General features: G+C 60.4%; 48 protein-coding genes and 11 pseudogenes (1 of these 59 running past the window's edge). 31 read left to right on the forward strand and 28 right to left on the reverse strand.

Translation table 11 applies throughout. The features are described from left to right. Positions 1–683: 683 nt before the first annotated feature. A pseudogene (locus HV770_RS34355) lies at positions 684–1658 on the reverse strand (IS5 family transposase). Between the two features lie 40 nt (positions 1659–1698). Between HV770_RS34355 and HV770_RS39940 the strand changes: the two are divergent. The 4 genes from HV770_RS39940 (at position 1699) to HV770_RS34380 (ending at position 4305) form a co-directional block, all read left to right on the forward strand. Further along, entirely contained in the window at positions 1699–2160 is a 462-nt protein-coding gene (locus tag HV770_RS39940) for a BON domain-containing protein (protein WP_425497542.1), read from the forward strand. Further along, positions 2069–2437 carry an AMP-binding protein gene (locus HV770_RS39130; RefSeq protein ID WP_246291485.1) on the forward strand — a complete coding sequence of 123 codons (369 nt, stop codon included), beginning with the start codon at positions 2069–2071 and terminating at the stop codon, positions 2435–2437. Before HV770_RS39940 ends, HV770_RS39130 begins: the two co-directional genes overlap by 92 nt. 203 nt (positions 2438–2640) lie before the next feature. Next, on the forward strand, positions 2641–3957 hold the full coding sequence (locus HV770_RS34375; RefSeq protein ID WP_175165924.1) for an IS701 family transposase: 1317 nt from the start codon (positions 2641–2643) through the stop codon (positions 3955–3957). 129 nt (positions 3958–4086) lie between these two features. Then, positions 4087–4305, forward strand: a complete 219-nt coding sequence (locus tag HV770_RS34380; protein ID WP_175165925.1) for an AMP-binding enzyme — start codon at positions 4087–4089, stop codon at positions 4303–4305. On the opposite strand, the gene HV770_RS34385 is transcribed toward HV770_RS34380, so the two are convergent. From HV770_RS34385 to HV770_RS34415, 7 genes are all read right to left on the reverse strand, one after another. Then, entirely contained in the window at positions 4289–5644 is a 1356-nt protein-coding gene (locus HV770_RS34385) for a sensor histidine kinase (protein ID WP_175165926.1), read from the reverse strand. The two genes, HV770_RS34380 and HV770_RS34385, sit on opposite strands and share 17 nt — an antisense overlap. A 56-nt stretch (positions 5645–5700) precedes the next feature. After that, the gene (locus HV770_RS34390) at positions 5701–6483 is read right to left on the reverse strand and encodes a response regulator transcription factor (RefSeq protein WP_175165927.1); all 783 of its coding nucleotides are present in this window, start codon (positions 6481–6483) and stop codon (positions 5701–5703) included. Beyond that, complete coding sequence (locus tag HV770_RS34395) at positions 6480–7211, reverse strand: response regulator transcription factor (protein WP_175165928.1); 732 nt, start codon at positions 7209–7211, stop codon at positions 6480–6482. Before HV770_RS34395 ends, HV770_RS34390 begins: the two co-directional genes overlap by 4 nt. Positions 7212–7221: 10 nt before the next feature. Next, the gene (locus HV770_RS34400) at positions 7222–8040 is read right to left on the reverse strand and encodes a MipA/OmpV family protein (protein WP_175165929.1); all 819 of its coding nucleotides are present in this window, start codon (positions 8038–8040) and stop codon (positions 7222–7224) included. A 127-nt stretch (positions 8041–8167) separates the two neighbouring features. Beyond that, complete coding sequence (locus HV770_RS34405) at positions 8168–11272, reverse strand: efflux RND transporter permease subunit (RefSeq protein WP_175165930.1); 3105 nt, start codon at positions 11270–11272, stop codon at positions 8168–8170. Continuing rightward, positions 11269–12450, reverse strand: a complete 1182-nt coding sequence (locus tag HV770_RS34410; protein WP_175165931.1) for an efflux RND transporter periplasmic adaptor subunit — start codon at positions 12448–12450, stop codon at positions 11269–11271. The genes HV770_RS34405 and HV770_RS34410 overlap by 4 nt, the downstream gene beginning before the upstream one ends. Positions 12451–12456: 6 nt before the next feature. Further along, positions 12457–13980, reverse strand: coding sequence for an efflux transporter outer membrane subunit (locus HV770_RS34415; RefSeq protein ID WP_175165932.1), 1524 nt, complete (start codon positions 13978–13980; stop codon positions 12457–12459). 396 nt (positions 13981–14376) lie between these two features. Here HV770_RS34415 and HV770_RS34420 point away from each other — a divergent pair. The 5 genes and pseudogenes from HV770_RS34420 to rfaQ all read left to right on the forward strand — a co-directional run. Further along, positions 14377–15087: pseudogene (locus HV770_RS34420) on the forward strand (MlaA family lipoprotein); the annotation flags it as partial. A 123-nt stretch (positions 15088–15210) separates the two neighbouring features. After that, positions 15211–15552, forward strand: a complete 342-nt coding sequence (locus HV770_RS34425; protein ID WP_175165934.1) for a hypothetical protein — start codon at positions 15211–15213, stop codon at positions 15550–15552. A 108-nt stretch (positions 15553–15660) separates the two neighbouring features. Beyond that, a pseudogene (locus tag HV770_RS34430) lies at positions 15661–16537 on the forward strand (lipid A biosynthesis lauroyl acyltransferase). Positions 16538–16554: 17 nt separating this feature from the next. Further along, the gene (locus HV770_RS34435) at positions 16555–17424 is read left to right on the forward strand and encodes a hypothetical protein (RefSeq protein ID WP_175165935.1); all 870 of its coding nucleotides are present in this window, start codon (positions 16555–16557) and stop codon (positions 17422–17424) included. A gap of 62 nt (positions 17425–17486) precedes the next feature. Next, positions 17487–18692 carry a putative lipopolysaccharide heptosyltransferase III gene (rfaQ, locus tag HV770_RS34440; protein ID WP_175165936.1) on the forward strand — a complete coding sequence of 402 codons (1206 nt, stop codon included), beginning with the start codon at positions 17487–17489 and terminating at the stop codon, positions 18690–18692. Positions 18693–19316: 624 nt separating this feature from the next. Here the strand turns inward: rfaQ and HV770_RS34445 are convergent. From HV770_RS34445 to HV770_RS34455, 3 genes and pseudogenes are all read right to left on the reverse strand, one after another. Beyond that, positions 19317–19733, reverse strand: a complete 417-nt coding sequence (locus HV770_RS34445; RefSeq protein ID WP_175165937.1) for a hypothetical protein — start codon at positions 19731–19733, stop codon at positions 19317–19319. A gap of 81 nt (positions 19734–19814) precedes the next feature. Further along, on the reverse strand, positions 19815–20012 hold the full coding sequence (locus HV770_RS34450) for an HVO_A0114 family putative DNA-binding protein (RefSeq protein WP_246291472.1): 198 nt from the start codon (positions 20010–20012) through the stop codon (positions 19815–19817). A gap of 14 nt (positions 20013–20026) precedes the next feature. Then, positions 20027–20447, reverse strand: a pseudogene (locus tag HV770_RS34455) (IS3-like element ISBvi4 family transposase); the annotation flags it as partial. Between the two features lie 488 nt (positions 20448–20935). Between HV770_RS34455 and HV770_RS34460 the strand changes: the two are divergent. Beyond that, positions 20936–22090, forward strand: a pseudogene (locus HV770_RS34460) (IS110 family RNA-guided transposase). 372 nt (positions 22091–22462) lie between these two features. Here HV770_RS34460 and HV770_RS34465 read toward each other — a convergent pair. Then, a complete protein-coding gene (locus HV770_RS34465; protein WP_175165938.1) occupies positions 22463–23434 on the reverse strand; it encodes a GlxA family transcriptional regulator in 972 nt (323 codons plus the stop codon). Between the two features lie 81 nt (positions 23435–23515). On the opposite strand from HV770_RS34465, the gene HV770_RS34470 reads away from it, so the two are divergent. Both HV770_RS34470 and HV770_RS34475 read left to right on the forward strand, forming a co-directional pair. Next, positions 23516–24223: a DJ-1/PfpI family protein gene (locus HV770_RS34470; RefSeq protein WP_175165939.1), complete on the forward strand. Its 708-nt coding sequence runs from the start codon at positions 23516–23518 to the stop codon at positions 24221–24223. 162 nt (positions 24224–24385) lie between these two features. Further along, positions 24386–25552, forward strand: a complete 1167-nt coding sequence (locus HV770_RS34475; protein WP_175165940.1) for an MFS transporter — start codon at positions 24386–24388, stop codon at positions 25550–25552. A gap of 162 nt (positions 25553–25714) precedes the next feature. Here HV770_RS34475 and HV770_RS34480 read toward each other — a convergent pair whose 3' ends face one another. Next, positions 25715–27301 carry an EAL domain-containing protein gene (locus HV770_RS34480; protein ID WP_175165941.1) on the reverse strand — a complete coding sequence of 529 codons (1587 nt, stop codon included), beginning with the start codon at positions 27299–27301 and terminating at the stop codon, positions 25715–25717. A 169-nt stretch (positions 27302–27470) separates the two neighbouring features. Next, positions 27471–28343: pseudogene (locus HV770_RS34485) on the reverse strand (IS5 family transposase); the annotation flags it as partial. A gap of 47 nt (positions 28344–28390) precedes the next feature. Between HV770_RS34485 and HV770_RS38300 the strand changes: the two are divergent. Continuing rightward, positions 28391–28627: pseudogene (locus HV770_RS38300) on the forward strand (ATP-binding protein); the annotation flags it as partial. A 914-nt stretch (positions 28628–29541) separates the two neighbouring features. Here the strand turns inward: HV770_RS38300 and HV770_RS34495 are convergent. Further along, positions 29542–30570: a cyclase family protein gene (locus HV770_RS34495; protein ID WP_175165943.1), complete on the reverse strand. Its 1029-nt coding sequence runs from the start codon at positions 30568–30570 to the stop codon at positions 29542–29544. Between the two features lie 86 nt (positions 30571–30656). Beyond that, the gene (locus HV770_RS34500; protein WP_175165944.1) at positions 30657–31871 is read right to left on the reverse strand and encodes a citrate synthase family protein; all 1215 of its coding nucleotides are present in this window, start codon (positions 31869–31871) and stop codon (positions 30657–30659) included. A gap of 114 nt (positions 31872–31985) precedes the next feature. Here HV770_RS34500 and HV770_RS34505 point away from each other — a divergent pair, with 114 nt between their 5' ends. From HV770_RS34505 to HV770_RS34520, 4 genes are all read left to right on the forward strand, one after another. Beyond that, positions 31986–33380 carry an acyclic terpene utilization AtuA family protein gene (locus tag HV770_RS34505; RefSeq protein ID WP_175165945.1) on the forward strand — a complete coding sequence of 465 codons (1395 nt, stop codon included), beginning with the start codon at positions 31986–31988 and terminating at the stop codon, positions 33378–33380. Continuing rightward, positions 33367–33672: a DUF4387 domain-containing protein gene (locus tag HV770_RS34510; protein ID WP_175165946.1), complete on the forward strand. Its 306-nt coding sequence runs from the start codon at positions 33367–33369 to the stop codon at positions 33670–33672. Before HV770_RS34505 ends, HV770_RS34510 begins: the two co-directional genes overlap by 14 nt. 24 nt (positions 33673–33696) lie before the next feature. Beyond that, positions 33697–35133: an MFS transporter gene (locus tag HV770_RS34515; RefSeq protein WP_175165947.1), complete on the forward strand. Its 1437-nt coding sequence runs from the start codon at positions 33697–33699 to the stop codon at positions 35131–35133. Positions 35134–35614: 481 nt separating this feature from the next. Continuing rightward, positions 35615–36673: a porin gene (locus tag HV770_RS34520; protein WP_175165948.1), complete on the forward strand. Its 1059-nt coding sequence runs from the start codon at positions 35615–35617 to the stop codon at positions 36671–36673. Between the two features lie 95 nt (positions 36674–36768). On the opposite strand, the gene HV770_RS34525 is transcribed toward HV770_RS34520, so the two are convergent. Further along, a complete protein-coding gene (locus HV770_RS34525) occupies positions 36769–37545 on the reverse strand; it encodes an SDR family oxidoreductase (protein WP_175165949.1) in 777 nt (258 codons plus the stop codon). A 106-nt stretch (positions 37546–37651) separates the two neighbouring features. On the opposite strand from HV770_RS34525, the gene HV770_RS34530 reads away from it, so the two are divergent. Further along, positions 37652–38086, forward strand: coding sequence for a winged helix-turn-helix transcriptional regulator (locus HV770_RS34530; protein WP_175165950.1), 435 nt, complete (start codon positions 37652–37654; stop codon positions 38084–38086). Positions 38087–38345: 259 nt separating this feature from the next. Here HV770_RS34530 and HV770_RS34535 read toward each other — a convergent pair whose 3' ends face one another. Further along, positions 38346–38777: a winged helix-turn-helix transcriptional regulator gene (locus tag HV770_RS34535; RefSeq protein WP_246291477.1), complete on the reverse strand. Its 432-nt coding sequence runs from the start codon at positions 38775–38777 to the stop codon at positions 38346–38348. A gap of 92 nt (positions 38778–38869) precedes the next feature. On the opposite strand from HV770_RS34535, the gene HV770_RS34540 reads away from it, so the two are divergent. The 8 genes and pseudogenes from HV770_RS34540 to HV770_RS34570 all read left to right on the forward strand — a co-directional run. Further along, entirely contained in the window at positions 38870–39769 is a 900-nt protein-coding gene (locus HV770_RS34540; RefSeq protein ID WP_175165975.1) for an alpha/beta fold hydrolase, read from the forward strand. Continuing rightward, positions 39751–40914: an NADH:flavin oxidoreductase gene (locus HV770_RS34545; RefSeq protein WP_281366306.1), complete on the forward strand. Its 1164-nt coding sequence runs from the start codon at positions 39751–39753 to the stop codon at positions 40912–40914. The genes HV770_RS34540 and HV770_RS34545 overlap by 19 nt, the downstream gene beginning before the upstream one ends. Before the next feature lie 189 nt (positions 40915–41103). After that, entirely contained in the window at positions 41104–41373 is a 270-nt protein-coding gene (locus tag HV770_RS34550) for an ANTAR domain-containing protein (protein WP_246291480.1), read from the forward strand. A 391-nt stretch (positions 41374–41764) separates the two neighbouring features. Further along, positions 41765–42592: an alpha/beta fold hydrolase gene (locus HV770_RS34555; protein ID WP_175165952.1), complete on the forward strand. Its 828-nt coding sequence runs from the start codon at positions 41765–41767 to the stop codon at positions 42590–42592. Positions 42593–42710: 118 nt separating this feature from the next. Next, complete coding sequence (locus HV770_RS34560) at positions 42711–43292, forward strand: TetR-like C-terminal domain-containing protein (RefSeq protein WP_175165953.1); 582 nt, start codon at positions 42711–42713, stop codon at positions 43290–43292. Between the two features lie 43 nt (positions 43293–43335). Next, positions 43336–43752: a DUF4260 domain-containing protein gene (locus HV770_RS34565; RefSeq protein WP_175165954.1), complete on the forward strand. Its 417-nt coding sequence runs from the start codon at positions 43336–43338 to the stop codon at positions 43750–43752. After that, entirely contained in the window at positions 43749–43937 is a 189-nt protein-coding gene (locus HV770_RS39945) for an alpha/beta fold hydrolase (protein WP_425497544.1), read from the forward strand. The genes HV770_RS34565 and HV770_RS39945 overlap by 4 nt, the downstream gene beginning before the upstream one ends. Positions 43938–43995: 58 nt before the next feature. Next, positions 43996–44691: pseudogene (locus HV770_RS34570) on the forward strand (IS6 family transposase); the annotation flags it as partial. 67 nt (positions 44692–44758) lie between these two features. On the opposite strand, the pseudogene HV770_RS34575 reads toward HV770_RS34570, so the two are convergent. The 3 genes and pseudogenes from HV770_RS34575 to HV770_RS34585 form a co-directional block, all read right to left on the reverse strand. Then, a pseudogene (locus HV770_RS34575) lies at positions 44759–45538 on the reverse strand (IS30 family transposase); the annotation flags it as partial. Positions 45539–45770: 232 nt separating this feature from the next. Next, on the reverse strand, positions 45771–46655 hold the full coding sequence (locus HV770_RS34580) for a LysR family transcriptional regulator (protein WP_175165955.1): 885 nt from the start codon (positions 46653–46655) through the stop codon (positions 45771–45773). A gap of 64 nt (positions 46656–46719) precedes the next feature. After that, positions 46720–47556 (reverse strand): NHL repeat-containing protein, encoded by an 837-nt coding sequence (locus HV770_RS34585; RefSeq protein WP_175165956.1) that lies wholly within the window; start codon positions 47554–47556, stop codon positions 46720–46722. 306 nt (positions 47557–47862) lie between these two features. Between HV770_RS34585 and HV770_RS34590 the strand changes: the two genes are divergently transcribed. Beyond that, the gene (locus tag HV770_RS34590; RefSeq protein ID WP_175165977.1) at positions 47863–48978 is read left to right on the forward strand and encodes an alkene reductase; all 1116 of its coding nucleotides are present in this window, start codon (positions 47863–47865) and stop codon (positions 48976–48978) included. A 99-nt stretch (positions 48979–49077) separates the two neighbouring features. Then, positions 49078–49823: pseudogene (locus HV770_RS34595) on the forward strand (SDR family NAD(P)-dependent oxidoreductase). A 568-nt stretch (positions 49824–50391) separates the two neighbouring features. Here the strand turns inward: HV770_RS34595 and HV770_RS34605 are convergent. From HV770_RS34605 to HV770_RS34615, 3 genes and pseudogenes are all read right to left on the reverse strand, one after another. After that, positions 50392–50745: pseudogene (locus tag HV770_RS34605) on the reverse strand (transposase); the annotation flags it as partial. Positions 50746–51076: 331 nt separating this feature from the next. Then, positions 51077–51529 (reverse strand): MarR family winged helix-turn-helix transcriptional regulator, encoded by a 453-nt coding sequence (locus HV770_RS34610; protein ID WP_175165958.1) that lies wholly within the window; start codon positions 51527–51529, stop codon positions 51077–51079. Between the two features lie 10 nt (positions 51530–51539). Then, a complete protein-coding gene (locus HV770_RS34615) occupies positions 51540–51953 on the reverse strand; it encodes an ester cyclase (RefSeq protein WP_175165959.1) in 414 nt (137 codons plus the stop codon). Between the two features lie 210 nt (positions 51954–52163). On the opposite strand from HV770_RS34615, the gene HV770_RS34620 reads away from it, so the two are divergent. Next, complete coding sequence (locus HV770_RS34620; RefSeq protein WP_281366307.1) at positions 52164–52820, forward strand: GntR family transcriptional regulator; 657 nt, start codon at positions 52164–52166, stop codon at positions 52818–52820. A 59-nt stretch (positions 52821–52879) separates the two neighbouring features. Here the strand turns inward: HV770_RS34620 and HV770_RS34625 are convergent, their stop codons facing one another. The 4 genes from HV770_RS34625 to HV770_RS34640 form a co-directional block, all read right to left on the reverse strand. After that, positions 52880–53617 (reverse strand): amino acid ABC transporter ATP-binding protein, encoded by a 738-nt coding sequence (locus tag HV770_RS34625; RefSeq protein WP_175165961.1) that lies wholly within the window; start codon positions 53615–53617, stop codon positions 52880–52882. Beyond that, positions 53595–54272: an amino acid ABC transporter permease gene (locus tag HV770_RS34630; protein ID WP_246291482.1), complete on the reverse strand. Its 678-nt coding sequence runs from the start codon at positions 54270–54272 to the stop codon at positions 53595–53597. Before HV770_RS34630 ends, HV770_RS34625 begins: the two co-directional genes overlap by 23 nt. 11 nt (positions 54273–54283) lie before the next feature. Then, positions 54284–54952, reverse strand: coding sequence for an amino acid ABC transporter permease (locus tag HV770_RS34635; RefSeq protein WP_175165963.1), 669 nt, complete (start codon positions 54950–54952; stop codon positions 54284–54286). Between the two features lie 82 nt (positions 54953–55034). Next, on the reverse strand, positions 55035–55862 hold the full coding sequence (locus HV770_RS34640) for a transporter substrate-binding domain-containing protein (protein WP_175165964.1): 828 nt from the start codon (positions 55860–55862) through the stop codon (positions 55035–55037). Positions 55863–56043: 181 nt separating this feature from the next. Between HV770_RS34640 and HV770_RS34645 the strand changes: the two genes are divergently transcribed. Further along, the gene (locus tag HV770_RS34645) at positions 56044–56331 is read left to right on the forward strand and encodes a (2Fe-2S)-binding protein (RefSeq protein WP_175165965.1); all 288 of its coding nucleotides are present in this window, start codon (positions 56044–56046) and stop codon (positions 56329–56331) included. Beyond that, positions 56324–57212, forward strand: partial view of an FAD/NAD(P)-dependent oxidoreductase gene (locus HV770_RS34650; protein ID WP_175165966.1) — the 5' portion only. Its footprint extends 545 nt past the window's final position; the window shows 889 of its 1434 coding nt (coding positions 1–889); its start codon is at positions 56324–56326; its stop codon lies beyond the right edge, outside the window. The genes HV770_RS34645 and HV770_RS34650 overlap by 8 nt, the downstream gene beginning before the upstream one ends.

The following is a 57212-nucleotide window of genomic DNA, read 5'->3' on the forward strand; positions in this document are numbered from 1 at the left end:
AGCACCACCCTCATAGCGCATTGAAGTACCGCTCGCCACGCGAGTTCAGGCGCAGGAACGATTTATCAACTCAAGTGTGAGGCGGTGTCCGGAGGTACGGGGGCAAATCCAGGTGTGCAGCACCTTCTCGAAAGGGCGCAGTGGGATGCCGACGCGACGCGGGTCCGACGAATATCGCTGTTCTCAACCGCAGCCCGGGGAGTTCCGGCATCACCGGCGTGTCAATTGGGCTACAAGCAAAAATTCTAAGGATGGGATATCGGCGGTTGCGTGGAGTACCGCCGATTTCGCAAGCAATCAAACAAACCCTCAACGGAGCCGATATGCATCGGATTACAGTGAGAGGCGTCACATTGGTGTGCTTGCTCTTCCCATTGAATGCGGTCGCACAACCGGAACAGCCCGCAAGCGGCAATTCGAACGGTGAAGTGGCGTCGGCACCGACATCACCAAAAACAGTGCGCGCCGCAAACCGGGCCTTGTCTAAACGTGTTTTGAAGGCGCTCTCTCACATAAAGGGACTTGACGCTACTGGAATATTTGTTAAGGCTAAGCTGAACAAGCCACTAAATCGGCGACGTGTCAGCGACTTGAACGTCGCCAAGCCATGAGGCCGAGCTTAAGCCATTGCTTTTCGGCCCTCGCAGGCCTGTTGGGCGGGCACTTTGCCCGCCTTTCGCCCACTATGGGCGTACCGGTGCCACCAGTTTCTTTCGCGACAGGTAGACGTTCGCCAGCGCGAGCGCGACGAACGCCCGGTTGGCGTTCTTTGCCAGCCCGCGATAGCGCACCTTGGTAAATCCCCACAGTCGCTTCACGACCGCGAAGACATGTTCCACCCGGGCGCGAATCTTCGACTTGTTGCGGTTCTTGCCACGCTGCACCTCGTCGACTTCGCCTCCCGCACGGCGCGTGCGCTGATTGGTAAAGTCGCGCCCTGGGCGCCTTGCTGTGGATCAGTTCCTTCTGGCTTGCATAGGCGCTGTCGCCGTAGACGCGCCGCTCCTGCCCGTGCAGCAATTGCGTCAGTGGATGTTTGTCATGCACATTGGCCGGCGTGAGCACCGCGCTGTGCGCCAGGCCGCTCTGGCTGTCCACACACCGATGTGCAGCTTTGCACCGAAGTACCATTGCTTGCCCTTGCGGGTCTGGTGCATCTCGGGGTCGCGCGCCTTCTCATTCTTCGTCGAGCTCGGCGCGACGATGATCGTCGCGTCCACGATGGTGCCGCTTTTGAGCTTCACGCTGCTGGCCTGCAGTACCCCGCCGACTTCGGCAAACAATTGCTCACCCAGTTTGTGCGTCTCCAGCAGGCGCCGGAATTTGAGCAGCGTCGTCGCGTCCGGTACGGCTTCGCAACCCAGGTCAATTCCGGCAAAGCGACGCAGGCTGGCGCTGTCGTAGAGTGCCTCTTCGCAAGCGAAGTCGGCCAGATTGAACCAGTGCTGCACGAAGTGGATCCGCAGCATGCGCTCCAGACCAATTGGCGGGCGGCCATCGCCGCGCTTAGGATAATGCGGCTCGATCGTCGCGCACAACTGCGGCCATGGCACGATCGCATTCATCGTGTCGAGAAACTCGTCGCGCCGCGTGCGTTTGCGGTGCGTCTCGAAACCCGCGCCTTGATCGGCTGCCATCGCCAGCGTCTGCTGCTTCATCCTGTTCTGCCTGCCTCTTTAAACACGATCTATGTAACGCGTGAAGTACCAACTCGGTGGACTTGATCAGCATTGCCTTAAGGCTTCTGACGGCAACATTGTCCTGTCTGGAGTGGTCCAGGAAGCCAGTCAGATTCCTTTCGCGATCCAGGCGGCGGGGAACGTCGAAGGTATGAGGTCCGTTCGCGAGAGCCTTGTTAGCTACGCAGCCCACACAGTGATATACCGCACCGTGCAATTCACGCTGGTTCGCATGTCTTGCGAACCAGCGGCGTTGCCCGACGCGCTTTGCCTTTCGACCAGGGATACGCTCGCGCCAGTCGTTCCAATGCTTCACGTTAACGCGTGGGGGATGCCCTTTTCGGCTCCGCTCGTGGGAGCTAGGCTTGTCTTTCCCGGCGCTAAGCTCGATGGGGAATCACTTTCCACACTTTTCGCAGAGGAAGGCGTCACGATGTCAGCTGGAGTACCGACAGTGGCTCGCCTTCGTGAAGCATCTTGAGCGCACCGGAAGGCGATGTAGCACCCTTCAGCGGGTGATCGTCGGAGGCGCCGCCTGTCCGCCGAGTCTCGCCGCAAGCTTCAGGAAAATCGGGATTCGTGCCGTGCACGGTTGGGGAATGACGGAACTTTCACCGTTAGGAATTCCCCACTCGGTCGCCCGTGCCGAGGGAGCTCTGTTCAGTGGGGGTCCGACAGTTTTCAGTTCGATCGCCGGCACGGCTCGCCCCTGCTTCGAGTCAGTCAGCAACCGCTCTTCAGGCATTTTTTTGCTGTAGCCCCTTGGGGGCGTGCATACGATGGATGAAATCCGTTCGCAGCCGGATTTGATGACATCCTTGCTCCGATCTGTGATATGCAAGAAGCCTTCCTCGTCTATAGTTGCTACGTCGCCTGTAGCGAACCACCTTCACTAATCTTACTGTGTCAATAAAATACGATACCTGGTAGTATGAACTAATAGAGACTACGGGCGATCGCAATGACAGAAGGTATCGACGAGTTTGAAGCGTATCTGAACTATCTGGCACAAGAGTTAGGACACGCGGATCGCCACGCTGGCCTTAAAGGCTACTGTTCTGGCCTGGTGCTGCCGCTGTCACGAAAGAGCGTCGAGCCGATGGCCGCGCATATTGATCCGCTTCACGCGAGTGCGAAGCATCAGTCGCTCCATCATTTTGTTGCCAAGGCAGATTGGTCCGACAAGGCGATCATGCAGCGGGTGCGCGAGTGGGTGATGCCCGCACTAGGCGCGCATGCCGCTGAAGAGGCCGGCTACTACTGGATTATTGATGACACCGGTTTTCCGAAGAAGGGCCGCCATTCGGTGGGGGTTGCACGCCAGTACTGTGGCCAGCTCGGAAAACAGGACAACTGTCAGGTTGCAGTGAGTTTATCGATCGCGACGCAACGCGGCAGCCTGCCTATCGCCTGGCAACTGTATGTTCCCAAAGAATGGATTGACGATCGGGAACGTGCCCGTCGTGCGGGCATTCCTGACGATCAGGACTTCGCAACCAAACCACAGATTGCGTTGGCTCAACTGCGCGAAGCGATTGCATCCGGAATTGCACCGGGCATCGTGCTGGCCGATGCAGGATATGGTGATGAGACTGCCTTTCGGGATGGCGTGAGCGAGCTGGGCTTGTTATACGCCGTGGGGATTCGCCCGGGCACCTCAGTGTGGGAGCCAGGTACGGCGCCGCTGCCGCCCAAGCCGTGGAGTGGGCGCGGCAAGCCACCTACGCTGCTGCGTCGTGCGCCAGGCCATGAACCGCAAGCGGTCAAGGCGCTGGCCATGCAATTACCCGCGAACGCCTGGCAAACCGTCACCTGGCGAGAAGGCAGCAACGCGGCACTGTCCTCACGCTTTGCTGCCCTACGGGTTCGTCCCGCTCATCGCGACTATTGGAGCAGTACCCAGCGCGCTGAAGAGTGGTTACTCATTGAATGGCCCGATGGAGATACAGAGCCGCTCAAATACTTTCTCAGTACGGCTCCCGAGGAGGTGACACTTGAACAACTCGTATTCGTGACCAAGATGCGTTGGCGCATCGAGCGCGACTATCAGGATCTGAAGCAGGAGTTCGGGCTCGGTCACTACGAAGGGCGTGGCTGGCGCGGCTTTCACCACCACGCCACTCTGACTATCGCGGCATATGGGTTTCTGATGGCCCAGCGGCTCAGGATGGGTTCAGGGGCCTGCGATAAAAAAAACTTCGTTGAACGCGCGCTGCCTGTCCTTCCCGCGGATTACATCGCACGCGGCAGTCCAGCGCGCACAACGCCACGTTCCTGATTCCATCACTACCTTGCGTATCTTGCTCGGACTGCGCCTCACGCAACGCTTGCACCAATCATCGAAGCAGTGGCCCGCATAATATGTGACACAGTAAGACTAAGAAGCTGTTGCGAAATTAGTTAAACAGTGTTGGAGAATATCGCGATCTCCCATCCTGAAATTCGGGGCGCTGCCTGCATTGGCCGGGCGCATTCGAAGTGGGATGAACGGCCTGTCTTGATAGCGGTGTGCAAGGAAGGCAGTACGGTTGCGCCGCCAATTCCTCTCGCAACGCAGACAGATTTACTACGTTCTACGTATCATGATCCCCGTCCTTTCGTCGCAGCATCTAGAGCCAGACGATAAACCGGGTTCCCGAAACCAGGCTGCTCACCGTCAACCGCCATTCGTGCGCCAGAGCGATTTCCTTGCAAATGGCGAGCCCGAGGCCGGCGCCGTCGTGCCGAGCATCCGGGGCACGCCAGAACCGCCTGAAAAGAAAGGGAAGGTATTCCTGCCTGATGCCAGGCCCCTCGTCCCGCACCTGGATCGAGACGTCATCGATGATCAGCGTGACAACGCTATTGGGCGGCGAAACATTGATCGCGTTCTCGACGATGTTCTTCAGCAGGATAAAGAGCGCACTCTTGTCCGCCCAGATCGACGACGGCGCTTTCAGTGTTTCCAGCTGAAGCTTCACGCGTTTCCTGTCGGCCCGGCGTTCCAGATAGCCGACGACATCCTGCGCGACGTCCACACTGCTCACCTCGGTAAAGGTAAAATTCTGTGATTCGCTGACTTCGGCCAGATGCAGTAATTGCCGCACCTGGCGGGCCATCAGATCGATCTCGCGAAACAGCATTTCCTTGCCCTCGATATCCGGTTGCAGTTCGATCTGGCCGCGGATCAGAGTCAGCGGCGTTTGCAATTCGTGGGCGGCTGACGCCAGAAACTGTTGCTGCACCGTGAAACCATTTTCGAGTCTGCCGAGCGTCTCGTTGAAGGCGCTGATCAGCGGCCTGATCTCGCTCGGAATGCCCTCGGAGGACAGGCGTGTCGTCAGATTGCGCGGTGTGATCAGCGCAGCGGCGCGCGACGCCTTCCTGAGCGGTTTGAGTACCCGATGCACGGTAAAGGTCAGCGTGAGCCCAAAAATGATCGTCGCAATGAAAAACGTGATCCGGACGATGTCCGGTATCGGTGCGATCTTCACGCCGATCAGCGCCTGGTTGAGGCGCTGACTCGTTGCGGTCTGAATGTAATAGACCGCCTGCCCGTGTGGAACCTGCTGCGTCATGATGTCGAACGGCTTGCTGTCGATGCTCGCCTGCATGATCCTGCCGTTCGCGGTGGCTGGATCGCCCTCAAGCCATGGACGACTGTCTCGCGTGTCGCCCGACGCGAACAGCACGCTGCCCCGCTCATCAAGCACGCGATATTGGATTTCAGTGGGCGCCACGTTGAACAGCCACGCCTCGCGTTCGGGAAGCCGTACCGAGACCAGATGACCGGCATCGTCGAAGACGAGCCCGTTTACGACATGCATGACCTTCTCCCGCTGTTCGCTGCGGCCAAGCGTCTCCTCCGGGAAGTGACTGAACACGTAGATGACGAGGGTCGCCAGCACGGTCAGGCACACCGCCAGCGCGGCAATGCTGGTCAGCCACAGGCGCGCGGACAGACTTCGAATCCAGTGATTGAGCATGTCGAATGAGTAGCGGTTGGTTGCCGGTGCTGGATGAGCGCCGGCGGGTTAGCAATTTACCTGAGGCTGGTTCGAACCGGCTCTGCCACGGACGGCGGCATGGACGCATGGTACTTTCGCGACACGCCAAAGCTCCAGTCGTCCGATCCCGGACGAAACACATACCCCTTTGCGCGCACCGTCTGAATCAGTCTCGGCATGGCGGCGTCCTGCTCGATCCGTCTGCGCAGACGGTGCACCCACACGCCCACGGCGGCCAGCCGGGGCGGCGCATCGGGCCAGATGCGCTGCGCGATAACCTCTTTCGATAAAACCCGCCCGGGCGCACTCGTGAACAGATTGAGCACCGCGTACTCGGTTTGCTGGAGCGGAACCGGTTCGGCCTGAAACGTGAGGGTGCGCGATGCGTAATCCAGTTCGAAGCCGTTGAAACTGAACGGCGGCTTGAATGCCGGTTCTTGCAGGGGAGCCTGTGCGGTACGTTTTAGCACGCAGCGGATTCTGGCCAGCACTTCATGGACGTTGAACGGCTTGCAGATGAAATCGTCAGCGCCGCATTCAAGGGCCACAATGCGCTCCGTGACGTCATCCTGTTCGCCGAGCATGATGACCGGCAGGTCGTCGCCGCCGCGTCGCAGCGCCTGCAGCGCGGCAAGGCCGCTGCCCCTGGTCGCGCCGCTCGTCATCACGATCAGTGCCGGCCGTTCCACTTCCACGCGCTCTGCGACCTTGCCCGGGTCGTACAGCACGGCCACATCGAAACCGCTCGACTGCAGGTAGGTGCGCAATGCGTCACGACACGCGGGATCGCTGTGGACTATCAGAATCAGCTGTTTCATATGCCCCTCTTTGCTGACACAGGTCGGTCGGGCAAATCGCCCTGTCCGTTTTCGTTAGCGGCCTGCAGCGCGAAACCTGCGCCACGGATGTTTGCGAGCCGCGCCGTGGAGCCTAGCGTCGCCAGCTTCTTGCGCAACCGGTGCAAGGTCACTTCCAGCGCGTTGGGCGTCACCGCCTCGCCCAGGCCCCAGGCTGCATGTTCGAGTGCCGCGTGCCGTACGGTCCGGCCGGCCGCCTTCACAAGGCACAGCATTATCTGCAATTCGGCCGGCGCGAGCAGGACCGCCTCGGCACCGCGGCACATCGCGCGCTGCTGCGGATCCACGATGATGTCGGCGAACGACAGAACCAGTTCCGCCAGCGTCGACGGCCGGCGCATCAGCGTGCGTACCCGGGCGATCAGTTCACTCATCGCGAACGGCTTGGTCACATAGTCGTCGGCGCCGCTCTCGAGGCCGTCCACGCGGTCATGCAGCGCATCGCGTGCGGTCAGCATCAGGCAGGGCGTCATGTGGCCTGCTGCACGCAACGCGCGCAGGAAGGTGAGCCCATCCCCGTCAGGCAAGCCGCGGTCGATGATCAGCACCGCGTAGTCGCCCCGGTTCACACCGTAGCTGGCCTCGGAGACAGTAGAGAACAGATCGGTTTCGATTCCCGCAGACGACAGGGCCTGGCGCACCATCGCGGCCAGGCGCTTGTGGTCTTCGATCAGTGCGACTCGCGACATGACGCTGCGCTCATTTGAATTGGTAAAGGTAGCCGAGCTTGACCTGAGGAATGTATCTCTTTCCGACGATCGGGCTGTCGGTGATGCCGGTGCTGAGATGGGTCACCCCTAAATCGAAACTCACCATCTGATGGCGGGTGAACCTGTAGTCCACTCGCGTACCGATCGACATGTCGTAGGCCGCCTTGCCCGTGTACTCCGGGCGTCCCGCCTGCACCTCCGACGGCCGTACGCCATAGTAATAGTTGATATATTTGCTGCTTAACCATTCAATGCCGGCGTGCGGCTCGACTGACCAGTTGCCCAGATCGAAGGACTTGCTGAAGCCGAGGTCAGCCGTCTCACCCTTATTCCCTCCCAACAGGTAGTCGCCCGACAGCGTGCCGAACGCGGTTTTCCATGCGAGCGCCGGACCATACCAGAACGCGCCGCTGCGGTTTTCCATGCCGTTCAGGATCGGCGCGTCGGACCCCTTGTAGCCGCCAAAGACGTCGAACTTGCCGCGCAGGGTTACGGTGACGTCGCTCCACTTGCCGACCTTCAGATCGACCGTGGTGCCGAAGGCGTGCACCCATTTGTTGTCGAAGGAGATCAGCGGAATCGCCGCGACCCGGCTGCCGTCGCCGCGGTAGGGCGACGACTCGATTCCGACTGCCGCACCGAGGCCCCAGTGCGTCGCGTTCGTCGCATTGCTCAGCACGGTGAAGCCGCTGTCTTCCGCCTCGGGCGGGTCCGCGCTGACACCGTCTGCCCAGGCCGCGCCCGAATACAGAAAGGCCGATGTGACGGCCAACAGCAGCGGGTGCTTACGGCGGAGAGTTTTTTTCACAGTCGTTCCTAAAAGTGGATGGATGAGACGGAATCGACTTTAGGACCGGCCGACTTACTCGTTACTTACTCACAAAAAGGCGGCGAATCGAGCGAGACGCGGCCCAGGTGCCGCGCAGAAGCCCGGCTCAGCGGGCAGTCACCCCGCTCGTATCGCGCCGCCTGGACCTGCCGGGCAAGCGGGCAACCGAGCGCCGCAGGGCGTCGACGTAAGAGAACACGACAGGCACCACCAGCAGGCTGAGCGCCGTGGAGGTCAACAGGCCGCCGATCACCGCAAAGGCCATCGGCTGCCGGAAACTCGCGTCGGCGCCGAAGCCGAGCGCGATCGGCAGCATGCCCGCGGTCATCGCGACCGTCGTCATCACGATGGCCCTCGCGCGCTTCATGCAGGCATCTGCGAGTGCTTCCACCATCGGCATCTGCCGCAGCTGAAGATTGCGGATCGTGTACTCGACAAGCAGGATCGAGTTCTTCGTGACGATCCCCATCAGCATCACGAGGCCGACCATCGACGGAACGTCCAGCTCGCTGCCGGTCACGAGAAGCATCACGAACGAACCGCCCAGGCACAGGGGCAGCGCGGACAGGATCGTGAGCGGCTGGAAGAAGTCATTGAATAGCAGGACCAGCAACAGGTACACGCAGAGGACACCGGTCGCCATCGCGAACAGGAAGCCGGACGACAGTTCGGCCATGGTGTCCGCGTCGCCGTCTTCGAGCAGGGCGACATCCCCAGGCAGCGCACGCACCGACGGCAGCGCCCTGACCGATCTGAGCGCCTCGCCGAGCGCCGTCGCGCCCAGATCAGCCGACACCGTGACGAAACGTTTGCGATCGTGGCGCGCAATCTCCGCGGGACCGCTGCCCACCGAAACGCTCGCCACCGATCCCAGCGGCACGAGGCCGTCGCGGCCTTTCAGGCGCAGGCCGAACACCGAGCTGACCCGCTCCAGGTCGGGATTGGCGAGCCGCACGCGCAGGAAGATCTGGCGATCGTCGAGATTGAGTCTCGCCAGTTGCGCGTCGAAGTCTCCGGTGGTCGCTATGCGCACGGTCTCGCCGATCGCCGCGGTGCTGATGCCGCGTTCGGCGGCAAGGGTCATGTCAGGCCGGATCTCGATCTCCGGCCGCTCGAGGCTCGCCGTCGACGCCACGTTGTTCAGCCCGGGAACCCCGCGCATCTCACGCGCGACCCGGGCCGCGCTTTCGGTCAACGCCGTCGTGTTGTCGCTCGTCAGGATAATGGCGAGCTTCTCGCCAAGGCCGCCGTCGCCGAGCGAAAAACGCGCGCCGGGCACAGCGGCGAGGCGTTGCCGCACGATCGCTTCGATGCTCGCCTGCGCCGGGCGCCCGCCACGCGGCGCGAGCATCAGGGTCATCGTGCCGAAGCGCACACCGGCGGTTCGCGCCGAATCGAAGCGCGTCGTGGCGTTGCCCCCCGCCACGCTGAAAATGCGCTCAATGCCCGCAGCGCCGCGCAGCGCCTGGCGCGCATCGCGTTCGACCGCCAGCGTTGCGTCGAGCGGGCTGCCCGGCGGTAACTCGACATTGGCCACGATGTAACCGCGATCGGACGCCGGCACGAAGCCGTTCGGAATCAGCGGAATCAGCGCGACCGAGCCGGTCAGAAACGCGACGGTCAGCGCCAGCGTGGTCTTCCGGTGAGCGAGGCACCAGCGGACCTGCGCGAGATAACGCTGCATCAGGCGCGATGGCGGCCGCGCGCCAAATGGTTCGTGCGGCGGCTGATGAGGCGACGTGTGCTTAAGAAGCGCAACGGCCATCATCGGCGTGAGCAGCCGCGCCACCAGCAGCGACATCAGCACGGCAACCACCGCCGTCCAGCCGAACTGCTTGAAAAACAGGCCCGGCACGCCGCTCATTTGCGCGGTGGGCAGGAAAATCGCAACCAGCGTCAGGGTCGTGGCCGTCACCGGCAGCGCGATCTCGGTCACCGCATCGGTGGCAGCCTGCAGGATGGGCTTGCCCATCTGAACATGCCGTTCGATGTTCTCGATCTCGACGATCGCATCGTCGACCAGCACGCCGATCACGACCGCCAGCGCCAGCAGCGTCAGCGTGTTCAGCGAATAGCCGAGCCACTGCATGGTTGCGAAAGCCGGCAGAATCGACAGGGGTAACGCGGCAGCGGCCACCAGCGTCGCGCGGCGATCGCGCAGGAACCACCACACGACCAGCACGGCCAGCAGCGCGCCCTCGTAGAGCATGTCCATCGAACCCCGGTACTGCTCCTTTGTGTAGTCGACGGCGCTGGAGACCCGTTGCAACGAGATCGCCGGGTCCGCTGTGCGAAGCCGGTTCAACGCCGCTTCGACGTCGGCCGAGATGCGGGTCTCGTCCGCGCCCTTTGCGCGGTAAATCCTGAAGCCGACCACCCGCTTTTCGCCGAGCAGCGCGGTCTGGGTCGGTTCGGCAAAACCGTCGCGTACGATCGCAACCTGGTCGAGACTGATCGAGCGGCCATCGGCGAGCACAATCGGAAAGCGTGCGAGACCGGCCGCCTGCGTTACAGTGCCGAGCACGCGCATCGACTGTTCGCCGAGCCCGAAGCGTCCACGCCCGCCCGACGCATCCATCTGCATCGAGCGCAGCGCGCGAGAGACGTCGACCGCCGTCACGCCGGTCGACGCGAGGCGGACCGGGTCAACCTCCACCTGCACCTCGCGCGTGACGCCACCGACACGCTCAAATTGCGCGACGCCCGGCACTGCGAGCACCGCCTTGCTGACGGTGTCGTCGACGAACCACGACAGGCGCTCGTTGTCGAGCCGGGTAGAGGCGATTGCAAATGTCATGATCGGGTCCGAATCGCTTCTCACCGCGGTCACGACCGGGGGATCGAGATCAGCGGGCAGCCCGGAGCGGATGCCGTCGAGTGCGTCCTTCGCCTCGTTCAGCGCATCGGACAGATTGCGCCCGATGACCAGCGAGACCTCGATATGAACCTGTCCGTCCACGATCTGCGTATTCAGATGCTTGAGACCCTGCAGCGTGGCGAGCGCGTCTTCGGCCTTGCGCGCGACATCGGCTTCGAGCTGGAGGGGCGCTGCGCCGGGGAGCGTCAGTGTGACGTTGAGCGTCGGCAGGTCGAGGTCGGGCATATCCTGGATCGGCAGCCGATGAAACCCCCACAGCCCCGCCAGCGACAGGAAGATGAACAGCACGACGACCGGAATCCGGTGGTGCATGGACCACGTAGCAAAGTTCATTGCAGTGCCCCGCCTGTCATCGACACCACGCCCGGCGCAAGCGTGACGAAATCGCCTTCGTTCAGCAGCGCGGCCCCTTCGCGAGCGACGTGCTCCGTATCGGCCACTCCACTCACAATCTCGACCGAGCTACTTTCGCGTCGGCCGGTCTGTACTTCCCGCAACGTGACCCGCCCCACGCCGCCGCGCTCAGCGACGACCGCAACATGGCTGCGCCCGTCGAGCATCGCTAGCGCCGAGGCGGGCACCACCAGCGCGTCGCTATCGCCCAGCACGATGCGCCCGCCCGCGTACATGCCAGCGCGCGCATGCGAGCCCGGCTCCAGGTCCGCGTAGACGATGGCGACGCGCGACTGCGGGTCCAGCGATGGCGCGATCCGGCGCACCATGCCTCGCGCATGGCTGCCGTCCGGCAACGCTAGCAGGACATGCTGGTCAGGCTTGACTGCAGCAACGTCGGCGGCTGTGACTTCGGCTTGCCATTGCAGGCGGTCCTGCCGGATCAGCCGAAACAGCTCCTGGCCGACCGGCGTCACGGAACCGAGAGTCGCAGCGCGGGCGCTGATCGTGCCGTCGTCGGGCGCGAGGACGCTGGCGTTGCGCAAGTCGAGCCGGCGCGCCTGCAACTGGGCGCGCGCGACGTCGACCTGGGCCTTCGTGACCGCGGCCGTGGTCCGGTACTGCAGCAGATCCTGCCTGCTGATGCCGCCGCTGTCCTTCATCTGCAGCGCGCGGGCCTCGTTGGTGCGCGCCTGCTGCGCACTCGCCTCGGCCTGCGCAAGCGCCGCAGCCATCTGCGCGGCCTCGGCCTGCAACAGCGCCGTGTCGTAACGGGCCAGTACCTCGCCGCGCCTGACTGCATCGCCGACATCGACGCGCACTTCCGAGAGGCGCGCGCCGGTCACGAGCGAGCGGATTGTCGCTTCCTGCCAGGGCGCGATTGCGCCGGATACGTCGATTGACTTGCTCCAGCGCTCGTGCTGCGGCTTGAGCAGCGCGACCGTCAGCGCGCTCGCGGCGGGCGCGGGGGTAACGTCTGCCGGGCGGCTGCGCATCAGCGCGACGCCGGCGCCCAGCGCCGCCAGCAGGGCAAGCACGATGGCCGTGGTGACCAGGCGCCGCCTGGTCGCGGCACGGCGCCGGAAGACGGCGATGCGGGTAGTGAATGACTGGGACATGGCGTATCAATCCGGTTGAGAAGGCATGGCGGTGAAGGTGGCGGCATTGCCCGATGCACGGACGACGTCCACCCAGGCCTGGACGCTGGCACGCGCGGCGTCGACCGCTGTTTCCTCTGCCGCTTGCCGTTGCCGTCGCGTGTCCTCGAGCTGGAACAGGCTGACTGCGCCGGCACGCCATTGCGATTCGGTCGCTTCGAGCGTCGCCTGGGCTGCGTCGCGCGCGCGCGCCGCCGCGGCGAGCCGCTCGCGTGCATGCGCCTGCGCCGACAGCGCGTTTTCGATGTCTTGCGTGGTAGTACGTACGGTCTCGCGCAAGGTCGCGAGCGCGGCAAGGTAACGGGCGCTGGCGGCATCGACCGATGCCGCACCTGCCCCAGCGTCGAAAATCGGCCCGCTCACGGCAGGGATCAGCGACCAGGCCAGATAGGAAATCGTCGATCCGGAAGCGCTGATCCAGTTGCCGGTGAGCGCCGCCGTCAGATTGAAGACCGGCAGCCGGTTCGCGCGCGCAACGCCGATTTCCGCGTAGGTCGCCGCGACCTCGCGTTCGGCGGCAATCACGGCCGGATGCCCGGCCAGCACGCTGGCCGGAAGAGCGAGCGTGGCCTGCGGGACTTCTGGAAACGCAAACTGGCGATCGCCCTGCCCGCCCGTTGCCGTGCCAGCTGCGGCGCCGGTTGCGCGCACCGCACCGAGGCGTTCGGTCACATCGGCCGCAGTCAATCCGGTGAGTTCGACTAGCGCGTCCAGGTCCTGCACACAGGTTTCGTCCTGCGCAACGAGACTTGTCTGCGCGTCGGCAAGGGAACTGAGTGCGCGGCTTTCGTCGACCGGCGGGGCAAATCCCAACGCGACTCGCTGGCGCGTCAGCGCCAGGTCGCGCTGCTGCGACTCGATATCGAAACGTCTGACGTCCAGTACGACCCGGCAGGCGCGCAGCGACGTCACGGCGCCCGCTACCTGGGCGGCCAGCAGGAGCCGGGCGGCGGCCGCATCCGCGGTACGGGCGGTGAGCCGGCTGCTGGCGGCCGACTGCGCCTGCCGCAGGCGGTCGAACAGGTCGATTTCCCACGCCAGAGTCGGGCCGCCCGTGACTTCCGAGCCCACCACCGTGTTGCCACCGCCGCCACCAATACCACCGCCGCCACTTTGAACGCGGGCATGCTCCGCGCTCGCATTGAACGAAACCTGCGGGCGGCTTTGAGCGGTCTTGAGGCCGAGCGTGGCGCGCGCTTCGTCCAGGTGCGCCGCGGCCAACGCCACCGACGGACTGCTCGCAAACGCGGCGTCGATCAGGCCGTCCAGCACCGGGTCTCCAAGCGCAGTCCACCATTTCTCTTCAGGCGGCAGCGGGTCCGGCGCGAAAACCGGCTGGTTCGCCCAGACCCCTTGGTCATCAAGCGTGGGCGGCAGGTAAGGGGGTTGCACCGCGCACGCACCCAGTGCAGTGCATACGACGGCAGTGGCCAATTCCTCCCAGGTGCCCAATGCCCATCTTGCGGCGGGCTCGCGGCGGTTAGCACGCATGTGCGCGGCTCCGCCCGGCGCGTCCGGGCGCGCGTCCGGAAACCGGGCCAACGGCAAGGGGAAAAAACTGAGTTCTTGCCTGTTCGATCAAAGGCAGGTTGTTCATTGAATAGTCCAGACGGGGTTGCGGCCGGTCGACTCGTGCCGAATCAGCGGAATCGGGCGCCGGACAACCCGGCAGCTGCAGCGCCTGATGCAATCGTGCGGCCACGTGACTTACTCATCACTTACTACCCACGCATGGCTCGCTCGTATGCCGATCGAGCCTGCATCCGGAGATCCGGCAGTAAGTGGTGAGTAAGTCGGCCAGCCCGATCATGGAATCGACGAACAGCCGCGACACTCCAGCGCGGCATCGCCGGCCCTGTTCTCAATCCTTCTGCCGGGAGACTCTGGATGAAAAGCCGTGACCTGCAAGCCTGCGCACTCATTGCCGCGACACTCGTCTTATGCGGCTGCGCAACGCATTCTGAGCGCACCGCCGGCGACCCGCTCGAACCAATGAACCGGGCGATCTACTCGTTCAACGACAGGCTGGACAAGTACGTCGCCAGGCCAACGGCGACCGCCTATCAGAAGATGACGCCGGCGCCAGTGCAAACCGCGGTGCGGAACTTCTTTTCCAACCTCGGCGATATCGGCAACTTCGCCAACGACGCGCTGCAGTTGAAGGTGACGGACGCGACGGAAGATGCGATGCGCTTTGCGTTCAATTCCACATTGGGCATTGGCGGCCTGATCGACTGGGCAACGCCGGCGGGGCTACCCAGACATCATCAGGATTTCGGCCTGACGCTTGCGCGCTACGGCGTACCGATCGGGCCGTATCTGGTGCTGCCAGTGTTCGGTCCGAGCAGCGTGCGCGACGTGAGCGACGTCCCCGTCAACGGTCTGCTCAATCCATTCTCGGCGGCATCGCTGCCCGTCCAGGCGGCGGTGGGCGGCACTCACCTCATCAGCAACCGTGCCGATCTGCTGGGCGCTTCGAATCTGCTCTCGCAAGCGGCGCTCGACGAGTATTCGTTCACGCGCAATCTTTATCTGCAAAGGCGGCGCGCGCCTTCATCGAAACCGGGCGACGCCGCCACACTCCCCGATTATGGCGACACCGCATCTCGGTAGCCTTGGGGCCCGCGCAAAGACGGCCGGCGCAGTGCGCCGGTAAGTGTCGGGTAAGCCATGCACGCTCAGCATGACGGTCATGTCCATCCGGCGGTGAACCCGCGTGTCATGAAACTCACCACTGCAACAGCGCTGCGCGCAAACATCGTGCTCCTCTCGGTTTCCACTGGGATAGCCATCATCCCCTGCCTGAGCCTTGACTTGCTGTTCGGCCTGCCCGACAGCGGTACGCCCACGTTGCCCTTTCAGGGTGGCACCTTTGCCGTGGCGCTTCTGATCATGCTGTTGCTGCGATGGTGGGCGCGGCGAGCGTTCGATGCTGCCGTAGCGGCACGCAAGGTCGAAATGGGTGAAAAACCCGGGGTTAAAGCACTGATTGCCGATGATTGCCGCCGTGCGTGGCTGGTCCAGTTGCACCTCGAACTGCATGGTCGTCAATGTGGCGACTGATTTTGCCTGGCGAACCAGCGGTAGCACCCATTCTTCACAACTCGCGCTGCCCCATGCTCCGGAACCCGATACGAGGGGCGCCGGACAGCCCATTACACGGAAACAACCATGAAAACGCTCGGGTATTGTCTGCTCGTCGGTCTGCTGCGGCTCCTGTCGGTCCTGCCGTACCCGCTGGTTGCCCGCGCCGGCAGCGGTCTCGGCGCCGCGCTGTATCTGATACCAAGCCCTCGCAAATACGTGGCGCTCGTCAACCTGCGGCTGTGTTTTCCGCTGAAGACCGAACCTGAGCGCGAGCGTCTTGCGCGCGCGCATTTCCAGCATGTCGTGCGCAGCTATCTGGAGCGAGGGTTTCAGTGGTTCGGGAGCGCCCGCGCGATTGACCGGATGGTCGAGATGGACAGCCGCATCGACCTCCACGATCCGCACGCCGCACCGACGATTTTCATGGGGTTCCACTTCGTCGGCATCGAGGTGGGTTGCATGCTGTATTCCTCTCAACTGCCCGTCGCGGGCGCTCTACACGCGCATGTCGAATACGCGCGTCTGCGAGCTCGCAAAACGTCAGCGTGGAAGGTTCGGCGCGAACATGATCGAGCGTAGTTCGAGCGCGAAACACATCGTGAAGCTCCTGCGCTCAGGCACTCCAGTAATGCTGGCGGCGGACATGGACCATGGCACGTCGGGTTCCGTGTTTGCCGCGCTGTTCGACGTGCCGGCCTGTACGCTCACCTCCGTATCACGTCTCGCAAAACTCGGTGGCGCGCGCGTCGTGCCCTTCGTAACCGAGGTGTTGCCGGAATTTCGGGGCTACAGGCTCACCATCTTTGAGCCGCTTGAAAACTATCCTACGGACAGCGAGTCGCACGACGCACGCACGATGAATGCCTTCCTTGAGCAGCAAATCCTACGCTTTCCCGAGCAGTATTACTGGGTGCACAGGCGTTTCAAACATCGTCCGGCAGGTATGCCGGCAGTCTATTGAAATCCAGGGGTCATGTCATGAAAGTCGCCGTATGCCTGACGACGTTTAACCGCATCGACTGTGCGCGCATCTCGATGGAGATCATCAAGTTGAACTGGCAACAAACGTGGCCGGTGGTACATGCATGTTCTCACGCCACTTACGAACCCTATCTGGAAGATCTGCTCCTGCGACGGCCACCACGACCCTTGACGACAGGGGCACTCGACCTGCTTGTGGCTTCGATCCAAAGCGCGGTTGAACGTTTCGATCCCGACTTCGTTGTGCACCTTGAAGCAGATACCTGGATCATGGACCAACAGGTCATCATCCAATATCTGCACAAGTTGCGGGCCGATCCAGACGCGGTGATCGCGGCCTCTTCCTGCAGCGACGATCGCGCACCTGCATGGAAACACTCCCAGGAATTGGGCAAACGGGCGCGCCATGCGCTTGCGCGCATCTTGAGGCCACTGGGTTTCGGATATGGCATCCGCCAGACCCGGACCATTTCCACGCAGTTCTTCGTCGCGAAAGTAACGCCTGTGTTCATGCAGATGATCACAGAACTCCGTGCTCGCGAGGATGATTTCCTCGAAAAGGTGCTGTATTCAAAGGTCGTCCGGCGTTTCGGAGCGAAAGCAATTGTGGGGATGCCTGAGCGGGAACCCGTTCATCCGGGATTCCGCAATACCTGTGAAGCACTGAGCCTGTACTGCCAGCATTGGCCAAGTAGCGAGGATGCGCCGTCGCTCGATAAAGAACCGCTCATCGATCCCGCCGACCGGCCTCAGGGGAAAAAAGAGAGTCTCGCGGCAGCGCGATTCGCGCTGCAGGGCCCTTACATGCAACGGCTGCTGGAGAGTGCCGATTTGCGATACTACAACGGCGATGCGCAACGGTCATGAGCATGCACCTGAGAAAGCCGCAACCGCCATCCTCTCGTACAGATCCACCCAGCAAGCCGTACATGGACACACTGTTCCGTGAGACGCCCCCTCCCCGCTCGATACTCGTGATCTGTACGGGCCGCATCGGCGACGTGTTGCTTGGCACGCCTGCAGTGCGCTCGCTAAAAGCGCACTGGCCCGACGTGCAAATCGATATGCTGGTATTCGACGGTACCGGCGGGGTGCTGGAAAACAATCCTGACCTCCGGGGTGTGGTCTCCATCGCGCCACGCGCCAGACAGGTAGAGCGCTTTGCCGAGGCCCGCAAACTTTGGCGCCGTTACGATCTCGCCTGCTCACTGCGCACGTCCAGCCTCGCCAGCTTCCTTTGCTGGATGGCAGGGAACAGGCGGATTGGCATTGTTGCTTCCGCTCGCAAAACCTGGATCAAAAGGTTAGTACTAAACCGCTTTGTGGTCGATCGCGATGACAGCCTGCACGTGGTCCAAAGCGGTTTATCGCTTATGAGCCTGCTTGGGATCACGCCCTGCTTCAACATCGTCCCGCCAGCCATGTCCAATCGCCCGGAGCAGCTCGCACAACTCAATCTGCTTCTCGGGTCCGCAGCCGGTCAGCCCTACGTTGTCGTGCACGTGTATCCGCGCTACGCGTACAAGATGTGGCATGCCGAAGGCTGGGTCGCGCTCGTCGAATTCCTGCATGCGCACGGCTATGCGATTGTTCTGACAGGCGGACCAGCGAAAGACGAAGTGGCGTATGCGTGCGAGATCGGAGAGCGGGCGGGAGGTGACATCATCAATCTGGTGGGAAAGCTAAGCCTCGCTGCAACCGCCGAAGTGATTCGACGCGCGAAGCTCTTCGTCGGTCCTGACACGTCCGCCACGCATATCGCGGCGGCTACCGGCACCCCGACCCTCGCCCTGTTCGGTCCATCGAATCCGGTTCGCTGGGGACCGTGGCCGAAGGACTGGACCGACAGCAGTCCCTGGCTGATATCCGGTTCGGGGCGACGCGGCAACGTCTATCTGCTTCAGGGTGCTGGCGCCTGCGTACCCTGCAAGCTGGAAGGCTGTGACGCCCACATTCACAGTCGGAGCGATTGCCTGCTGAAGCTCGGCGCCGATCGCGTAATCGATGCGACGACAGAATTGCTGGGCATTGCACCTGACCACAAACGCCGAATTCCAATCGTCGCGCGCTCCTTCGCTGGCGCGCGCCTCGGAATGGCAAACGTGGATGACCGCGCGGTGTCAATCGAATCCTGATTTCTTTCTGGAGCTTACCTGATGAGCGTCCTTCGTTTTGCCGCACCGCTGGTCCTATTCGTTGCCGCGTGTTCACCCGCGTGGTCCTACGCCAGCGTTCAGCCGGTGCAAGTCGTAGAGTCCGATACGCTCACGCCCAACCAGGCCACTGTATCTGGCCCGAGAAATGCTGCGCAGCCTGCGGATAGGCCAGTGCTTAGTATCGGGGTAAGTGATCCCAACACGCAGTTGTTCCTTCCGCGGCTCCTCACCGATATCATCAATGCGGTCAATTCGCGGGCGTCTGCCAACGACTTTCTGCGCAACGTGAGGCACGACATGTAGCCCCTCTGTTTCTATGGCCGTTCGATATCCATCAGTTAGCCAAAATCGCAATGCCTCGGGCTGCACCTCAGTGCCGGAGCCATAGTTGCTGGCCACGGCCTGACCGGCGCACAGCAATCCTGTCGAGCGCAAGCGACATGCTGATGTTTCTACGCCGTAAGTTATTCACCTGCCCCCTCATGAGCTAATTGCCGATCGCAATGTCCGAAGCACCCCCGACCGTGTTGGAACGTCGGCGTCTGCCAGTCAGCGCCGAACAATGCAATTGTTACTTGCCGGGAACGGCATAGCACGTCACGCCTAGCCATGGACCATCTCGCGCAAACCCGCGGCTCTCGCGGCTGAGAAGTCCATTGCGATCTGGCCGCGCACAACTCTGCCGAACGCAATTGGCATCTCTCGAATGGGGAGCCGCTGGTCAGCAAAGCGCACGAAGAACGAGTCCTCAAATTCGTCGTCATGCCTTCGCATCCTGCGGTACTTGGCAACGTCCGGCCACAGAGAATCGGCCGCCAGTGGCCACCAGCCGGTTGCCGGAATGATCACGGATACATCCACCCTGCGAGGCGAGCCATTGAACATGCGTGTTAGCGTGAGTCGTCCGTCCTCGAATGAAAAGCACAGGTAGCCGTCATCTCTCTCGTCTTTGGTGCACAGCAATCTGAGCGCCTTGACGAAATCATCTCTACCCAGCTCGAGCCGGTATTCGCGTTCCATGCATCGTCTTTTGGTGCTCAGAATGAAGAAGCCCGCGATGCCGGTCGGCGCGTCGCGGGCTTGATGCTGCGTAGGGTGGCGTTACGCGAACGACATTTCCAGGCTGATGCTGGCATAGTTGGCCCGTGGTGCAACCTCGCGGCCGTCGCCTTTCTCGAAGCGCACCTGGCCGTACCGCTCCATCGTCTTAAGCGTGCGCGACAGGTTGGATTTCTCTCGTCCGGACGTCCCTGCAAGCTCCGACAACGATGACGGGTTTGTCTTCGCGATCAGTGGCAACTTGCGTTTCTGCCGCAGCGTAGTCCAAGCTTTTTGCGTAGCCTTTTTATGCGATGAACACCGAGCCGCACGCCGTGCTCGTCAAGATGCTTCGGCAAGCGTTCGGGCCCGAAGCTCTCACGTGTACGCTGATGCGCCGCGAGCACTTCGGCCTCCAGTCTCGGCTCCTGCTGTGCCCGCAAAGACGGCGAGCGCTTGCGCCACGCGTAATAGCCGCTCGCGGAAACACCCAGCAGCCGACACATCGGCGGCACCGGATATTCCTGTCGCATCTGTTCGATCACACTGTACTTCACCGCGACTCCCTCGCAAAGTACGTCGCGAATTCCTGAGAAACTCCTTTCCTTCCGATACGCCAACGCCCTCGGTCATTGCAAGCTTCACCGCCTCTTCACGGAATTCCTTCGTGTAGACGGCTTTGGGGATTCGGTTCATGTATGCCTCCATTCCTCAATTTTACGAAATGTTGGCTTCCACTTTTTCCAGCCGGCCTCATTCCTGACAGCCCCGCCGCTGCGGTTGCCAGGAGCAGCTGGCTCACCAGCTGCACCGGTGGCAACAGTTTAGAACCCGTGGGTGAAGCGGCAGGCCTGTCCTTTTCGACAGGCCTGCCGTGCGATGGCAAACCCATCGCGTGACAGATCTGCAGTAAGTCCGACTTGTTCCTTTCGCCATACCACCGGACCTAAACAGCCTGACATCGTACAGACCTTCGGACGCGCGCCTTTCCTTGGTACAAATTTTCCGGCGTGGATATCCTCTACAAATATTGATATGCACACCCTTCTCATGCCATTCTTATCACGACAGACCGCATCCTTACTCTTACCACGTTTATAACGTGAGATCCTATGAACAGGCGGATCGTCGACACCCCTGATACGTAAAATCAGGGCGTCGATTCCAGTTCAAAGGAGAACATCATGCGCACAGATCTGTCATCCGCGACCGACCGCGATGAACTGCTGCTGGCGGTATCGATCGAGCTGGGCACAGCAAAGTGGAAGGTCGCGCTGCACGACGGCCAGCGCGAAAAGCCAGCTATCCACACAGTGGCAGACGCGCGCGCTGCTGGCCGTCTGCAGGCGGTGCTGGACCTGATCGACGCGCACAAGCAAAAATGGTCACTGCCTGCGGATGTGCGCGTGGCAGTGAGCTACGAGGCCGGCCAGGACGCGTTCTGGATCTATCGTGCACTGCAGGCGCTCGGCATCGAACGTTATGTGATCGATGCCGCGAGCATTCCCGTCGAACGCCACAAGCGGTGCGCAAAAACCGACCGGCTGGATGCAATCAAGCTGGTGACCAACCTGCGGGCATGGTTGCGCGGCGAACGGGACCGGATGCACGTCGTGCGTGTGCCTTCAATGCAAGACGAAGCGTCACGCCAGATGATGCGCGACCGCGGATAACTGCAAAAGGAAGTGCTGCAACACCGCGACCGCATACGCAAACTGCTGATCACGCTCGGATGCTGGGACGATGTCGATCATCGGGGCTTCGCCGGTCGCCTCGCACGTGGCGAGGTGAAGTGTTACGACGGCACACCGCTGCCGCCAGAACTGCGTGAGCGGCTGCTACGCGAATGCGAACGGCTGGCACTCGTCGAACTGCAATTTGCAGCGCTTGAGAAAACGCGCCACACGAATCTGCCGGCGGCCGCACACAAACGGATCGAAGACCTGTCGAGGCTAAAGGGTGTGGGACCGGTCGGCGCGTCGCGCCTCGCGCTCGAACTGTTCTGGCGGACATTCCACAACCGCCGTGAGGTCGGTGCGTGCGTTGGCCTCGTACCGCAACCGTACGATAGCGGTGAGAGCCGGCTGGATCAGGGGATCAGCAAGCAAGGCAACCGGCGCGTGCGCGCGCTGTTGACCGAGCTGGCATGGTCATGGCTGCGCTACCAACCCGGCAGTGCGCTGACACAGTGGTTCCACCAGCGCACTCAGGGAACGCAACTGAATCGCCGCTCCCGACGCATTGCGATCGTCGCCGTTGCGCGACGTCTCGCCATTTCGCTGTGGCGCAACCTGAAGGATGGCGTGATACCCGAGGGGGCACAACTGAAGTCGGCATGAGTTAAGGGGGTAACAACGTCACCAGCGGAAGACGCGAAACACGATGTATGGACGGTTTGAAGTGAACATGCCCGTGGGGTGCCCGGGTTACTGACGTGACCGATTCTTGAGATGGGGCATGCTCCCGGAAAAATTCCGGCGCAACGCGCATACAGGATGAGGCTGGCTACCCGCCAGCGGATAGAAGGTGGTGAGACGTTGGATCTCACGAGCGCGACGATCGGCTTCAGACCTGTGACTTAGCGCTGATTTGCAGCAGTGATTGCCTTCCTATGGCGGAGGCGGGAGAGTAATTCATCGACGATTCGCAACCCGCCTCGCAAAACACCTTGACAACTTCCTGCTCATAGAAGGCACCCCGAGCGCGAAGGATCATATTTTTTCGTTGAAGCGGTATCGCCACTGCGTCGGCCCAATCGCGAAGTTCCTGACGAACGCATTTCTCAACCGCTCCTCACGGCCAAAGCCAGTGCGCCGAGCGACTTCCGATAGCGACAACGTGGTGGCCGTCAGCAGCGATTGTGCCCGTTCGAGGCGCAATCCTTCAAGCGCCTTGCCGGGAGTCATTCCCATCTTTTCGGTGAAATGCCGAATGAAGGTGCGCGGCGACATGCCGGCTTCGTCGGCGAGATCGGTGACCTTCAGCGACTTGTGCAAATTCTTGTTGATCCAGTCAAAAAGTGGCCCAAAACTATCGGCGGTTTGCAAAGCGAGCGGCGTGCTGAATTGCGCCTGCCCTCCCGAGCGCCGCATATAGACCACCAGTCGGCGCGCGGTTCGGGTCGCCAATGCACTCCCCAGGTCGGCCTCAACCATAGCCAGCGCAAGATCGATGCCGGCAGTGACGCCCGCCGAGGTCCAGATCCGGTCATCCCGCACCCAGATCGGATCGGGCTGCACCTGAACTCCGGGGAATTCCCGGGATAGCTCCGCACACGCACGCCAGTGCGTGGCCGCATTGCGCCCTTCGAGCAGCCCGGCCTGAGCCAGTAAAAAGGCTCCGGTGCAAACCGAACAGACCCGCTCGGCGCGTTCGGCCAGTTTCTTTACCTGAAGAACGATCTCCGGTGACTTGCGTGCCGCATGCACGCCCGGGCCGCCGGGTATGACGAGCGTGTCGAACCGCGCCCCTTTCGGAAGGGGTTCCGTGAGCACTGTCATTCCGCTTTGCAACCGGATGGGACTGCCGCCAACGGAAACGATGCTGCATCGATAGCAATTTCCCATCGCTTCTTCGCTAGCGGTGTCAAAGGTCTGGAGCGGGCCCGACACGTCGATCGGTTGTGCCCCTTCGTACACGAAGATCACGATCCGACGCGGGCCAGGTTTGCAGATTTTGGTCATTGGCAAAAAATACGCTATTTCTGTCCTTTTTGCCAATCAAGTCGCTGGTCTAATGCGGTCACTACCCGGAGGAACTCACTCATGACGCAACAACGCGAAAAAAAAGTCGCAGGCCTGCTGCTCTTTCCCAACATGACGCAACTGGATCTCACGGGTCCGCTGGAAGTGCTCGGCCGGCTGCCAAGCTGGCGCGTGGAGATCGTTGCGCCGACCCTAGCGCCCGTACGCACCGACAAGGGTCTCGTCATTCAACCCGACGCCTGTTTTAAAACGGCTTCGATATACGAATTATTTGTAGTGCCTGGCGGTCCCGGAACGGACGATGCAATACTCGACCCGGAAATCGTCGATTTCGTTCGCGATCGATCGAATGCCGCTGCATACATCTTCGGTATTTGCACCGGGTCGCTGCTGCTCGGCGCAGCGGGCCTGCTGCGCGGCCGCCGTTCGGGCGGCCACTGGCAAGCCCGCGATTTGCTGAGTCAGTTCGGTGCGATCCCGTGCGACGACCGTCTGACGATCGACGGCAACATCTACACGTCGGGCGGCGTCACTGCCGGAATCGACATGGCATTGCGTGTCGCGGCGGAAGTGGCGAGCGAGGAGGTCGCGCAGCAGATTCAATTGCAGATCGAATATGACCCCGAGCCCCCGTTCAAGGCCGGGACGCCGTTCGTCGCACCGCCGGAGATCGTCAAGCGGGCGCTGGCCGCGACCGCCGAGCGCCGCGCGATTCGCGTTGCGGCTGTGGAAACAGCCGCGAAGCGGCTCGAGACTCTGCTCGATTGACGCGGGTGCCGTCAATGGGGAACTCATCTTCGTTGCTGGGCGAATGCGTAGCCGCCGCTTGCCAAAACACATCGGGAATACTTCCATGCAGCTAGATATTGAAGGTACGGCAGCGTCGACCGCTCGCACACTCATCACACTGAATCTCTCGCTGATCGCGGCATGCGAGTTCCTGTTCACGGCGACGCTCGCCGCGGCAACACGTTGCTGGGCGTCGTCGGGAAAACGTTGACGAGCAACGTGCATCTTGTGACCGCGCCTTATGCGGTCATGACGTTGCTCGCGGCGTTGACGACGATTGGCGCTTCCGCGTTGATGCGCCGCGTCGGGCGGCCCCAGGGCTTCGTCGTTGGCGCATTTGCCGCGATTCTCGGCGGCACGCTTGCCATGTGGGCGCTTTGGCTGCACAGCTTCTGGACGTTCTGCGCGGCGTTCGGACTAATCGGCGTTTATGAGGCGTTTGCGCAGTACTACCGCTTTGCCGCTGCCGAAGTGGTCACTCATAGCAGCTTCGCGCTCAAAAGCAACGGGATTTCCGTTGTCCTTGTCGGCAGTTTTGGCGCTGCGGTATGCGGTCCGTGGATTGCGGCGAAAGTTCGCAACCTGGTGCCCGCGCTGCCTTATGCAGGTTCTTTCCTGTCAATCGCGTTGATGGGCGTTTTATCGCTGCTTCTGGTGGCGGCCCTGAAATTTCCGCATGGGGCGACGCAAACACCCATGGTCCGACCAAAAACCCGAACAGATCTTTTCGTGCTGTTGCGGCGCCCGGAGATCGTGGTGGCGATCACCTGCGCGACGATCGGTTATACCGTCATGGCCGCGATGATGATAACGGCGCCTTTGGCCATTATCGGCTATGGCGGCTCAGTGTCGGTGGCGGCGATCATCATGCAGTTTCACGTCGCCGGTATGTATGCGCCATCCTTCTTTACCGGCAAGATCATCGGCAAATATGGCACGCGCCCCACGGTGCTGGCGGGATGTCTACTACAGCTCGTTGCCTCGCTGATCGCGTCTTACGGCGAGATGGTTCCTGCTTTTGCCGCTGCGTTATTACTTTGCGGCATTGGTTGGAATCTCATGTACGTAGGCAGTACGGTAATGCTGACGCATTCGTGTAGCGATGAAGAACGAGCAACGGTCCAGGGCGCGAATGAATTCATCATGTTTTCATTCGTGACGGCAGGCTCCTTTGCGATCGCAACCGCGCTGAATCGATATGGATGGCACGGGATCCAGATAATTCTGGCGGCGACTCTGTTGATTGCTGCGGGTGTCACGCTGCGCTACCGCTGGTCTTATGGACAGCATGATAAAGGCGGACAATAGAACCGGAGATGGTGAATAAGAATCAGACGATGCGGTGGTTTGAAACGATCTGCTCAAGTGACCGATGACCGTTCGACCGGCACGCCTACCGAGGACTGGTTGCCGGCACCCTTGATGAACTCGCCTTCGCAGCAGCCGGTTCAACAGCAGGCCGTACTAGCGTCACGTCGTCGGTGACGCGAGCTGCTCCGCCCTCACCGGCCTTTGATAAAGATATCCTTGGGCGAATGGCACCCCCGCCGCCAGCAAAGCCTGATGCTGGGCTTCGGTCTCGACGCCTTCCGCTATGACCTGCAATCCGAAGTGCTTCGCGACAGACACGATGCCTGAAATCAGGTCGGCTCCGCCCGCATTGGCCTGATTCACAAACTGCCGGTCAATTTTCACAAAATCGAACTGAAACCGGCCGAGCAGTTCAAGGTTGCTGTGGTGGGTGCCAAAATCGTCGATGGCAAAACTGACTCCCTTTGCCCTGAGCGTCTTGAATGTGATAGCCGTGCGCACGCTTTCGCCAAGCAGAAATCGTTCGGTCAGCTCGAGTACGAGACTGACTCCTGGTGGCAGGCCGTCGCTCACGGATTCTACCTGTGCGACGAAGCCCTTCCGCTCCAGGTCACCCGGAGCGACATTCACAGCGATTCGTAGCGGAATCGCGGGGGGTCGCCGACTCATTTCGGCGACTGCCGTCCGCAGCACGAACTCCGTGACCGGCGCGAGCATTTCGCTCGACTCGACTTCAGCTATGAACGAAGCCGGACTTATTGCGCCCCATTTCGGGTGATGCCAGCGCAACAACGCCTCGACGCCAACCGGTTCGCGGCTGGTAGTCTCGATAATCGGCTGATAGACGACATGAAACTCTTCACGCCGCAGCGCTTGGCGAACCGCGTTCAGCAGAAGTCGGCGCGGTGCGAACGCGAGCAGGTAGACCGCTGCATTCAGGCTGTCGATCAATAGTCCGATAGCCAGGCCTGCCAGTCTATACTTCCAGTGCATGCCTGAGATGAAAGCACCGGAGGACGACACCAGAATGGCAAACGGCCGTGCACGAGATGCGACGCGCGTCGTGTACGTAGCCTGCGGCGCAGCAGCTGGCAAGAATGTCCCATGATCGTTCAGAAGCCCCGCACCCGTCACCGACATCGCCGCCGTCTGCGCACCATATCGGACACCGTGCGCGAGCGCGTCTGCGAGATAATCACCCTCAACGATGGACAGTACGCCCGCACCTGCGGCTGTCCTGTCAAACATTACGAGCACGGGAGCGCCAGGCTGGTACCGTGTCTGCGCGAGAAGGCCTATCCTGTCGCCACCGCCAGTCGAGAACGGGTAGGCCAACAGGGGAACGTCGATCGGTCCGAGCGCGGAAGAGCAGTAAAGATGGCCGTCTGATACGAGCGCGACTGCCCGTACATAACGCAGCTGCGTCTGCAACTCTGCCAGCGAAGCCCTCGCTTGCCTGCACGATTTGCCGGCGAGCGCCGCGAGCTCGGTCCGGCGCCGCGAGCTGACGCTGTCCAGAATCCGGTCAATCGATGCAACCAGATCATCGCCAATCAGCTCCTCTCGGCCGGTTATCGCAACGTTCGCCAGGTGTTCGCCCAACATCAGGGCAACGAGCATGACCGACACGCCGCAAACGACGCAGAGGAACAGTAACAATCGCGGCACCTTTCCCTGGAAGACGTTGGCGGACTGCGCTTGACTCGCTAGTGTGGACTTGGTTGTAGCCCCGGTGGTATCAGACATGGCGTATCTAAATTAGAAAGCGCGGAGTGCCCGGAATCCGCATAACGACCGCGAAGAGTCCGTGTATGAACATCGCAAGGTAAATATACCGGGCTGGCCGGACGTTCACCGAACCGCATCAGACGTATGCCTCGCCCGGCCTGTCGCCGAGCGCTATCTCGCCGGAATCGGCCACCTTCACGCCGAATTCGTACGGCTTGCGTGCCTTGCCCTTGGCCAGACACTCGACTTCTGGCGCATGCAGTGCGTAAAGCTTGTTTTTGTCCTTCTGCTTCTGCGTGAGAATGCGCTTCGTGCGGCCAATCAGATCTTCCAAAGCCGCTCGACTTTGCTGAGCGACGCCGTCCAGCTGCCGCTCGATGTCACGCATCACGCGCCCCACGCGCGAGCGCAACGTGCGCGGCGCTTTCTTCATCCGCTTGTACTGCTTCGCATGCGCATAGCGGCCGATCTGGCCCGCCAGACGCGGCGCTTCTCGGTTGTAGTTCTGCCGAAGCTTCAGCCCGTGCTGGGCCGCAGCCTTCACCAGATGTTCCCTGCAACGTTCGAGCAGGCGCAAATCGGTGGGATGCGCTATCGCCTTCTCCATCACCGTCGTATCGACTATCACCCGCTTCAGGCTCGAAGTCTTGATCACGTTGGCACCTTTGGCCGCTTCGATCGTCTCGGCCAGCAGCTCTTCAATGCCGGCTTCGCCCATCCGCTTGCGCCAGCGCGTCATGCTCGACGGATCGATCGGCGGCTTCGTCTGCAAGTACGTCTCGCCGGTGAACACCTGCCAATACGGGTTCTCCAGCCATTGCCAGACGACCTCCTCGTCCGACAGGTCGAAGGCGTGCTGCAAGTGCAGCAGCCCTGCGATCAAACGCGGCGACGTCGCCGGTCGGCCACGATGCGACACGAAACTCGCGCTCTTCGCCGTGCTAAACCGATCCCAGTCGATCAGATCGGCCAGGCCAACCAACGGATGCTTCAAGTTGAACTGCTCGCGCAGCGGTTGGCGGAAAAAATCTCCCTCTGTCACCGGCGTCTTCGGACCCATCCACACTCGTCAGGATTTGCAGGATTCACGCGTGAATATGCCGCGCGTCGTCTCTGCCCGTAATCCTACAGACTTGCCGGACGTTCGCTGACGACGCAACGCTTACCGCGGCGCTCCTCGACCGGCTGCTTCATCACGCCCGCGTCGTGCCGATCTCCGGCGACTCGTACAGGCTGAAGGAAAAACGTCAGGCCGGCATGATCAACCGCGTGCCACCGCCGCATCTAAACGACGCGGACGACGTTAGACGCAAACGCAATTCGAAGGAAACAGCACTCAGCTAATAACCGTATCCGCAGGTGTATCAAATTTAAATTGCGTTTGCGTCCGAAGCTGTATCAACTTGAGATTGCGTTTGACATTGTCATGCAGGGGCGTGGAATTCGAGATCCGAGTCCGCGGACAATCGTTCTTGTGCGGTGCTCGACAAATCGTGCATGAACGCAATTGCCAGCACGTCAGACAGTTCTATGCAGTGTGATCGGCGCGACACCTGGCACTCGGGCTCTCCTATTGCGTCGCGGGCCGGTCCTCGGTGGAAATACGCACCAGTCACCGTTTTCGTGGTGGAAAAAGAAAGCAATCGTCAAGGCGTTCGATGGTCGGTGCACCTCGACGAATCGCACACCGTTGGCTGTGCGCCCGAACCGAGTAACCCGTAGCGGTGTCGCTGTGCTTGGCGCGAGCCATCTCTCAACGAGCATACGTAATGATCTTGTTTCGGTGTTCATGCTCATCCCATGATCTCTTCAGGGATACCTGAAGCAAGAAAGACCTGACCGTCTCCCTGCATTGGGTCGGGTGAATGGTTGGTGTGCCCCGATCTACGAAGCTTGTCCTGCATCACGACCCGCACTGGACAGACGGATTTTGAGCGAGAGCGTCGAGTGCACGATTGCCATCGTGATGTGCATCAACCTCCTGAGCGAACGTGACTTTGCTGTATGCGAGAACCTTGAAACCGCCGCCTGCGACGCGCGGGATTGCAATGCCCCAATGCCATCCCCCATCCTGTTCGAAGACGTGCAGCGTCAGGTGCGGCGCCGACGTTTGGGACGTAACCATACATGCTCTCCTTTCACAACTATGGTACTCAGCCGGAGAGAGGTTCCCAGCCCCACTGATTCAGCCTTCAGTGCTCGCCGAAACCCTACAAGCCTATTGCAAAGAACGGGCCTGCGGGCGCGCTCATAGGCTTCTAAACTGTAGCGACCGGGGTGACCGGTGAGCCAGCTGCTCCTGGCAACCGCAGCGGCGGGGCTGTAAGCAGGAACCTGTTGCGACCATGCTCGCGCAGCCACCGATTCAGGGGCGAGAGTAACCATTGCTCTCCGAGCGGTACTCCCAACTTGAACAGGCAATGTTCGTGAATGGTGCTCGCAGCACCCGGTGATGGCGGAAGAATCTCAACAGCACGATTGTCCGAAATGAGGGCGACGACACCGGAGTCCGTGATCCATTGCAGCAGTCGAGAGTCGGATCCATCGAGCCCCGCGCAACTGTTGTGCAGTCGCCAGGGGTCCGGTGCCCGGTTCATCTCGAGCAGCAATTCGTCAAAACCCGTGCACAAACACAGCATGTCTCCGGGTTCGACCTCCGCCCCGTCGTCATCAAAAATCCGCATGAGTTCGTCATAGCCAACGCGGTGGTGTTCGCGGCCAAAACGCTCGAACAAGTCGACCATCACGCCGCGCCCTTGCACGCATGTCGCAGCCATCGTGTCGATGCCTAGCGGTCCGGCGCTGACGCCTTCATGAAGCGCCCATTCCTCGGCGTCCTCCCGCGGCGGTGGTGTCACAATATGTTCGCCACCGCGCCATCCGTTGTAGTAGACGACCTCGGCGACGCCGTCACAGTCCGCATCAAACTCGGCGCCAACGTGTGCAAGGCTGTCCCATTGGGTCGAGTATTGCGTGGAGAGCAGCACCGCGTCGTCGCAGACAACCGACCGCCGCCCGGTGCCCGGCACAAGTCGCGCGTGGTTGTGAAAGCACTGGCCGCCATGCATCGCACCGAACAGCCGGGGCGGGTGTCGCCGGGGATTGGCGACATCGCCTCCGGGATAGTCAAGCGGCAGGCTCAAGCAAAACGTGATGCCATCTTGTGCTTCCGCAAGGCCCTGTCTGACCTTTTCGGGTGTCAGAAGATTCAGCCTGCCGATCTGATCGTCGTCACCGAAGTCGCCCCAGTTCGACCCTTCCGGCCGACGCACCCACCGCTTGCTCATGCTGTCTCCCTGAACCCGAGTTTTCGCTGAACATACAGTTCTCGGGAGGAGAGTGTCAATATCGACTGACAGTGTCGACATAAGAATCAGGCTGGCAAAACCCCGTTGTAGTTGACCTTCCAGCGTACTAGGGGCATCTCGTTTTGCTGCTCCCACGCATGCGCCACCCAACCGGCAATACGTCCTAGCCGCACCAGATTCGCGTCCGGCTCGGCGCCGATGCGGCGGTTTACATAGGCAGCCAGCAGGGCGAAATCCGGTTGCTGGCCCGTAAGATCAATGGCGAGGTCGATGGCGCGCTCGAAGCGTGCGAAGTTTCGGTCGGTAGCCAACAGAACTCGCAACGAGGCCCACAACGCCGCCGAACGTGGGTCTGGCGCATTGAATGGCGAGTAGCCAAACCCAGGAATGTCTTCGCTCTCTCGCACGCGAATCCTGACTGGCTCGGTCGTATCCAGCGCGTTGTCGATTTCGGCCAGGAACCGGGAAAACGCACCGACGCGAACAGCCGGCAAGCGTTTGCCCGTGGCGGCCGAGAGGCCAGCAATCACGCACCGATAGGGCGTTGCGCCGGTGCTGGCAGCCGCGCGAGCGACGTAGGTTGCGGGATGCAAAGCCTGATCGGCCGAAAGAACGAGCACCCTGCGTACGGCATCCTCAAGTTTCGGCCCGCATTTTGTCGTCGCACCAATGTAGCGATGCAGCGGCAGCGTGGCCGGAGACGACTGTCCCAGCGTCCAGGCTGCGAACCAGCGCAACACGTCTGCCCCGGAGCGAAGAAAGCCATGCTTACCGAGGTCGTGCGCGCGAGGATTAGCTCCCTCGATCGCGGGAAGCAGCATGATGGCGCGGTCCAGCGCACTATAGCCCGCACAGGCTTTGAGCAGCGCATCACTCTGCGGGGGGAGCGCGGTCGCAAGGCCTTCAAAGGGATCGAAGTCGCCAGCATCCCACAGCAGCCGGGCAACGTCCTCCAGGGTGGCCTTCTCTGCCAGATCGATGGCACTCACACCGCGATAGAAGGAACCCGCCTCCGTCATCAAGGTGATAGCCGACGAACCCGTCAGACCCGGCGCGGTGTCGCGTGCCAAAGCAGGCGCTATCCCCGACCTGATCTGTTCAATATCCGAGCGCAGGTACCGGCTGACCCGGCTGCCCCGAGTCTTGTGCGCACGGATGTTCTTGCGGCTGACATAGGTGTAGAGCGTGGGCACGCTGACATTCAGCGCGCTCGCGGCTTCCTCGGCCGTCATATAAAGGCCATCGCTGGAGCCCAGCGGTACGGGGGTGGTGCTTGTCATGGGGGTGTGAAGGTCGAGTCGATATATCGACAATTATCATCGAGATTGACGGACGATGCCACATACATCGACACTTGTTCCTACCGGGCCATTGATCATCCGGATGGAGACAACATGAAGGAATGCAGGTTTATTGCCGCGAGCGGGATGCTCGGCATCGGCGTCCCGGAAGACAGTTTGCGCAAGGCGATGGCATGCGAGCCACATTTCGTTGCTGCCGACGCCGGCACCACGGACGCCGGTCCGTTTGCATTGGGAATGGGCGTGTGCGCGTTTCCACGTGAAGCGATCTTGCGAGACCTCACCACCCTGTTGCGAAACACAGTGCCCGCCAAGGTTCCACTGCTGATCGGCTCGGTAGGAACGGGCGGCGCGGACGTGCACGTTGACTGGTTCATGGAGATCGTGCGCGAGGTGGCAGCCTCTGAGGGGCTGGATCTCAAGGTAGCCGAGATTCGCTCGGAGCAGTCCAAGGACTTCCTGCTGGAAAAACTTGAGCAGGGGCGAATCCGCGCGCTCAACCCGGCTCCCCATCTCGATGAAACAACGATCCGGCGCAGCGAGCGCGTAGTCGGCATGATGGGCGTCGAGCCGTTGCAGGCCGCGCTCGCCGCTGGCGTCGATCTTGTTGTGGCTGGGCGCTGCAGCGATCCGGCGCTCTATGCGGCTATGCCGATCCAGATGGGCCTGCCGCATGGGCTGGCCTGGCACGCGGGCAAGGTTGTCGAATGTGGCCCCTCGGTTTGCGAAAGGCCCGCGCATGGGATGGTCGTCGGCTATGTGCGGCCAGACGAAGTGGTGATCCAGCCGATCGGCCCAGGTTTGCGTTGCACGACACAATCCGTCGCCGCGCATAGTCTCTACGAGAACGCCGATCCGTTTTGCTTCACTGAGTCCTCCGGCGTACTGGACATTAGCGAGACCGTTTATGAGCAGATGGACGAGACAAGCGTCCGGATACGGGGAAGCAAGTTCCGACCAGCTGAGGGGACCACCATCAAGCTCGAAGGCGCCGAACTTGTGGGATATCAAAGCATCATGGTGGGCGGCATCCGCGATCCATTCATCCTGAGGGAATTTGACGACTGGCTCGGCAAAGTGATCCAGCGTGTCCAGCTGTCGGTGGAAAAGGTATTCGGCAAATCATTGGAAGCGATGGGCGCCAGGATCGACTACCACGCATACGGCCGCGACGGCGTAATGGGGGCGCTCGAGCCAGATCGCGCACGAATCCCGCACGAGATCGGGCTCGTTGTCGAAGCAACCGCTCCAGACCAGCAGACCGCCACCGCCCTGGTGCAACTGACACGGCAACCGTTGCTGCACCAGCCCACGACCAAGTGGAAGGGATCCATCACGGGCTTCGCTTGCCTGCACAACCCGGCGCACATTGAACGCGGACCGGTGTATGCCTTCAACATGAATCACGTCGTGCTGCCGGATACGCCAGTATCAATGTTTCGGACCGCCATCACGCATATCCAGGAAGCAAAGGATGCAACTCTCTGACATCGCGGCGATGATCCGCAGCAAGAACGCAGGCCCATTTGTTTTGACCTTTGACATCCTGTTCAGCGACGACGAGAGCTATCAACTCGTCAAGCGCTCCGGGGCACTCAACGCGGAGATCTTTTCGCACCTGTATCACACCACGCCCGAAAAGGTCCGGTTCTTCGAATGCGACAGCGCTCGCGCGTTCAAGTTCAGCATCCCGCATCCATCGACGCAAGGTGCACTGGGGGCATCAGATCTGCACGGCGGGCAGCAGTTCATTCCGCTATTGAGCGTCCGGATCGACTGACCGGTCGACCCAGGAGGAGACAACATGCAAAAAATATTGACGGCTGCAAGGGCCATGGAAACTCGCGCGTCCGCTCGCAACGATCCCGAGAGTGCCGCCGCAGTGGCACAGATCGGTGCGCGCATTGACTTGCTGAACGGGTCAATGCGCCTTTGGGGGTGGGTCGCCCTGGTTGCGGTGGGCGGCTTCTTCGAAGTTTACGACCTTGCTTTGACGGCCCCCCTCTCGCCGGGCCTCGTGGCAGCGGGAATTTTCAAGACAGGTAATGCTGGCCTGTTTGGATTTTCCGACCAGGCAACCTTCATAGCAGCTACCTTCCTCGGTCTGTATGTCGGTGTGATCGGCTTTGCAGGATTAGGAGATCGGTTCGGTCGCAAAGCCGTGTTCGCCTACGCGCTGGTCTCCTACGCTCTTGCGACGTTCGTCATGGGGTTGCAGAACGACTCAATCTGGGTCTGTTGCTGGCGATTCATGGCGGGTGTCGGACTTGGCGCCGAGTCTGTTGCAATCGACTGCTTCATCGTGGAAATCATGCCCAAGCACCTCCGGGGCAAAGCATTCGGCATGTGTAAATCCATCGAGTATTCTGCAATCCCTGTTGCAGCCCTGCTGGCGGCCATCTTGATCCCGCGCTCGATATTCGGCATCACGGGTTGGAGGTGGTTGACCTTCCTTCCAGCGGCGGGCGCGGCGGCATTCTGGATATTTCGCCGAAATCTGCCGGAGTCCCCGCGTTGGCTTGCATCCCAAGGACGTCGGGAGGAGGCGCACACCGTGCTCGATGCTTTTGACGGTGGAGGGCAGCCTGGCGGCCAGTCCGCGCCGGTTGCGCCAGCAGCGACAGAGCCCCGTACGGCACACAGCACTTCCCCTCGCTATGTGCGGAATGCCATGTTGATGATGATTGTCTACTTCGTCTTTCAGAATATCGCCTACTACGGATTCAGCAACTGGATCCCCACCCTGCTTGAGGCGCAGGGTGTGCCGCTGAAGCACAGCTTGTTCTATACCTTCGGCGTCAGTCTTGCAGCGCCGTTGGGGCCAATAATGGTCGCCTTGCTGGCAGATCGATTCGAACGTAAGCACCAAATCATCGTTATTGGCCTTGTTGCCATTGTATTGGGTCTCATCTTTGCACACTCTGTCTCGTCCATGGGCTGGATCAGCACGGGCGTCGGCCTGACGTTTGCGAATGCGGCCTTGAGCTTTCACGGTCATGCCTACCAAAGCGAGATCTTCCCCACGTCCATAAGGGCCCGCGCCGTTGGCTTCGTGTACTCATTTACGAGACTGTCGGCTGCGATCAGCGGGTACATCGTTGCCTTTGCTTTGACACGTGGCGGGGTCGCCACAGTGTTCCTTACGATCAGCAGTTGCATGCTCATCGCGGTACTCACCATCGGGCTGGCCGGCCCACGAACGCGCAATAGGAGCTTTGAAGAAATAACAGGACAACCGTGAGCGAATCAGGCCAACATGACAACTTGGTCCCGCATGTACGCACGGTGAAGCATTTAATACCTGAACAATAAATCGTGAAAATCTCGCTCCAAAGCGGCTTCGCTGGACGGCGTCGAGGAGCGAGATCATCGCGACGGCCGGTAATACCTTCGACCGCCGGACGCACCGGCATAGCCACTCCCGCTGGAGAGCCATCTCTTAGCTTGGATGGTATACCGGATGCACTCCGTCGCAGGAGACCATGTTTTTTTTGCTCTCAACCGCGCCGAAAGGCTGCGGTCGCAGCGCCGGTTTTATCTGCCGTTTGCCGGTAAGCCGAAGTTCTTGGAAGCGGCATTCCGGCAAAGATGTTTGGGCGTCGAGGAGACAGACGCCTTTGGAGACCGTTTCCGATAACTCGCACTGCTGGCCCAAGTCTGGCGGACACGATTACGGGTAACGCTTAGACCATCACAATTCAAGTTTTTATATAGGTCTACTAATGAACAAGACACCTTTAGCTGCAATCTTGCTTTCCTCCGCATTCAATCTTGCACACGCACAGTCAAGTGTGAGCCTGTTCGGTATTGTTGGCGGAGGCGTCAGGTGGGTTAGCGGAACGAAGGGAGGCTCGACAGTCGAATATTCCAACATCATCGCGCCGAACCGGTTCGGTCTGACCGGCTCAGAAGACATCGGAGGTGGAGTGAGGATCATTTTCCGTCTGGAAAATGGCTTTAACTCCTCGAATGGCTCCCTGGCGACGAATAACGTCCTGTGGTCCCGTCAGGCATATGTTGGATTGGATGGGACATATGGACGTCTGACGACGGGACGCCAGTTCAGTTCCTTTGAGGATTTAGGTATTTCTCTGGATCCCTCGCAGATTGGTGGCGCAGATCCTGCGGTCACTCCGGGCGGGCTTCTCGGTGTTAACTTTTTCACCTTAGATAGCCGCTTCAACAATTCAGTGAAATATACAAACGGCTTCGGCGGAGCAAAGCTTAGCGCAAGCTATTCATTCGGAGGTGTCGCCGGGAACCAGCGTGCAGGATCCAACTACTCGGCGGCCGCTAGTTACGATACGGGATCTCTAAGGGGCGGTATTGCCTATCAACGCACCTACAATGCGGATGCAAGTCGGATAGCACAGAACTATTACGCCGGCGGCGTGTGGCAGATTGGACCCGTTCGCGTCTATCTCAGCTATCTGGTATTGACCGTGAGTGGTTCAGCGAAAGCTCCTTCACAGCGACGTAACGACGTACCGCAGGGCGGCATCGTCTGGCAAATTACGCCGGCATTGGCGGTGACTGCTGCCTATTACGATGACATCGCCAGCAACCTCGGCAATGTAAATGGCGCCAGTGGTCACAAGCGGACCGCCTATGTGATAGGCGAGTATTTCCTCTCGAAGCGAACTGAGATTTACGTGGAAGCCGACCGAAATCATTTTTCCGGTGCCTACAAGAACGATCCGACGAATATCGCTGTTCTCAACCGCAGCCCGGGGAGTTCCGGTATCACCGGTGTATCGGTGGGGCTACAAACAAAATTCTAAGATGGCGTATCGGCGGGCGCATGGAGTTTACCGCCGATTTCCCAAGCAATCTAACAAACACTCAGCGTAGCAGATATGTATTACAGTGAGGGGCGTCACATTGGCGTGGACGACTCCGGACGCCCCAGCTTCACCATTTGCCTGAACATGAAGTGCGGCGCAACGCGGCTGGCGATTTTCAGCAGATTGCTTAACCCGGGGCGAATCTCGGGTTTCCCGGCTTCGATACCCTCGATCGCATGCTTCACAAGCACACTCACGTCCATGCCCCTTTCCCCTTTCATTTCCTCGGCGAATTCGCCACGGAACAGTGGCGTCTCGGTGCCTGGAGGCGCTAGTTCGACTACCGACACGGAAGAGTCCTCCAGCTGAGCTCTCAGACACCGCGTATAAGCGTGAATCGCGGCCTTTGACGCGCTATATACAGGCGAGGCAGGAAACGGAATAAACGCGAGGCCTGACGATACATTCACGATCAGGCTGCCCTTCCGACGGCGCAACAAAGGAAGGAACGCCTGGATCATCCACATTGGTCCCTTCAGATTCCCATCGATCTCGGTAGTCAGATCACTCAACTCATATTGCTGCCCGAGCTTGATGTTACGCATCGTACCTGCGTTGTTCACCAGCGTGTCCAGCAATGGAAACCGGTTCGACACGATTTCGTACAGTGACTCGACACTCGCTGGATTGCTGACATCGCTCTCAAATGCATGCAGCCCCTGTATAGCTTGTTGCGCCGCTTCCAGCCTCTCGGGCGAGCGCCCAGTGACAATCACAGTGTTGCCTCGCGCGGTCAGTTGCTTCGCGAACTCCAGACCAATACCGCTGGTTCCCCCCGTAATCAACACGGTCCTTCCGTTCATTTTCATCAGGTTGCCCCTACCAGGTTGAGCACGAGCGTAGTTTGAAGGGCATACTCGCCATTGGGAAGAAGGCACCTGAAAGTCATATACTTACCAAACGGAGAGTGTCGATATGGCGCAAGTCCCCAAGTTCACCGAGGAACAGATTGCGGCCGCACAGTACTACGCCAGCCTTACTCCGCCGATCAATCTTGATCCGCGGATTGTGTCCCTGGTCAGGGATCTGATTGGCCGCGTTGCCGATAAATGGACGATGTTGATTCTCGATGTACTAGCGGAGAAGTCACCGCTCCGTTTCAGCCGCCTTGGCGAGATGATTGGAGGTATCAGCCAGAAAATGCTTACCCAGACCCTGCGCGCAATGGAACGGGATGGCCTCGTTGTACGCACCGTGTATCCAGTCGTGCCGCCCAAGGTTGAGTACAAGCTCACGGATCTGGGAATCACATTGGGTGCGGCGTTTTGTGGGGTGTGGGTCTGGGCTGCCAACAATCTGGACGCGGTCGAGGAGGCGCGCCGCGATTTTGACAATCGTGCGGCGGGATGAGGGCGGCGGTCATTGCTCGGCGGGCAGTTCTCAAGCGAGATCCACGGCCACTGCATAGTAAGGGGCGGATAATTTGTTGGCTGAATGGCCAGCGCCTTTTTACGATCACGATCGTGCATTGCCACGGCAGTCTTGGCCGCACCTACCCTGCTGCAATAGAGCTGTTCACCACGTGGTACGCACCGGTCTGGCTCGTCTGGGCGAGGCGATTGGCGGTCTCGGAGGTTCGCTGGGAAGTGGTCGTATCCTGCTCTTCCTGTCAGGCCTCGTACCGCTCGTCATAGGCTTCCTGTGCCTGCTCGATTTCACGCAAATGCTTGATCGACCATTCATACACCGCACCGAACGGAACCTGCAGTGTACGACCGAGTTCGGTGATCGAATATTCGACGGCGACTGGCGAGGTATCGAGCACCTTCCGGGCGATCAGTCCATTGCGCTCCAGACGCCGCAAGGCTTGCGTGAGCGCCTTGTGTGTAATTCCTTCCAGCCTTCGTCTTATTTCGTTGAAGCGTGTCGGGTTCTCGGTGAGCAGCGTGAGGATCATGACTGACCATTTGTTGGCCACCTGATCGAAGAAAGAGCGCGCAGCGCAGTCCGCGAAGAACACCGTATCAACCTGGCATGTCATGCCGATATCCCCCCGTATATCTACGCACTCACAGGTGCGTAATTGACCGTAGATATCCAATGTATACCATAGACGTCACGACCAACTGCTCGAAGTTCCGAGCCTGGCTCGCGCTGTTGGCGCAGGTGACCAGCCGACGACCTGGGGGCATCATGGAGTACAAACGATGGAAAAAAAATCGGCGCGACCCGTTTCGATACGACGGGTTGAATCTCGCTGTCAGCGGTGGAAATGCAACGACGCTTCCTCTGGGCGGCGCTCACTTAACGACTCGACCGAGCGCGAAGCTCTTCGCAACGGAGGCTGGCGCTGGCAAGAACGTGATGTTCCTCCACGGCTGGACTTGTGATTCCCACGACTGGAGCTGGCAACTGCCATTGTTCGAGAGCAGGTATCGCGTCATTGCCGTCGACCTGCGCGGACATGGCAGATCTGAGGTCATGCCGTCGGGTGCTTACACGCCCGACGACTACGTTGACGATATCGAGGCATTGATGTCGATCCGCTATCCCGGCCAGGAGTTCATCATTGTCGGCCATTCCATGGGCGGTCAGATCGCCGCCCGCCTCGCCGCCAAGCGACCGGATCTCGTCAGCGCCGTTGTATCTGTCGATGGTGCGCTCGGTTTTTCAGGTGATGCCGTGCAAGTCTTCGCCAAGACCACAGAAGCGCTAAATATCGGAGACCCGAGCACGGTGGTCTCAGCCTTATTCCAGAACGTCTATGGTCCATTGACCGATCCGGCATATAGGCGCTGGCACGCAAGACGCGTCCAGGGTATGCCGCCGCACGTCGTACGTGAATCGTTCGGCCCGCTTTTCTTCGGATCTGACCAGGTGGGCCTGGGCGAAGCGAGTGCGAAATTCTGCCGCAGCCTGACTGTTCCCTTCTACCACCTTTGTCTCAATGAGGCTCAAGCAGAGCACATGCGCGCGTGGTTCTCGCACCCGAAATCGAAAGTCGAAGCCTGGGTCGACGCAGGACACTGGATCATGCTGGACCACAAGGACGACATCAACAATGCGATGACCGCGTGGCTCGACGCGCTCTAACCAGGCAACCCTTCTTAATCCCAAGATATCCGACGTCCAATCTTGACGTCCTATTCAGCCCCTACCGGCTAAACGCCCTCGATCTGCCTAATCGCGTTGTCATGGCTCCGATGACGCGGTCCTTTTCTCTAAACGGAGTCCCGACCGCCGAGGTCGCTGCGTATTATCGCCGCCGCGCGGAGCACGGCGTCGGTCTCATCATCACGGAGGGGACTGGAGTCGCTCGACCGGCTGCACTCAACGAACCTCATATCCCCTGTTTCCACGGTGAAGCAGCTCTTGGGGGCTGGAAGAAAGTGGTAGACGAGGTTCATGCCGCAGGGGGACGCATTGCCCCGCAACTTTGGCATGTAGGAGGGAAGTGCTCGAATGCTGTGCCGGACTGGATACCGCCAGCCCCCTATGAGAGCCCTTCGGGCCTTTCGATCACAGTCGAGTCCATCGGCCAAGCGATGAGCGAGATCGACGTGGCCGACACCATCGATGCTTTTGCACGCGCGGCGGCCGATGCCGAGCGACTGGGTTTTGACGGCGTCGAACTGCACGGTGCGCATGGTTATCTGATCAATCAGTTTTTCTCGGAAGACTTCAATCTGCGCAGCGATCTGTATGGCGGTTCGACGCTCATCGAGCGCTCCCGCTTTGCGATCGAGATCCTCAAGGCAATCCGTTCGGTAGTGAGCCCAGGATTTCCGGTCATTTTGCGCCTCTCGCAGTGGAAGCCGAAGGACCTCAGTGCGCGGCTCGCTAGTACGCCACAGATGCTCGAACAGTGGCTCGGCGTGCTCGTCGACGCCGGTGCCGATGCATTTCACCTCTCTCAGCCGACATTCTGGCAACCCGCCTTTCCCGAGTTTGACGACCAGCTCAATCTGGCCGGCTGGGCCAAGAAGCTCGTGGACGTCACATCCATCACGGTCGGCTCCGTGGGACTAAGCGGAGATGTCTATGAATCCTTTGCGGGAAAGAGCGCCCGCGCCGCATCGCTGAACGGGCTTGTTGCACGACTAGAGCGTGACGAGTTCGATCTGGTTGCAGTCGGACGTCCGTTGCTGCAGGATCCTGTATGGCTTGAGAAGATACGGCAAGGGCGCTCCGATCAGATTGCTGATTTCACACCGGCTGCCTTTTCGACGCTGAGTTAGCCAATATTTCGGGATTTGCGGGCTATGCATCGCGATGCAACCACCAGTCGCAGACGAAGCGGCCCACAGTGCCAAGCAAAGCGTGGCCCGATGGAGTTGCGACGTGAAGGATCGTTGCCACCAGAGTTGTCGAGCCTGTGAGATTTTTTGTGTGTCGAGGTCATGAGACGATAACGGAAATAATGTCCAATGACCGAAACAACAGTGACCAGGAAGAGCAAGTGGCGCTCACGCAATTCAAAGGCATCCCGCGCGCGTGAGCGATACATCGAGCGGCTCGAGCAGAAGCAGGCGAAAGGTCGGGTGATCCAGCAGGCCACGCGGATCGTGATGGACTCGCGCGGCATGTCTGAGGAAGATGCGTATCAGTTGCTGCGCACGCAGGCCATGCTCAAGCGCGAACAGATCGAGACGGTGGCTGGCGAGATCGTCAAGGCGCACGAAACGCTGAGTTTCTAGCGGCGGCGCGGCGGTCCGTCAAACTGCGTCATGACGCACGCCGAAGGCCTTAACGACATTCACCCAATACGTTGCGCCCACAGGTAACGCGGCGTCGTTAAAGTCGTAATGCGGATTATGCAAGGGTACCGCACTGGCCGCAGCACCGGTCGAGCGTTGCGGCATACTTCACGCTGCAGAAGAACTCAGTGAGGTGCAAATGGATTCAGCGCAGGACAAGATCACCGGCGAAATCGTCGAAGCCGAACAACTCTGGCTCATCTCCGAGGTCGACAAGAACCGGTATGCATTTACATTTGCTCCTCTTTAGTATTTGCGATAGCATAGAAGCTACGAACAATAGCCAAAAAGCAAAGGACGTTAACTTACGGAACGGAAGGGGGAGCGAGCTATGACTAACTTTTTCGACACGGACGGGGGCAGGCTTGCCGTAGAGATTGAAGGTGAGGGGCCTCTCGTTATCTGTTCGCCGGCGATGAGCGATACTCGCGACGCCTATGGACCGCTCGCCGAGTTCCTGGTGGCCCGCGGATATCGCGTCGCGCGTATCGATCTTCGCGGACATGGTGACAGCACGACGAACTTCAATCGCTACGGCGACGAAGCTATCGCCGAGGATTTCCTGACCGTCATCGAAGCGCTTGGCGGAGGCCCGGCGGTATTGGCAGGTGCGTCCCTATCGGCCGCCGCCGCCGTGATGGCGGCGGCCCGTCGTCCCGATCAGGTTGCCGGTCTCGTGCTCCTGGCGCCTTTCCTCCGCAACGGCATCAGCGAGCTGATGCGCGGGATTTTCAGGTTCATGCTCCTGCGGCCGTGGGGCCCCCCGTTCTGGCGCGGTCAATCCGCCAAGCTTTGGCCGGGTCTCGGCGACAAGGCCAGCGAGCGGGCAGCCATCAAAACCGCATCTCTGATGCGCCCCGGGCATTGGGCCGCCTTCCAGGCTACGGTCGCCGGCGCCGATCATCGTGTCGCCGCGCCGTCGATCGGTCGCGTCAAGGCTCCGGTTCTTGTCGTGATCGGTGATGTTGATCCGGACTGGAAAGACCCGTTGGGTGAAGCGAAATGGGTGGCATCGAACTTCAAGGATGTGGATACACTCACGGTGACCGGAGCCGGCCACGCACCCATGCTTGAACGCCCGGAGATCGTTGGCCCAGCCGTCTCCAAGTTTCTGGAGAAGATCCGCGTGAATGGCGCTTTCAAGCCCAGCAATTCCTAGGGCTGGGCCAGACTGGAGAAGACCATGAAGGTCGCGTTCAAAGATGAGTCAGTGGCTTACCTGCACGAGGTCGTCCTCAACTGGCTCGATGAAGCGTTGGGCGGCAAGTTGAAGACCAATGCCTAGGCAAGGCCTTGACACCGAAATCGTCACGGAGGCCGCCGCGCGCATCGTGGATGCCGACGGTCTTGCCGCACTGACACTTGCACGGCTCGCGGCTGAGCTCGGCGTGGCGGCGCCCAGCCTCTACAAACATATCGCCGGGCTGGACGATCTGATCCTTCGGGTCACTACGCTGTCGATCCGTCGGCTGACCGACGATCTGACGGCCGCCGTTCTTGGACGTTCCGGCCGCCAGGCGCTCCTTTCGGTCGCTCAGGCTTATCGACGCTTTGCGGTCAAACACGCCAGTCTCTACGCGCTGACGCAGTCGGGCATTGATCCCAAATCAACTGTGCAAAAAGCCGAGGCCGCGCGTGCGGTCGAAATTCTGGGCGCCGCCATCAGAAGCTACAACTTGCCGGATAACCGCTTAATCCACGCGATCCGCGTGGTGCGGGCCGGATTGCACGGGTTCGCCGACATTGAAGCGCGCGGCGGTTTTCAAATGCCGCTATCCGTGGATGAGAGTTTCCTGGTGCTGATCGAAGCGCTTGACGCCTCACTCACAAGCCTCGGCAAACGCACTAAAAAGAATTAACAACAAAACAATGGTCGCGCTCGCGAGCGCTAAGGAGGTTCGGATGTCCGGCGAAACTACGGGTGCGGTGCGTGTCGTACTTCGGCCTGAAGGCGTGCTCGTACTCATTGCGGCCTGCGTGGCCTATTCGAAGTTCGGTCTCGGCCGAGGAACATTCGCGCTATGGTTTCTTGCGCCCGATCTCTCGTTTTTCGGATTCCTGGCGGGGCCGAAGGTCGGCTCCATCGCCTACAATTCGGCCCACTCATACAGCGGAGCGAGCTGCTGTATCAGTGCCGGCCTCCTTGTTTCGGCGCCAATCCTTCTCAGCGCGGGCATGATCTGGTGCGCCCACATCGGCTTCGACCGGGCCCTCGGCTACGGCCTTAAATACGGCACCGGTTTTGGCTTCACTCACCTCGGCCGCAAAGGCAAAAAGACCGCGGTTTCGCCAAGTCAGCAAGGTGAATTGCAGCCATGACGACTTCCTTGAACTGGGTACATACGGGCCCGAGCGAAAAGGCCACGGTTGTTTTCATCCATGCTATCGGACTGGACCTAACCTATTGGGACCGACAGATCGACGCGTTACGATCGAACTTCCGTGTGGTCGCTTTCGATTTGCCCGGCCATGGGGGTTTTGTCGCAATAGCGATGCTGCGGTAAAGTGCAGGTTGCCAAAACTTTGCTTGTGCCCACAATGAAGAAGACCGCAACACCACGAATGGCCCTTGCTGCTGGCGTTGCCAAGGTGCTGCAGCGGTTGCACTATCCGCTGGACGTGATGTTGTTGTGCGCGCGGTGGTATGTGGCCTATTCGCTAAGTCTTCGGAATCTTGAGGAGATGATGGCTGAGCGCGCCATTGGCGTGGATCATTCAACAGTGCATCGTTGGGTCATCAAGTTGGTGCCTTTGTTCGAAAAGACATTTCGCAAGCACAAGCGCCCGGTGGGCAGAAGTTGGCGCATGGATGAAAGTTATATCAAGGTCAAAGGCTCGTGGAAATATCTTTATCGCGCCGTGGACAAGGCGGGCAACACCATCGACTTTCTGTTTAGAGCCAAGCGGGACAAGGCTGCTGCCCGGCGGTTTTTTGAAAAGGCAATCGGTCAGAACGGCTCGCCCGAGACGGTGACCATCGACAAGAGCGATTCCAATCTGGCAGCGCTTCATGCGGTGAATGCCGAGCGCGAGACGCCCATCAAGATTCGTCAAGTCAAGTATTTGAACAACGTGGTCGAACAGGACCATCGGGCCATCAAACGCATCACTCGGCCGATTCAGGGGTTCAAGAACTTTGACTGCGCTCGCGTTATTCTCAGTGGCATTGAGACCATGCACATGATCAAGAAATGGCAGATGAAATGTCAGGGTAAAATCCCGCTGTCCGCTGCGCAGCAGTTCTACTCGCTCCTCGCTCGTTTCATAAGGTATCCTTTGGTTATCGCATTTTCTCGTCCCTCGTCTTACTGCGACACAACCCGTTCACGCCGGTTGCGGCAGCGAGCTCTTTATGGCGCGACATTTCTTTGCCCTGGTCATAAGTGAAGCTCTGGCGCAGTGGCGCGACAATCGAATTGAGTTTGGCCGAGAAGCCCGCCAACGCGGAAGCTGCGGTGGCGTCTCCCATCTTTCCGAGCAGCACCAGGCGGCTGGTCCGTTCAACCAGAACGCCTACCGCGGACTGGTTGCCAGCCCCCTTGATGAAGTCGCCTTCCCAGTGTCCAGGCAGCACCCGGTCTTCGATTTCGGGCGGCCGCACATGAATACTGACCATGTCCGCAATCTGTCCGCGCCGGTCGGTGCCCCGTGTACGCGGCATGCGTGTGTTGTGACCATGGCGCAGACAGGCAATGAGCTGACGGCGTAGTTCGCCGCGCGGCTGAGCGTAGATGGCCGTGTAGATGGTTTCATGCGAAACCTGCTGGGTCGGGTCAGTCGGATACATACGCTTGAGCGTGCCTGATATCTGCTGGGGTGACCATTTCCATTCGAGCAGGGTGAGAACGATACGCCAGCAGACACCTTGCAGGCAAAGCTTTGTGGGGCGGCGGCCCGCGCTGCGGCGTGCGGCGCTGAGCGCTTCAGCCGGCACCGATGCGTAGCCTGCAGGAGAGCTGTTTCGCGTCAGTTCACGGCTAACGGTGGCCGGCGAGCGCCCGAGTATCTGGGCCATGGCCCGAATACCCGAACCCTGCAGATGCAGGCTTGCAATGATGAGACGCTCTTCAGGTTGAAGTTGCTGATACTGAGTTCTTTCGCGCATCGCAACACCTTATACGAAACGGTGTTGCACTTCAGATTTGAGGCCGCCCCAATTCAATCTTTTCATACCAGCTCGAAACTCCGCGCCTTTTCGTTCGCGAGGCGTTTGAGCGTCCCTCCGACATCCCAGTCGGCTGATAGGAATCTAGTCTCTATAGCAAGTGGGCAGTAGTGAGCCGTGAGGAATTTCGGTTATTCTCTTGAGGAATGGGTTTGGTCGACGCAACTCTCAATTACACGGCGAGCGCTTCCTCGACGAACTCAACGAATGCGCGTGCTTTCGCCGTCACTAGCCGTCCCGAGGGGAACACGGCCCATAAGTCAAGCGTGGGCAAAGTCCAGTCGGTCAATACGGCCTTGATCTTGCCCGACGCCAGTTCGGGCGAAAACATCCAGCGCGACGCGACGGCGAGCCCCATTCCGCTGAGGACGGCCGTCCGCATTCCTTCAGCCGCGCTCACGCGAACGCGTCCGGACACGGTCACGTCGACTTCGTCGCCGTCCCGGTTAAACGTCCACGATTCACCGCCGCCGCGTTGCGAATAAACGATCGCCTGATGCTCGCTCAGGTCGGAGGGCGTCGTGGGCATGCCAGCACGCGCGAAATATTCTGACGTGCCGACGACGAGCCGTGGGCTCTGGCCGATGCGACGCGCAGTCATCGCGGAATCGGCCAGTGAGCCCATTCGCAACGCTACGTCCAGGCCCTCTTCGAGCAGATCGATATTCCGATCTTCAAGCCTGAGGTCGATCACAATTTTCGGATGTCGACTCAGGAAGGCACCCAGCGCCGGCAACACGTGAATACAGGTGAACGTCACCGCCGCGCTTACTCGCAGGGAGCCCGACAGGCTATCGGACGCATCCCGGACGACCTGCTCGGCCTCGTCGGCCTCCTTTATCGCGAGCTTCGCCTGCTCGTAGAAACGCTGACCGGCGTCCGTCATCGTCAGCCCTCGGGTCGAACGCAAGATGAGCCGCACACCGAGGCGCTCTTCGAGCTGCGCGACGGACTTCGAAATGGAGGGCTGCCCGACATTCATCCGCTTCGCAGCTGCCGAAAACGAACCCGCCTCCGCAACGCTGACGAAACTTTCCATTGCAGCTAGTCGATCCATATCAAGCTTCTCACGCTTCATTGGGGGTAGTCATTTCGCGGTCGCCGACTTGTGCCACGACGATTCATTCGCCAAAAAACTCAATCGCCTGCCCGTTCAGGCGGGGATGATCGACGACGACGCCGAGGCAGCGCCCACTTTCATAGTCGAATGCAATTACTCCGTCTTGCGCCACACAATAAAGATGGCCATCGGGCCCCCACCGCAATCCACGCGGACGGCGAAACGGTACGTCGTCCGGAGGAGAGAAGACACGCACCAGGGCGCCGCTGCTGGCATCGTATTCTCTAACAGTTGTCGCGGCTGTCGGGGAACCAAACGGACACTCGCTCGAGACCAGCACGTTGCCCCCTGGCGCGATAGCCAAATCCAGCGGACTCATTGCGTCGCTCGCCGCGAGGATATTTGTGCTGAGCACATCACTCGCCAAGAACCGCAGGATTACACTTTCTCCCCGCCCATCCGGTCCGACGCCTGACGCGAGAAACAGCGTGCCATCGTCGGCGAACGCAAACCCACGCGGAAACGGGACGATTCCGGGCGGCAGGATTGCCGTGCCGATGCCGTCGAGATCTCGCGGGAATGCAGCAACGGTCCTCTCTGTGCGCAAGCCCACATAGTAACGACCGTCCGGTCCGAGGTTGCCGCCCCCTGCATTTAGCCCCGGGATATGGCCAGTATCAAATTGAACTTCGCCCCACGAGTCGAGCGCAAGGATACGGTCGTCGCCGCTGTTGACGTAAAGCAGCTGCCGGTTCGCGTCGACTCGAAGTCCACGCGGATCGACGATACGCGAGTCGTTGCTGAAAGCGCCCTGCGCGACCCCATCCATCGTGAACGCCAGAAGCCGGCTGTATCCACCGCCGTTCGCACCGCTGGCACTCGTCACCAGTATCTTCATGTTGATATTCCCTTGTGCTAACTTGCCGTCGAGAATGTTGCGGCCTCGCGGTAAGCATTTCTGCGTCGATCGCGCGATCCGCTGTCAGTTCCGTTCGACGATCGGTCGTTTGTATCATGCCCTTCCTTGCGTCCTTGCAACAGTCACGTATCCGGAATAGGTGCCATTCCCCGCAGGCATGACCGTCTGACCGACTCGGACGACATGCCAAATGGGAATGACTGTTATCACTTCAAACCCTCTTCCCGCACCCGACGCCGGCGGCCATTATTCGCTCATCTTTCACTCTTCCATGAGGATGAACAAATGAACAGGCTCTTCAGCCCCACCCATGTCGGATCTTTCAAACTCGATCACCGTGTTGTGCTTGCGCCGCTCACGCGGATGCGCACTGAGAAAGGCAATGTCCCGGGCGATCTGATGGTCGACTATTACACGCAGCGTGCGTCCAAAGGCGGTCTGCTCGTCACCGACGCGACCGCCGTCTCACCGCTTGCCATCGCCTATGTCGACGCGCCGGGTATCTATACGGAAGCGCAGTTGCAAGGCTGGAAGCGCGTGACTGATGCTGTCCATGCGAAGGGCGCGCGCATCTTCGTGCAAATGTGGCATGCGGGACGTCAGGCGCATCCCGGTAACACGGGTGGCGTCGTGCCAGTGGCTCCCTCTGCGCTGCGCTCGCTCGAACACGCTGCTATTCGTGACGAAGACGGCAATATCACCGAAGCGGAGCTGGTTGTGCCTCGCACCCTCGAACTCGAGGAGATCTCAGGGATTATCGAGCAGTTCCGCCGTGGCGCCATGCTTGCGAAGGAAGCGGGCTTCGACGGCGTTGAGCTGCACGGAGCAAATGGATATCTCTTTGAGCAATTCCTTCTGGACGGCACGAACCAGCGCACTGACATGTATGGCGGCGCAATCGAAAACCGCGCGCGATTCCTGTTCGAAACGCTCGATACCGTCGTCTCCGTATGGGGTCCGGGCCGCGTCGCCCTTCGTCTTTCACCGAGTGGCACATATGGCACGATGTCGGACAGCGATCCACATGCCACATTCGGCTATGTGGCCGAGCGACTGAACAGCTATGACCTTGCATATCTGCACGTAATCGAACCGCGCATTCGCGGTATTGTCGAGCAGGATACGAGTGAGTCTGACGTGACGTCGAAGGACATCCGGCGCATCTATAAAGGGACGATCATCGCTGCGGGCGGATTTACGGGCGAAAGCGCCGAACAGATTCTCATCGACGGACATGCGGACCTCGTCGCGTTTGGGCGCATGTTCATTTCGAATCCCGACCTGCCCGAACGACTGCGCACCGGTAAGCCGCTCACCCGCTATGACCGCTCAACATTCTATGGCGGCGATGCGCGCGGCTACACCGACTACGCGTTCCATTCCGGGACGGCAGCTGCCTGACAGAAGTGCCACGGCGATCTAGACCCCGAAGAGGAGACTCCCGCTTTTCCAGGCCGAGGCCCAGAGGCAATACCGTCACTCAATCTTAGAAGGACACATATGATGCGACTTGCAAACAAGACCGCGATCATCACAGGCGGCAGCAGCGGAATCGGCCTCGCAACCGCACAACGGTTCGTCGACGAGGGCGCTTACGTCTTCATCGTTGGAAGGCGACAATCGGAACTTGACAAGGCCGTACAGCAGATCGGCCGGAACGTGACGGCTGTACAGGCCGACGTAACAAAGCTCGATGACCTCGATCGCATGTTTTCGATAGTTAACGAGCGAGGCAAGATCGACGTTCTATTCGCCAATTCAGGTTCGATTGAACACCGGACGCTCGATGAGATCACGCTGCAACACTACGACGCGACGTTCGACGTCAACGTGGGCGGAGTCATCTTCACGATGCAGAAGGCGCTCCCCCTGATGGCCGAAGGAAGCAGCGTCATCCTCACCAGCTCGATTGCAGGCATCAAAGGCCTGCACGCTCACGATACCTACAGTGCAGCAAGGCCGCCGTTCGCTCGCTGGCGCGAACGTGGACTATCGAGTTCCAGGGTCGTGGCATCCGCGTCAATGCGGTCAGCCCGGGGGCTATTGACACACCGATCATTGACAGTCAGGTTTCTACCGCGGCCGAAGCAGCCAAACTGCGAGCGAAGTTCGCCGCCGCGACGCCGCTGGGACGCATCGGCCGCCCCGAGGAAGTCGCGTCGGCCGTGCTGTTTCTCGCATCCGACGACAGCAGCTTCGTCGCCGGTACCGAGCTATTCGTCGACGGTGGCATGGCGCAGGTTTAATCAGTGAAATCTGGCCACGTCGTCTCGATGCTGGCTGCTCGAGTCGCCAGATCGTTGCGCGCCTTAATCAGGAAGGCTTGCTCAGCCCTCGCGGCAAGCCCTTCACGTTCGCAATGGTCGAATTGATTCGCTATATGTACAAAATTCCCGTGAGCTGTCCGGTGCGACTCGACGAGTTCACGGTGCAGTACCCCGCCGGGCGTCTGCACATCAGCATCCACGTGGTCTACTATGGCTCGGTGCGGTGTCGTCGAGGCCCCCAAACTGGGTATACGGGGGCTGTGGTGGATCGCGATGAATCGCGCCAAAGAACGCTAACTGCGTGACTGGGTTCGCACTTCAGGGCATCTTTATCCGCAACGTTCCAACAGTCATCTGTGAAAGGTGCGTTATGAAATCATTTTAGGTACTCCCAGTGGCCGCTGCCTGCCCGTCGGCGAAACGGGTTGAAGCAATCGGGTGGTGAGTGCCAACGCATCGCAATCGCGCGTGCGCTCTAGGGGCATTGGGAACGCTCACTTACCCGCAATGGTCGATCGACGGTTTATGGCCGGCGCCGAGCAGGTCTCTTCAGATACAGCCACGGCAGTGCCGCGCTTACACGGGGCGATTTCCTCACATACGGTGGCACAATCGCCGAATTGAACTTCACGCCTGATCCTGATCGATCGCGCACCTTCGGCACCTTCACCGGAACCGGCCCGGCGGCCGTCAACACCTCGCGTTCCGGCAGGTAGCCGTTGCGCACCACGGCGCGTTGCCCGTGCAAAGTCTTGACGTTTGCGAACCGCTCCATCAGCTCTGCCAACTCCGCCTCAATCGCTTGTTGAATCACCTGCCGTGCTCCGTGGCGGATCAATTCGTCCAACCCCAGGCCGGCGCCCGATAGACCGAAGACTGCTTTTTCCGTAGACTTGCTCATGGTGGATGGTTTGTTTGCTGGTTTCCGACTTCGACAATCAGATTCTCAGCTGAAACCTCCACCGCCTTCAACCTCTCGCCGCAACTCCCCCGTACACCACTTCCGACTTTAGCTCGCAGATGGCCGGCACCCGCGACAGGCATTTTTCGCAGTAACGGCTGCTCGCACGATGCGCGGCATCGATGTAAGGATAGGCAGCTGTCGCTGCTTCCCTGCTGCCCGCACCGGTGATCAACGTGAGCCCGATGGCCACGACCTTGGCGGCCGAATACCAACTGTTTATTGACTGCGTCACGGCTCGCCACGGTTTCTAGAACGATGCGCCGGCCGATTACCCGATCAGTTTGTCCAGCGTTTGCACCGCGGCCTTCAGCAATTTGCGTTCTTCGCGATTCGTCCTGCTCAGCAGTCGCTCCGTCAGCCATTGCGCGCGCGCAGCGCGCTCCTGCTCGATGTGCTCTCGCCCCGTGCCGGTCACCTGCACGAGATAGGCGCGGCGATCTTTGTCGTCCTGCTTCAACGTCACCAGTCCCTGATCGACGAGCTTCAGCACGATCAGACGCATGGTCTGATGCGTGACACCTCTGTGTTCGGCCAGCACCGCAATGCTGACGGAACCGCTGCGCTCCAGCACAGCAAGCGTTTCGTTCTGCGCATTCAAATGCGTGCCGCTATGTTCGCGCACGCTTCTGACAAGACGGCCGACTACATCTCGAATGGCCTCGGCGAGCAGCGCTGCTTCGCCCGTGCCGGCCGTCGACGACTTCTGTTCTGTGCGACTCATGACTGCAAGCTCAACGCTGGCCGAGTTGCGCGACGACGGCTGCCAGCGTATTGACGCCCCAATGCTCCACATAGCGGCCGTCACGCACGCGCACGATGTCGATCACGTCGATGGCGATCTCTTTTCCGGTAGCTTCGACGCCCGCCAGCGTTCCAACGTGTTTGCCGGAAATAGTCTTGCGCGTGGTGACCTTGTCGCCGTCGCACAACTGCTCGTGGATCTGCACCCGCATGGTGCCGATTGCCGGGCGCAGCACGGACGCAAATGTGTTCCACATCGTTTCGGCGCCGCGCAGCGCTTCGTTCGGCGCCGACCAGTTGATGAAATCGGGCGCCATCAGCGCGTCGAAGGCGTCCCGCTTGCCGTCCTGAATCACGTCGCGATTAAAGCGCGCGACAACCGCCTTGAGATCGTTGCTGTTCATAGCCTGCCCGATGACTGATGACGATCGGCCGCTTCGAGTAGCGGATGTACATGATGATACTATACAGCATGGCTGTATATTTCAAGGTCGACGTGCAAGCGCCTGCCGAACGCCGGATCTTTTCGTCCGCGATCGCCGTGTCGACCACCTGCCTCTCTTGCACAACCGCATACACTACGTATACTTACGGTATAACTTTCGCGAGGCAGCGTGGCTACTTCTCCTTCTGCAGGCTCTGAAAAATTGGGCGAACTGGCGTATCACACGTTACGCCGAATGATTCTCGACAAAGCGTTGCGCAGCGGCGGCCCGGTCGTCGAAGGGCGTCTTGCCGAAGAACTCAACATCTCCCGCACGCCCATGCGCGAGGCGCTGCTGCGTCTCGAAGGCGAAGGTCTGCTGGTGCGCGCGGGCGCACGCTCCTACTCGGTGCGCTTTGTCAGCGCGCAGGAGTACTTTCAGGCAATGAGAGTTCGCGAATTGCTTGAAGCGGAAGCCATTGGTCTTGCAATCGGCAAGATCGACAAGAAGGTCGTTCAGCAACTGATCAAGAAGATCAAAGGGCTCAGCAGTGGCCAGCAGGAGCAGGCCCACTGGCAACTCGACGATCAGGTGCACACCATGATGGCGCGCGCGAGCGGCAACGGGGTGCTCGCGCATATGATCGACCTCGTACGCACCAATAGCCGCCTGTTCGAACTGGTGACGCCGTTCAACCGCATCGAAGACGATCGCGCGGAACATCTGGCGATTCTCGAAGCGTATCTGACCGACGACGCGGAAGCATCGCGCGCGGCGGTGCGTCAGCATTTGCAGAACCTGCGCCACTTCGTGCTCGAACGCCTCGCGGAAGGTACTTACAGCTAGCCGTGTTGGCAGACCTGCTGCGCGTTGCAGAGCGCAACAGGATCGCGCAATCACTCGCGTCAGTGGCGCAAGATCTTGCCGACGAATTCGCGCGTTCTCGCTTCCTGCGGCGCGTCGAATACCTGCTGCGGCGTGCCGGATTCGATCACATGACCGCCCGCCATGAATACAACCTTCGACGACACCTCGCGCACGAAACTCATTTCGTGCGACACGATAAACATCGTGATGCCGTCCGAAGCGAGCTGGCGGATCGTGTCCAGTACTTCGTTGACCAGTTCGGGGTCGAGCGCGGCCGTCACCTCGTCGAGAAACAGCACTTTCGGTTTTAGCGCCAGAGCGCGCGCAATCGCCACGCGCTGCTGCTGACCACCCGACAATTCGTCGGGGTAAGCATGCAGCCGATGCGCGAGACCGACACGCGTCAGCAGATCGATCGCGTTTTTTTCGACTTCCTGACGCGGCCAGCCCTTTATCTTCGTCGGCGTAATCATCACGTTGTCGAGCACTGTCATATTCTGGAACAGATTGTACTGCTGGAACACAATAGCGATGTCCGAGCGCAATGCGCGCAACGCGGCCTTGTTCGCGTAGTTCACCACTTCGCCGTTCAGCGACACGCGCCCATGTTCGGGCGGCAGCAGTCCCATCAATACGCGCAGCAACGTACTTTTCCCCGATCCCGACGGGCCGATCAGACTGACGATCTCGCCCTTCTCCACCGACAGGTTGATGCGCTCGAGCACGGTATGCGGTCCATAAGACGCTTTCAGGTCAACGATTTCGAGTTGCGGCAAGTTTGTTCTCCATGCGCTTACCCAAGCGCGACAACGGATACGACATCAGGAAATACAACACCAGGATCGCGCCATACACCAGCGTCGCCGAGAAGCCCTTGTTGCTGAGCACCTTGCCGGCCGACGTCAGTTCCATCACGCCGATTTGCGACGCGAGCGCGGTGTCCTTGATGAACATCACGAAGAACCCGAACGTTGGCGGCACGATCACGCGCCACGCTTGCGGCACGATCACATGCCGCAGCGTTTCGAGGTAGCTGAAATTCAGCGTGCTCGCGGCCTCCCACTGATTGATATGCACCGACTCCAGCCCACTGCGCACGATCTCGCCGAGATACGCGGACGCGATCAGACAGACGCTGATCAACGCAACGTTGAACGTCGACAGATTCGCATTGAGCGACTGCGTGGCGAAAAACACCAGCATCAGCGTGACGAGAAACGGCACGCGGCGAAACACGAGGCAGTACGCGAATACGATCGCGCGCACCGGCGCCATCGCGCGCGAACGCGTCACACGCAGTACCGCGACGGCGAAGCCCGCGATAAAACCCGCGAAGCAGCCGATCGCCGACAGCACGAACGTCGCCGCGAGTCCTTCCAGCAGCAACAGCAGGTTGTAATACGAAAACAGATGCGTGAGTTGAGTCATCATCGAACCGGCCATCAAAACACCTTTATCTTCGCACGGCACACGTGACGGCCGAACATCGCGAGCGCGAAGGTCGCGAGTATCGTGACGCCGATGTACATCACGGCGGCCACGCTGAACGCCTCGACCGACAGATACGTCTGCGACGCAATATTGCTGGTGCGCCCGGTCAGTTCCTCGACGCCGAAGATCGATGCCATCGAGGTGCCGAGCGTCATCACGATGAACTGATTCGACAGCGGCTGGAACATCACCTTCATCACATGCGGGAAGATCACGTGACGCACGATTTGCGGCGTCGAGAAACCGAGTACTTCGGCCGCCTCTATTTCGGCCCAGCGTACCGACGCGAATCCCGCTCGCTGGATCTCACAAAGATACGCCCCTGCGTTAAAAGTCGCTCCTATCAGCACCGCCGTGAACGGCGATAATGTGATGCCGATTTCTGGCAAGCCGAAAAACAGAAAGAAGATCTGCACGAGCTGCGGCGTGTTGGTTGCAAAGCTCACGTACGCCGTCACGATGTGGCGTAAAAGCGGCGGCCCATAACGCAGGATCGACGCGCACATGAGACCGATCACCATGCCGAAGATAAACGCGAGCACGGCAATCTGCAGACTGAGCCATGCACCACCGAGCAGATAGGGCCACTGCTCGAGGATAGGCCCGAACTGAAGCGTCATCGAATCCGCACTCCCTGAAACGAGTGGCGCGGTGCCGTGTCTTCGTCGACGAAGACGCCTCGCACCACGGCCGGTTGATCAATTACTGCGCTGCGACGGTCGGCGGCGCGGCGGTCGGGTCGTACAGCATCGGGCTGCCGAACCACTTCTTCCAGCTGGTGGCAACGTAGCCATCTTTTTGCAGCGTGCCGATTTCCTTGTTCAAACGTTCGGTCAGCGCCGTATTGCCCTTCCTGATGCCGATGCAGTCATAGTCGACTTCGATCGGCGCATCGACCACGCGCCATTTCGTCTGATAGTTCTTCGTGTAGCTCAACATGAAATCGAGCACGTCGATCAGTGCATCGGCGCGGCCCTGCGCCATCGCGCGCACCGCATCCGGGTAGTTGTCGAGCAACAGCAATTGCGCCTTCGGCAGCTTGTCCTGAATCAGCTTGATCGGCGTCGTGCCGCGCACCTGCACGAGACGTACCGACGGGTCGTTCAGCGCCATGTAGTCCCTGTACGGCTTGTCCTGCGTCGTCAGCACGCCCAGCACTTCGGTGTTCACCGGGTCGCTGAAGTCGATCACTTTCAGGCGGTCGGCGTTGCGCGTCATGCCGCCCATCACCGCATCGATCTTGTCGGCCATCAGGAAAGGCACGCGATCGTTCGAGCCGACCGGCACAATTTCCAGCTTCACACCGAGCGAGTCGGCGATCTTGCGCGCAATCGCGACGTCGAACCCGTCGATATTGTTTTTCGCGTCGTAAGTACCAAGCGGTGGCAGGTTCGGATTGATGCCGAACACGATTTTCTTCGACGCAATGATCTCGTCGAGCGTCCGCGCGCCGGCGTCGATCGAGCCGAGCAGCGCACAGGCCGCAAGACCGGTTGCGAGCAGGCGGCTCAACATGAGCGAGGGTTTCATACTGTGACTCCGTGACAGGGCGTGATGGTGGTTTGACTACTCCAACGAGGTATTCGCAGTGTCTCGTTTTTTTGGCGACTTTGCGTATACGTATCGTATACGTTAGCATCAAAACATCGCCTAAATTAGTTGTCAAGCGAGACGGACAACGCCACCGGCAACGAAGTCTGAAGAGGACGCAATGCGTATTCACGATCCCAACCGCCCTGCTGCGGTCGAACTGTTTCTCGATGGTAGACGCTATTGCGCGCATCCGGGCGAGAGCGCTGCCTCAGCGCTGTTCGCCGCTGGCGTAAAGGCGCTGCGCGCAAGCCCGCGTTTGAATCGCCCGCGCGGCATGTTCTGTCTGATGGGTTCCTGCCAGGAGTGTCTGGTTATGGTCGACGGTGCGCGGGTGCTGGCATGTCAAACGCCTGTTGCAAGCGGCATGCGTATAGAAACCATTCCGGAGACTGGTGTCGATGTCTGAAATGAAGTCCTTGTTCGATGTGATCGTGCTTGGCGGCGGCCCCGCCGGCACGCGCGCGGCGCTCGCCGCGGCGTCCACTGGCATGCGCGTCGCGCTGTTCGATGAAAATGCTTCGGCGGGCGGCCAGGTGTATCGCGCGCCGATCGACGGCGTCACGTCGAAGCCAGACGCCGATCAGGCTGACGGCGACGCGTTGCGACGCGAGCTTGCGACGAGCAGTGTCACGACGTTCTTTCGTCATCCCGTGTGGGCGGTGACCGGCAACTATCGCGTCGATGCGACTGGCCCCCATGGACCGCTCCATTGCACCGCGCGCGCGCTGATCGTCGCGTCCGGCACCACCGAGCGCGTGGTCCCGTTCGAAGGATGGACGACGCCTGGCGTCATTGGCCTCGCGGCGGCGACCATTCTGCTGAAGTCGCAGCACATGCTGCCCGGACGCTCGACGCTCGTCGCCGGATGCGGTCCTCTGCTGGCGGCGGTCGCCGCGAAGACGATCGAGGGCGGCGGCAAAGTAGAAGCGATCGTCGATCTCGCGAGCACTGGCGACTGGGCGCGCTCGATGCCCGCGTTGCTCGGCCGACCGGATCTGCTTCGGCAGGGGTTCAAGTGGTGGAACGTGATCCGTCGCGCGGGCACGCCGCGCTACGCTCGCCACACCATCGTTCGCGTCGAACCGCTCGGCGAGTGCCTGCGTGCGACGCTCGCGCCGTGCGACGCCGCCGGACGCGTGATCGACGGAGAACGCAAGACGGTGCTGAGCGATTGCATCGCGGTCGGCCACGGTCTCACGCCGTCGAGCGAAATCACGCGACTGTTGCGCGCGAAACATCGGTATTCGCGCGCGGCCGGCGGCTGGATCGCCATCGCCGATGCCGATG

This window comes from Paraburkholderia fynbosensis (assembly GCF_902859935.1).
Taxonomy (GTDB): Bacteria; Pseudomonadota; Gammaproteobacteria; order Burkholderiales; family Burkholderiaceae; genus Paraburkholderia; species Paraburkholderia fynbosensis.

What these genes read in the sequence shown, in the direction of transcription:
- HV770_RS39130 (WP_246291485.1), top strand. Translation starts at nt 2,069, where the DNA reads ATGGGGAATCACTTTCCACACTTTTCGCAGAGGAAGGCGTCACGATGT.
- HV770_RS34375 (WP_175165924.1), top strand. Translation starts at nt 2,641, where the DNA reads ATGACAGAAGGTATCGACGAGTTTGAAGCGTATCTGAACTATCTGGCA.
- HV770_RS34385 (WP_175165926.1), bottom strand. Translation starts at nt 5,644, where the DNA reads ATGCTCAATCACTGGATTCGAAGTCTGTCCGCGCGCCTGTGGCTGACC.
- HV770_RS34390 (WP_175165927.1), bottom strand. Translation starts at nt 6,483, where the DNA reads ATGAAACAGCTGATTCTGATAGTCCACAGCGATCCCGCGTGTCGTGAC.
- HV770_RS34395 (WP_175165928.1), bottom strand. Translation starts at nt 7,211, where the DNA reads ATGTCGCGAGTCGCACTGATCGAAGACCACAAGCGCCTGGCCGCGATG.
- HV770_RS34405 (WP_175165930.1), bottom strand. Translation starts at nt 11,272, where the DNA reads ATGAACTTTGCTACGTGGTCCATGCACCACCGGATTCCGGTCGTCGTG.
- HV770_RS34410 (WP_175165931.1), bottom strand. Translation starts at nt 12,450, where the DNA reads ATGTCCCAGTCATTCACTACCCGCATCGCCGTCTTCCGGCGCCGTGCC.
- HV770_RS34415 (WP_175165932.1), bottom strand. Translation starts at nt 13,980, where the DNA reads ATGCGTGCTAACCGCCGCGAGCCCGCCGCAAGATGGGCATTGGGCACC.
- HV770_RS34425 (WP_175165934.1), top strand. Translation starts at nt 15,211, where the DNA reads ATGAAACTCACCACTGCAACAGCGCTGCGCGCAAACATCGTGCTCCTC.
- HV770_RS34435 (WP_175165935.1), top strand. Translation starts at nt 16,555, where the DNA reads ATGAAAGTCGCCGTATGCCTGACGACGTTTAACCGCATCGACTGTGCG.
- rfaQ (WP_175165936.1), top strand. Translation starts at nt 17,487, where the DNA reads ATGGACACACTGTTCCGTGAGACGCCCCCTCCCCGCTCGATACTCGTG.
- HV770_RS34445 (WP_175165937.1), bottom strand. Translation starts at nt 19,733, where the DNA reads ATGGAACGCGAATACCGGCTCGAGCTGGGTAGAGATGATTTCGTCAAG.
- HV770_RS34465 (WP_175165938.1), bottom strand. Translation starts at nt 23,434, where the DNA reads ATGACCAAAATCTGCAAACCTGGCCCGCGTCGGATCGTGATCTTCGTG.
- HV770_RS34470 (WP_175165939.1), top strand. Translation starts at nt 23,516, where the DNA reads ATGACGCAACAACGCGAAAAAAAAGTCGCAGGCCTGCTGCTCTTTCCC.
- HV770_RS34475 (WP_175165940.1), top strand. Translation starts at nt 24,386, where the DNA reads ATGCGAGTTCCTGTTCACGGCGACGCTCGCCGCGGCAACACGTTGCTG.
- HV770_RS34480 (WP_175165941.1), bottom strand. Translation starts at nt 27,301, where the DNA reads ATGTCTGATACCACCGGGGCTACAACCAAGTCCACACTAGCGAGTCAA.
- HV770_RS34495 (WP_175165943.1), bottom strand. Translation starts at nt 30,570, where the DNA reads ATGAGCAAGCGGTGGGTGCGTCGGCCGGAAGGGTCGAACTGGGGCGAC.
- HV770_RS34500 (WP_175165944.1), bottom strand. Translation starts at nt 31,871, where the DNA reads ATGACAAGCACCACCCCCGTACCGCTGGGCTCCAGCGATGGCCTTTAT.
- HV770_RS34505 (WP_175165945.1), top strand. Translation starts at nt 31,986, where the DNA reads ATGAAGGAATGCAGGTTTATTGCCGCGAGCGGGATGCTCGGCATCGGC.
- HV770_RS34510 (WP_175165946.1), top strand. Translation starts at nt 33,367, where the DNA reads ATGCAACTCTCTGACATCGCGGCGATGATCCGCAGCAAGAACGCAGGC.
- HV770_RS34515 (WP_175165947.1), top strand. Translation starts at nt 33,697, where the DNA reads ATGCAAAAAATATTGACGGCTGCAAGGGCCATGGAAACTCGCGCGTCC.
- HV770_RS34520 (WP_175165948.1), top strand. Translation starts at nt 35,615, where the DNA reads ATGAACAAGACACCTTTAGCTGCAATCTTGCTTTCCTCCGCATTCAAT.
- HV770_RS34525 (WP_175165949.1), bottom strand. Translation starts at nt 37,545, where the DNA reads ATGAAAATGAACGGAAGGACCGTGTTGATTACGGGGGGAACCAGCGGT.
- HV770_RS34530 (WP_175165950.1), top strand. Translation starts at nt 37,652, where the DNA reads ATGGCGCAAGTCCCCAAGTTCACCGAGGAACAGATTGCGGCCGCACAG.
- HV770_RS34540 (WP_175165975.1), top strand. Translation starts at nt 38,870, where the DNA reads ATGGAGTACAAACGATGGAAAAAAAATCGGCGCGACCCGTTTCGATAC.
- HV770_RS34550 (WP_246291480.1), top strand. Translation starts at nt 41,104, where the DNA reads ATGACCGAAACAACAGTGACCAGGAAGAGCAAGTGGCGCTCACGCAAT.
- HV770_RS34555 (WP_175165952.1), top strand. Translation starts at nt 41,765, where the DNA reads ATGACTAACTTTTTCGACACGGACGGGGGCAGGCTTGCCGTAGAGATT.
- HV770_RS34560 (WP_175165953.1), top strand. Translation starts at nt 42,711, where the DNA reads ATGCCTAGGCAAGGCCTTGACACCGAAATCGTCACGGAGGCCGCCGCG.
- HV770_RS34565 (WP_175165954.1), top strand. Translation starts at nt 43,336, where the DNA reads ATGTCCGGCGAAACTACGGGTGCGGTGCGTGTCGTACTTCGGCCTGAA.
- HV770_RS39945 (WP_425497544.1), top strand. Translation starts at nt 43,749, where the DNA reads ATGACGACTTCCTTGAACTGGGTACATACGGGCCCGAGCGAAAAGGCC.
- HV770_RS34580 (WP_175165955.1), bottom strand. Translation starts at nt 46,655, where the DNA reads ATGGATCGACTAGCTGCAATGGAAAGTTTCGTCAGCGTTGCGGAGGCG.
- HV770_RS34585 (WP_175165956.1), bottom strand. Translation starts at nt 47,556, where the DNA reads ATGAAGATACTGGTGACGAGTGCCAGCGGTGCGAACGGCGGTGGATAC.
- HV770_RS34590 (WP_175165977.1), top strand. Translation starts at nt 47,863, where the DNA reads ATGAACAGGCTCTTCAGCCCCACCCATGTCGGATCTTTCAAACTCGAT.
- HV770_RS34610 (WP_175165958.1), bottom strand. Translation starts at nt 51,529, where the DNA reads ATGAGTCGCACAGAACAGAAGTCGTCGACGGCCGGCACGGGCGAAGCA.
- HV770_RS34615 (WP_175165959.1), bottom strand. Translation starts at nt 51,953, where the DNA reads ATGAACAGCAACGATCTCAAGGCGGTTGTCGCGCGCTTTAATCGCGAC.
- HV770_RS34630 (WP_246291482.1), bottom strand. Translation starts at nt 54,272, where the DNA reads ATGATGACTCAACTCACGCATCTGTTTTCGTATTACAACCTGCTGTTG.
- HV770_RS34635 (WP_175165963.1), bottom strand. Translation starts at nt 54,952, where the DNA reads ATGACGCTTCAGTTCGGGCCTATCCTCGAGCAGTGGCCCTATCTGCTC.
- HV770_RS34640 (WP_175165964.1), bottom strand. Translation starts at nt 55,862, where the DNA reads ATGAAACCCTCGCTCATGTTGAGCCGCCTGCTCGCAACCGGTCTTGCG.
- HV770_RS34645 (WP_175165965.1), top strand. Translation starts at nt 56,044, where the DNA reads ATGCGTATTCACGATCCCAACCGCCCTGCTGCGGTCGAACTGTTTCTC.